Below are 49,189 nucleotides of genomic sequence, written 5' to 3' on the forward strand. Positions count from 1 at the left end.
GCTATTTACCGTGATCTGCCCCTGAAACACCGAATAAAAATAAAGCAGACTCCTATCCTAAAGAATGAGTTCCTGGAGGTAAAACAATGAGCAGCACAAAAGAGGCCGCTCTTATTGACTCTGAAAAAATCGACCACGGCGCCGACATGAATAAGCTTCTAAGCCAATTTGACGACTGGGAACAACTTCAATGACAACCAACTTTGAAATAGCTTTGAAAAAGAATGAACTCCCTGACTACTTCAGAGGTAATGGCCAATATTTCACAAGAGACCCCGACTGGGGAGCCCAGTTGCATATCATAAATTGGCAAGGACTATGCGGCTATTTAAAATCGCTAGAAAGCTCGATCGAAATATTGAGGAATGCATTTAGCGCATACTTAAACTCGGTTGAGTTTACAAAAAATGACGCCAGCGACCTGCTTGAAAACATTGGCTGCTATTATTACCTAAGAAATAAACATCCTTTCTTGTCAAAAGATGGATTTGATCTTGTACGCGATGCTGCTGATAGTGAGAAACAGAAAATTTCACATATCATGACCTTTCTGAGAAAAACAATCGAAGCCAACAATGATATTCAAGACCTTGAACTCTATAATCGCCGCATGAGAAAACTCATTGATGACGGCGGCCCAACCAATATAGAGAGCCTCTAATTCTTTCGACGAAACCCACTGTAAAAAGGTGACCAAGAAAGGGGACAGATTTATTTTCTACAAACTGAAATAAATCCACTCCCTTCTCTCCGGAGCGTCATTGAGAATCTTGATGACTGGAAAAAAATTCAATGAAAACCACCTTTGAAACGGCTTTAGAACTTCATGAAATACCTGACTTCTTTAAAGGCAATGGGAAATATTTTGCCCGCGGCTCCGATTGGGGAGATCATCTCTTCATTAGTAACTGGCAGGAAATGTGCGGAGTTTTAAAGCATCAAAAAGCAGCACAAAACCTGCTGACAACTTTATTTTAAAAATATGCAGAATACTTAAAAGAAGATTATTCAGATGCAGAAGGCTTGCTTTCAAACATAAGCACTTACTACACACTTAAAAATAAAATCGCTTTTCTGTCGAACAATAATTACGACTTAATTGAGAGCCTTGACGAAAAAAGCAAAAACAACATAGGGAAATTATTCCGCCTCCTTAGACAGCACTACGACATAAAAAACGAACTCTTGTCAAAATACAAATTTAATGATGAGATCAAGCGATTAAAACTAAAAGGCTGTCTAATTGACCTCGAACACCTTTGAGCAAGATATTTGATGCGACTACCTCACACCACCGTACGTTCGATACTTGACCAGTCCTCATGAATAAACATCAGATCACTCTAGCCAATGGATGGACAGCAACCTTTGATAACAACGGTGAGTTCCGCATGGGAGCCGAAGGCTGGAGCTTGCTCCTGCAAGGGCCTGACGGCAGAAATATCAATTACTTCGCGGACCAGATCATTTTGGTCAACGATGACGACGGCATCCAGGCAAACTCGTGCATTCGTCTATCCAGCGATGGTGTTTACGGTTATTTGAGCACAGCCGTTGATAGCTGCTGGGTGATCGATTTTTCGCGGGGCATGATCGCCCCACACCGAGTGAGCATCCGTCACTACCATGACATCTACGACGAAAGCGTGGCAGCTTACGAACAACCGGCCTTCAAACGTGCGAGGCAATATATCAGTGTGGTTGGAAGGTCCATCTATCTGACCTTCCCGCTGACCAAAGATGAAGACTTCCCCAATATTTGGGAAGAGTATCTGTCGATACGCAAACGCCAACTGGATGAGCTCTATTTCAGGAACTGATCAATGGGCGCCACCGTTAGCGAAGCTGTTTGTGCGCCCTACCCGATCAACTCGTCCATCACGTCGTACTTAACCAACACCCGATTCCGATACAACCTCACCCTCTCCACCAATTCCCCCACCTGTCCCTTCTCCCGCACCTCCCGCCAAATCTCATTCTCCCGGTACACCCGCGCACCCTCCCGCACAAATCGATGTGCCTCTTGAAACACGTGATAGCGATATTCCCTCACCCGATCACACAACAACTCCCCTTCGAGTTGTGTCTCGCCGACGTTCAACTTCAGCTGAAAGCTCCGATCCGTCGGGTTGTGCAGCACCAGGTCAACGTAGTTGTAGAAAATCGCCGCCCCGGATCCAAACGGCAGCACCCGCCCTTCGTCCGGAAACGGGTCGAAGCTGTGGTTGGAGCGTTCAACCACCACCAGCGGTGAATGAATGGCCATCCAGTGAATCAGGTTGCTCAGTTGGCAGATGCCACCGCCTACCCCGCGTCGTGCCTCGCCGAAGGACAGTTCCATGCCTTCCACATACCCGCGTTCGCGTGTCGGGCGGCCGACGAGGCGGCAGAAGGAGAAGTGTTCGCCGGGGGCGATGATGACGCCGTCGATGGCGGCGACAGCCAGTTTGAGGTTGATGACTTTGTTGTGTTGCAGGGCGAGGTCGGAATCGCCGAGTTTGCGGATGAGTTTCGAGGTGTGTTTGAGGTAACGAAATGGCAGGCGCTCGGCCTGTGCGCGAAGGCTTGCGTAGCGTTTGCCGGAGCAGCGCCAGGCGATCTGGCGGAACAGTCTTTTTTGCCACACGCGCAGCCAGTACAGGGCCGGGTGGTAGAGGGAAAGTGGTTTCATCCGTGATACGTCGGCGCTTGCCGTTGCTTCCTTGAGCCGTTGGGCGCGCATTTTAGCGTGTAACGATCTCCGGCACCCGTGGCATTTCCAGGCAAATCGAACGCTTTCAGACACTCGCCGCGCTCAGGAAATCTGCAAATTAAGGTTCGACTAAGGTTGCGTCGCTACCATCGCGCCTCATGAAACCCCTGTCGCCCCATGAACCGCGGATGAGTCCTTCTGATATGAGAGCGTTCGATTTACCAGCCCGGCCACAAGCGAATTTCAGTCTTGTCTTGGTAAATTACAAAACCCCTGACATCACCAGGATGTGTCTTGAGTTATTGCACCCACATGCCAAGGAGCTGCGTATTCCGGTGTGGGTCGTGGACAATGATTCGGCCGATGCCAGTCTTGATTACTTGCGCTCGCTTGACTGGATCAATCTGATCGAACGTCCTTCGCCGGGTAAAGAACCCGGCCACATTGCGCACGGTAAAGCGCTGGATCTGGCGCTGGAAAAAGTCGACACCGATTATCTGTTTCTGCTGCACACCGACACCTTTGTCTACGACAAAGAAGTGTTTGCCATGATGATGCGTGAGTGCACAAAAACACCGGATATGGCCGCAGTCGGTTGTGTCGAGCAACTCAATCGCGGAATTGTTCGTGACACCTGGCGTTTAACTTCGCGCTTCTGCAAGCACTATGTTCGTAAAGCGAAAGTGCGTATGGGCCTGCGTTCGAAACAGCCAAGACCTTACAAAGAAACGCATCTGAAAAGTTTCTGCACGTTGTGGAATGTCCGCTTGATGAAGTCTCAAGGCCTGCACTTTTGTATGGATGATCGAGTGCCCGGTTATACCCTGCAGGACCGGATGGTCGACTTGGGTTACGGCATCAAATTCCTCTCGCCGCGCAAGATTTTCAGCTATCTGGATCACATTCAGGCAGGAACCGTTGCAGCGGCGGGCACCTACGGGGAAAACCACCGGCGCACGAAGATGTATCAGGCCACCCTCAAGCGTCTTCAGAGGGCATAAACCAGAAGACGATGCAAGTGAAGGTTAATTTAAGTCCAATAAAAAAGGGCGACTGCAAAGTCGCCCTTTTTGCTTGCAGAAATTGTATACATCCGCTCCGAAGAGGTGTTCGCCCAGTGTAATGGCCTGGCAATCCATGCACCGGTAAAGAGCCCTGACACTGGGCGAACGGGTTGGATTTTAATAGAAGTTGGCGCTTATGTCCTCATACTTCAATGTAAAAATTATGTACGAACAAGTTAACAGATATTTATCGACGATTTCTTGCGTGAAACTTTCGGGATCGCTAAACCCTATTAATAGTATGACTACTCTAATACAAAAACTGTACAAGAGCAGTCATGCCGTAGAGTTAATACTCAACTTTCGTGTTGACTGGTCACTTTTAATATATCGGTGTAAGTGACGATGACGCTCTGCCCTTCTTTCAAATCTTTCAGCTTGGCTTGAATTTCAGGCTTTTTCACGTCGAGGATTTTCGATTGACCTTGCGGGTTTTGCAGGGTCACCTGATTTTTCTTCAAATCAATTTTGGTGATTTTCAGTTGCACCTGAACCTGACGGAACGCTTCACCGCCCGGATTATCGCTGCCCGGGGCGTTGCGCAGCTCGCCGGTATGCTCGACGGTGCCAGGCAGACCTTTATCCACATCGGTGTCGAGGTACGCGGCGACGGAGCGCTGGACTTCAACCTTGACCAGATCGCCGACCTTGAGATTGGCGAGGTTTTTCGCCTTCTCGCTGAGCTGGACATGCACTTGACGACCTTCGGCGCCCTCGAGCACGACCTGGTGCTTGGCAGCGTCAACGGAGATCACTTTGGTCGTGACCTGATCCGCTTCGAGGGTGGCAGACAACGGAATATCGGCGGCCAATGCGCCGAAGCTGGTGGCGGACAGTACGGTGGCGAGGGTGATGGCCTTGGCCAGTGTATGAAGCTTCATAGACGATCCTTTCCCTGTGATGAATGGCAGCACCCGGCGTCGAACCGCGTTCGGCGCCGAATGTGCCCCTGAGCATAGACGCTGTTCAGGGCTTGGCCGTCGTCTGTTGCTTTGCCGTGTCCTGCGCGGTGGACTCGCCGCTCGGTGTGCCTTTGCCGCTGTTCTGGCGCTGTTTGGGATCGGTTGGCCGCAACGCGTCGTTGTCGCGCTCGGTTTCTCCTGGTGGCCGGGGTTCGTCGGGGTGTTCGCTGGAGTTGACGGGGTTCATGGCGGTTGTCCTCAGGCTTCGGGGTCGTCGAGTTCGCGGGTGACGTTGACCGCGGGGGAATCCTTGTGCAGGTCATCGGCCTTGGCGCGCAGGATCTGCCATTGCTCCAGATCGATCGCGCCTTGGCCCAGCAGGTCGTCGGCGATGCGTTGCAGATCGAAGTAGTGAGCGTCGGGGGATTGCTGCCAGTAGGTCGAGTCGTCGAAAAGGCGCTGCCAAATGCTGAGGTCCGGGGGTTGCAAGTCTTCGCTCATGGCCAATCCTCCACAGGTATTACGGTGTAGAGGCGGCGAAATGAAACGGAGTTCAATCCAATGCAGGCGCGCCGGTCAGTACCCGGTCATTTCCAGATAGCCGCGCCCGCCATGGCTGCCGCTGACCCGCACCGGCCCTTCCCAATAGGGAATGCGCAGGTTCATCCAGGCGTTGGGGTTCAACGCCGACAGGCTGATGTCCAGTTGCTTGTCGGGAATGCGAATGGTCCAGCGCACCGGCATCGAACGTCCAGCGACTTTGGCGGTGTCTTGCGGGACGAGTTCGATTTGTTCACTGCGCAAGGTTTGCGCCTGGCCGTCGGCGGTGATCCAGGTGCCGGTGAGGTATGGCGCGCCGTCCTTCTGGCGCATGCGGTAGAGCATGACGTGTTCACCGCTGTCGAGGTGCAGGGAGAACCAGTCCCAGCCGGTCTGATTGGCGGTCAGCGGCTGACTGCTCCATTCGCGATCGAGCCAGGCCGGGCCGCTGACGGTGTAGATCTGGCCGTCGATCTGCAAAGTGCCACTGGCCTGGAAAAATGGCTGGCTGTAGTAATACGAGGCCTGGCCCTGCTCGGATTTCTGGCTGAAGCCATTATCGCCCTGCAGCACCAGCGGCCGACTGGACGTGAGGTGCAGTTGATAGGCGAATGATTGAGCGCGTGCACTGAGTTGCATATCGCTCAGGGGATCCTGCGCCTGACTGGCAAACCGCCAGTCATCGATCCACGCCTCGAACGGCGCCACGTTCACCCCAGCCTGCCCCACGCCGCCCCGGGCATAACGCTCGGCAGCATGGTGCGCGGTGGCCGAGGTCACCGCCGCATGGCCGAGCCAGACCGTCTGATTGCCCCAGCCCGGTTGCTGCGACACGGGCTTCAAGGCGCTGCGAAACAGCGTCCACTGCACACCGAAATCGTTGCCCTGCGGGTCCTTGAGATTGGCGGTGACGTACCACCACTCGATACGAAAACCGTCATGGGCACCGTGATCGGCCGGGAAGCTGAACACCCGCCCGGGTACTACGGGGGTGAACTGCGCCGCCTGGTCGCCGAGCCCGGCAAAGCCCTTTTGTTCAGGCGCCGATTGATCACAGCCGGCCAGCAGCAATGCCAGGCACAACGACGCCACCCGGTTAATCCTCATGGGCAAACGTCCTCAGCAGGTCCGCCGGTTGCGTGCGGTACAACGAATACAGCGGCCAGGCTGAGGCGAGCAAGGTCGCCAGCAGCGCCAGTCCCATCAGTTGCAGGAGTTGCAGCGGAAAGATCCGCAACGGCAACCGCCAGCCGAACGCCTGCACATTGATCACCGCATCCAGGCACCATGCCAGCGCGATTCCCAGCGGCAGCGCCAGTACCAGCGTCAGCACCGCCAGCAGCCAGGTCTGGCCGAGGTTGAGCAGCATCAACTGCCGGCGCGTCACACCCAGCGCCCACAGCGGCGCCAGTTGTCCGAGGCGGCTCTGGCTCTGGGTCAGCAAGCTGATGAACAGCGCCACACCCGCCACCGCCAGCGTCAGGCTGTTGAGCGCCGCCGTAGCCGCGAACGTGCGCTCGAACACTTGCACCGACCAGCCCTTGAGCCGCGCCTGATCGACGATGCGACTGTCATCAATCTGGAAGCGCGTTTGCAGCGCCGACAAAAATGACGGGATGTCGGGCGGCGCGATGCGCAGGTTGAAACGGTTCGGCGTCAGTGTCGGCCACAGCCGCAACAGATGGTTGCTGTTGACCAGCAGGTGCCCCCTGGGATTGCCATAGTCGGCGTAGATCCCGACGATGCGCGGTGACCAGGTTCCGCCCGGGAACGGCAGGCTCAGATGCTCACCCGCACGCACCCTCAGGCGCCGCGCCAGTTGCTCGCTGAGCATCACCGCGTCGTCGTTCGCCAGGTGCGCCCACGGATCCCCGGCGATCGCGTCGAGCAGCGGCCAGTGCTGCCGGTAATACGGATGATCAATTGTCCCGAACACATCCGCCGGCCAGCCTTGCAGGGTCACCGCCACTTGCCAGTTGGGCAGTACGGCGCTGACGCTCGGCTGCTGCTTGAGCCAGCTATACAGCTCGCGGGACTGCGCCGGATTGACCGGGTTGATATAAAGCTCGGCGCTCAGGCGTTGTTCGAGCCAGTCGTTGAAAGTCTGGCGAAAACCGGCGGTCATGCTGCCAGCGCCGATGTTCGCTGCGAGCGCCAGCAGCAGCGCCATCAGCGCCAGACTCAGCGCCGGCAGTTGCTGGCGACAGTCGGCCAGAAACCACTGACCGAGCACCGAACGACTGCGCCCGAGCAGTTGATTGAGCACCGAGCTCAGCACCACCGGCAGCGCCAGCGCGGCGCCAAGCAGCAGCCCGGCCATCAACGCAAAACCACTGCCGAGGCTGTCGCCCCAGACCAGCGCCAGCAACGCCATCGCGCCCAATAGCGCCGCCAGCCACCCCTGACGCCGCAACCAGCGCGCATGCTGCTGATGCCAGGCCTGCGGTTCCGCCACCGCCAACAGCGGCAAGCGAGCCGCGCGCAGCAGACTGTTGGCACCGGCCAGCAATGCGCCGAACAGGCTCAGGCCGATACCGCTGAACCACCACCACGGACTCAGGCGCAGCTGCCCCGCCACTTCCGCACCGTAGAGACCGCGCAGGCTGGCGGCGACGTCCGGAAGCAACACACTCGCCAGCCAGTATCCGCTGATGACCCCGAACACCCCGCCGACCAGGGCCAGCACACCCAGTTCGACGATCAGGCTACCAATCAGCATCCGCGCACTCACCCCGCAGGCGCGCAGGGTACGCAGCAGTCCACGCCGTTGTTCCAGCGCGAGGCCAATGGCCGCGTGAACGATGAACAGCCCGACCACGAACGAGAGAAACCCCAAGGCATCGAGATTCAAATGAGAACTCTCGGTCAGGCGCGCCAGATTGTTTTCCTCGGCACTGTTTTTAAGCTGCAACTGACCGTTGAACGCGGCCGGCAGTTCGGCGTGAAAATCCTTCGGCAATAACAGCCGCGACAGTTGCCCGGGTTGTTCGAGCAGGGTTTGCGCGACGCCGATGTCCACCAGCAGCACACCCGGGGCCATGTCCTGTTGCGCGTGCAACGGCGGCAGGGTCTGGCCGTTGACGGTCTGCGGCGTGGCGCCCTCGCTGAGGTTCAAGGCCTGCAGCGTCTCCGGTGAAATCCACGTACTACCCGGCGGCGAGAAGAACGCTACGATACGCTCGATCGGCATCGCCTGCCCGGCCACGGCGGAATCCGCCGGCAGTGACACCGGTTCGATGCCGATCAGTTGCAGACGCTGGTTATCGTGATCCTTGAGCACCAGTCGCCCCTGCAACAGCGGCGAAACCGGCCAGCCGTCGCGGCGCAGATCGACAAACCATTGCTGCGTGAAGGTCGCACCGTTCGGTGTCGCGAGACTGGCCTGGGGTTCGCCACCGATCATCTGGCTGGCCCGGGCGTAACTGTCGCGGGCCTGACTGTTCAGCGCCTCGACCCCGGTCAGCAGACTGGTCGCGAGCCACAACCCGGTCAGCACACTGAAAAACTGCACGGGATGCCGCCGCCAATGGCTGAGCAGCGCGCGCAGAGTTTGCCAGAAAACGTTCACGTCAGCCGGCCATTGGACAACACCACCCGCTGCGCCAGGCGTGCAGCAACCCGCGGACTGTGGGTGACCATCAGCAGCGTGGTCGGCGTGTCGTCGAGCAGCTCCAGCAACAGACGCAGCACTTCATCGCTGGTGGCTTCGTCGAGGCTGCCGGTGGGCTCGTCGGCCAACAGCAATTTCGGCCGCGACGCCAGGGCCCGGGCCAGCGCGACCCGCTGCTGCTGGCCGCCCGACAACTGTTCGGGATAGCGCTTGAGCAACTCACCCAGCCCCAGGCGCTGCACCAGATGCGCCTGCCAGTGCGGATCATGGCGGCCGGCGAGGCGCGCCTGAAACGCCAGATTGTCCTCGACCCGCAGGCTGCCGATCAGGTTGAACTGCTGGAACACCAGACCGATCTCGGTGCGGCGCCAGTCGGCCAGTTGCGCTTCGTTCAGGGTTTCCAGCCGATGCGCGCCGCTGCGGATGCTGCCGCGATCAACCTTGTCGAGGCCGGCGATCAGGTGCAGCAAGGTGCTTTTGCCACTGCCGGACTCACCCATCAGCGCCAGACTGCTGCCGGGCTCCAGGGTCAGGTCGATGCCTTGCAGCACCGGGAGCGGGCCTTGTGGGGTGAGGTAACTTTTGAAGACGCCTTGAACCTGAAGCATGCCGCCATCCGCCGGGTCAGTGTGGGGCAAGGATAGCGGAAAGCGGCCTCAGCAGATCAGGGATGTTTGCTATGCGCTCATCGCTGGCAAGCCAGCTCCCACAGGGATGGAGGTTGCTCACACATACTGGATTCACCATCAAACACTGCGGGAGGACTCTTCAGATCAATAGTGTTCGAACTGGCCTCATCGCTGGCAAGCCAGCTCCCACAGGGCTTGAGGTTGCTCACACATACTGGATTCACCATCAAACAATGTGGGAGGACTCTTCAGATCAATAGTGTTCGAACTGGCCTCATCGCCGGCAAGCCAGCTCCCACAGGGCTTGAGGCTGCTCACACATACTGGATTCACCATCAAACACTGTGGGAGGACTCTTCAGATCAGTAGTGTTCGAACTGGCCTCATCGCCGGCAAGCCAGCTCCCACAGGGATGGAGGTTGCTCACAAATACGGAGTACAGCAAAAAACACTGTGGGAGCTGGCTTGCCAGCGATGAGGCCAGTGAACCCGACACAAATCTCACTGCCCGGTTGCCACACGGGTCGCCGCCTCCCCCGGTGTGACAATGGTGTTCAGATCAATATGCTTCCACTCAGGCTTGGCCCCCAGCCGCGCATTGAAGCGGTAGTTGAAGGTGAAATCGTCCGCCGTCGGCACCGTCAACGGCTTGCCATACACCGCCTCGATCCCCGTCAGGTCGTACCCCATCAACTGCAGCAGGGTCGGGAAAATGTTGTAGTGGCTGGAGCGGTCCTTGTTCACCGTCATTGATTGCGCCCAGTCGGGCCCCTGCAACTGATCACCCTGAATCACCACCAACGGCACCAGCCCCTCCTCCTCCACCGGGTCGCCGCCACAGTGCGTATTGAGCCCGGGGTTACCGCGTTCATGCAGGTCCTGGCCGTGATCGGAGGTGTAGATCAGCAGCGCATTATTCAAGTTGGCCTGGGCAAACACCCGCGCGAAGAACTCGCCAACGTTCCAGAGAACCGTGTTCTTGTAGGCATTGCGGTACAGCGCCCAATCGTCTGGCTGGCCGTTGAAACCATCGCGCTTGCCGGTGTCGGCGACTTCGGTGAACTGCCCGCGCGGCAGTGTCGGGCGATACGCCATGAACGCGTCGGGGTATTTGTCGTGCACCGGGAAATGCGCGCCGACCTTATTGATCACCACCAACTCCGGCTGGTCATCGTTGAGCAGCTCGATCAGCTTCGCGGCGGCGGCCATGTCGCGGTCACGCACGCTGGTCTGGTCAAACTGGACGAATTGGTCGATGTCCTTTTTCTCGCTGTCGGTCATCAGGTTCTGCAAGTTGCCGCTGGTGCGCTGGGCGTCGATGTACACCGTGCGCAGCCCGGCTTTTTTCGCGTACTGCCAGATCGACGGCAGGGTGCTGTTGATCCGCGTGTAATCGTCGCGAGTGCCGCCGTAGCGCAGGGTGACGTTGGTGTCGGCGCTGCAGTTGGCAATGGACGCGGCATAGCCGTAATTGAAGATGTCGACACCCGGATGCGCCTGCTTGAGGTTGCTGTGCACCCCGAACGGCGCGTTGATGTCCAGGTAATTGCCAGAGATGCTTTCGTCGATGATCAGCACGATGTCGTGATTGACCGCCGTTGCGTTGCGCGCCAGCGTCACCGGTTCACGCGGGCCGACGGTGTTGTGCAGCGCTTCGTAGGCGAACAGGTTCAGATAGGCCAGCGGCGTGTACATGATCGGCAAGCCCCGCGCGCCCTCGCCCGCCCGCAGGAACAACACCGTACTCAACAGCAACACGCCACACACCGGCGCCGCCACGCGCAGCGCATTGGGCACCCTCAGCGCATGACGCGGCTTGAGCCCGATGCCGAACAACAACAGCAGGCCACTGAGCGCGCCATGAATGATCGCATCGCGGTACTGGTAGGCGGCTTCCTGGATGAAGCCGCCGGAGTACACCAGGGAGACAAAGCTGCTGTAGCTCAGGTAATCCGCAGTGACCCGGGTATAGACATCAAAAAACACCGCCGAGACAAACAGTGTTATTGCGAATAAGTGGCGAATGAGCGCCTGACGAATATAAGCCGTTAGATATAACGCTAAAGTCAGCGCCAAAAACATCGCGCCAAAAAGAAGCACAGCAAAACCGACACCGATAGCATTTAACCGATCAATGTAATATTCGGAATAAAGCAGCAGATAAATAATTAAAAGCAATTCTTTGGCATATCTGGACATGGCGATACCGGACGTGCAATACGGCAGAGAGTCAAAGGCTTGTCGGTCAAAATCTGACACTAGCACCCGGCCATCAAAGCGCAAGAATTGACTGTTTTTTTTAGAAAGCGTCAAAAAAACGATGACTCAAATCTGACACACACGAAACGCTACAAGCCTTTAAATTAGCGACTTACAACCGTCCATCGCTTATTTTGAATCTGAACAAATCTGCAAGAAATCAACAAATTCAATCGCAGCAATGACTTGATGGCCAATCGCCAAAAAACGCTCAAGTGTTATACACGTGCAACATGTCATTTTGCTGACACGCTTTCCAAACCCTGCGCTATACCCCTTTTACAGTCTTCTTCCGAACTTCTTCTTTTCGCTCTATCGAGGGTGCGCAGATGGACGTGAGCGTATTTGGCACGGGCTATGTTGGACTTATTCAAGCCGCCGCACTTGCAGATGTCGGTCATCGGGTTTTATGCGTAGATATTGACCCAAACAAGATTAAACAACTGCAACAAGCCGTGCCGCCCATCAGCGAACCGGGACTGTCGGGCACACTTGAAGAAAACATAAAGGCCGGCCGTCTGCTGTTCAGCACCCAGGCCAGCGATGCGGTCGAGCATGCCGAGCTGATTTTCATCGCCGTCGGCACGCCGGCCGATGAAGACGGTTCCGCCGACCTCAGCCACGTGCTCAACGTCGCCCGGCAGATCGCTTCGCACATGGAGGCCGATCGCACCCTGATCATCAAGTCCACGGTGCCGGTCGGTACGGCCGATCAGGTGCTGGCCACCGCCAACAGCGAACTGCTGCGTCGCGGCAAAAGCAATCTGGCCGTGCGCGTTGTCTCCAACCCCGAATTTCTCAAGGAAGGCAGCGCCCTTGCCGACTGCATGCGCCCCGACCGGATCATCGTCGGCACTCGCGATGACGTGGCTCGCGAGCAGATGAGCGAGCTGTACGCGCCGTTCTGCCGCAATCACGAAAAACTCATGTTCATGGACAACCGCAGCGCCGAACTGACCAAGTACGCCGCCAACGCCATGCTCGCCACGCGCATCAGTTTCATGAACGAACTGGCCAACCTCACCGAACTGCTGGGCGCCGACATCGAAGCCGTGCGCAAAGGCATCGGCTCGGATCCACGCATTGGTTACCACTTCATCTATCCGGGCTGCGGCTTCGGTGGCTCATGCTTTCCCAAGGACCTGCGTGCCCTGCTGCATACCGCCGAACACAACGGCATGCCGCTGAAACTGCTGCGCAGCGTCACCGACGTCAACGACAGCCAGCGCCACATACTCTTCAGCAAACTCAAGGCGCAGTTTCCGCAAGGCCTGGCCGGCAAGTCCATCGCGATCTGGGGCCTGGCGTTCAAACCGAACACCGACGACATGCGCGAAGCGCCCAGTCGTTACCTGATGGACGCGCTGTGGGCCGAAGGCGCCAGTGTACAAGCCTATGATCCGGAAGCCATGTCCGAATGCCGGCGCCTTTACGGCTATCGCAACGACCTGCACCTGTGCGCCACCCGCGACGACACTCTGGAAGACGCCGATGCCTTGGTGATCTGCACCGAATGGAAAAACTTTCGCGTGGTGGACTTCGACCTGCTCGCGGAAAAACTGCGTTCGAAAGTCATCATCGACGGCCGCAACCTCTACAACCCGGAACACGTAGCCGCCGCCGGCCTGCATTACAGCGGCATCGGCCTGCGTCACATCGCACCGCAAGGGCTACGCCCATGAAAATCCTGGTCACCGGCGCAGCCGGCTTCATTGGCGCCCATTGCGTGTTACGGCTGATGCGCGACGGGCATGCAGTGGTCGGCCTGGATAACTTCAACGGCTATTACGATCCGCAACTCAAACACGATCGCGTGCGATGGGTACGCGATCAGGTCGGGCATTTCCCGCTCGCGCGGATTGACCTGGCCGACGCCGCCGCGATTGAAGCGCTGTTTGTCCGCGAGCAACCGCAAGTGGTGATCCACCTCGCGGCGCAGGCCGGGGTGCGCTACTCGCTGGAAAACCCGAAGGCCTATCTGGACAGCAACCTCAGCGGCTTTTTGAACATTCTCGAAGGCTGCCGGCATCATCCGGTCAAGCACTTGATCTATGCCTCGTCGAGTTCGGTGTACGGCGCCAACCAGCACACCCCGTATTCGGTGCACGACGGCGTCAATCACCCGCTGTCGCTGTACGCCGCGACCAAAAAAGCCAACGAGCTGATGGCCCACAGTTACAGCCACCTGTTCGGTATTCCCAGCACCGGCCTGCGCTTTTTCACCGTGTACGGCCCCTGGGGTCGGCCCGACATGTCGCCGATCCAGTTCGCCCGCGCGATCACCGAAGGCACGCCGCTGAAACTGTTCAACTACGGCGAGCACCAACGGGATTTCACCTACATCGACGACATCATCGAAAGCATCGCGCGCCTCACCGACCATCCGCCGCACAACCACCCCGAGTGGGATCGCGAACATCCCGACGCGGGCAGCAGCATGGCGCCGTGGCGCCTGTTCAACATCGGCGGCCACCACCCGGTGGAGCTGAAAACCTACCTGGCGTTGATGGAAAAACACCTCGGTCAGAAAGCCATTGTCGAGCTCTTGCCCCTGCAACCGGGCGATGTGCTCAACACCTGTGCCGAGACCGACGATCTGGCCCAGGCCACCGGGTTCCAGCCCCGGATCGAGCTGGATGAGGGGCTGGGGCGTTTCATCGCCTGGTTTCGCGACTACTACCCCACTGCCTGTCGCCCACGCGCCGCTCGCGGCTGAACATCAGCGGAGGATCCCATGACTGGACATGAGCAAGGTGTACCGATCCAACAAATGCGCCGCGACAAGCGCATTGACCCCGAGCACCGGATGCGCCTCGATGCGGCGATTCATCGCCAGGGACGCGGCTGGTTCACGGGCCGCGAAGGCGGTCGTCCATGGCAACTGTCGCGCACCAATCGGGTGATGGCCTGCTTCGGCGCCCTGGCGATTCTGCTATTGATTTCGCCGCTGTTGGTCGGCCTGGCGCTGATCATCAAGTTCACCAGCCCGGGGCCGGTGATGTTCGTGCAGAAACGCACCGGCTACCGCGGCCGCAAATTCGGCATGTACAAGTTCCGCACCATGGTCGCCAACGCCGAAGAATTGAAAGAGTCGCTGCGTCACCTCAACAAGCACGGGGTCGACGCGATTGATTTCAAGATCGACAAGGACCCACGCATCACCCGGATTGGCGGTTTCCTGCGGCGCACCAGCCTCGACGAACTGCCCAACCTGATCAACGTGGTGACCGGTGATATGCGCCTGGTCGGCCCCCGTCCGACCTCGTTCAACGCCTACCGCTACAAGGACAACCACCTTGCCCGTCTGGCGATCTACCCCGGCATGACCGGCCTGTGGCAGATCTCCGGACGCAGCAACATCGACTTCGACCAGCGCGTTGAGTTGGACCTCAGCTATATCGCCGAGCAGAGCCTTTTGCTTGATTTGAAGATTCTGTTGAAAACCCCCTTCAAAGTATTCAGCGGCCACGGAGCAAGCTAATGGACGGTTCAACCAACAAAAGCCTGAGCATCGCCAACCCCAGCGAATCGAACCTGACCTCGACCGTGCTGGATCTGGATCTGCGGATCCTGTTCCTGACCGCCGCCAACCCCGGTGCCGGCACCACCACCAGCGCCCTCGCGTTGGCCAGCCAACTGGCGCAAATGAGCAGCGGCCAGGTGCTGCTGGTAGACGCCAGCCAGTCGGCAAGCAACCTGACCCGGCAATTGAACCTGAGCAAGGAGCGCGGCCTGCGTGACTTGCTGTTCAACCCGGACAAACCGCCGCTGTTGCAGGACTGCGTGGTGCAGGTGTCGAGCCTGCCGTTTCACGTACTGCCCAACGGCCGGCCGATCCGCACCCTGGAACACCTCACCGCCGAGCGCCTGAGCCCATTGCTCGACCAGTTGGGCAGCCAGTATCGCTTTGTGGTGATCGACGGCGACGCGGTGTATTCCGCCGCCGACACGCTGGTGATCAGCACGCAGGTCGATGGTGTGGTGTTTGTCGTTCGCGCCGAAGACACCCGCTGGGAAGTCGCCCAGGCCGCTGTGCAACGCCTGACTCAGGCCGGGGCAAAAGTGGTCGGCAGCGTATTCAACCGACGCAAGTACTACATGCCCAAATGGCTTTACAAAAACCTGTAAGCGAACGCGAAGGATGACGCCATGAACGCCAAGATACTTGTTCTGCTGATGCTGCCGCTTGCAGGCTGCTCAAGCACCTCCGAAACCCAGAACATGCCGGTGAATATCCTCACCGCGACGCCGGCCAACGCCCAGGCCACCGACATGCCGAAGGTCGAGCAGACCCTGCGCCCGCAGGATGTGCTGGACGTGATCTTCCACATCAGCACCAGCGGCTCGGATGCCTACCGCGTGCAGTCGGGTGATCAGATCGGCCTGAACTTCACCGCGGCCAGCCAGCTCAACGGCAACCAACTGGTGCTGCCCGACGGCACCATCAACCTGCCGGGGGCCAACACCTCGGTGAAAATCGCCGGGCTGACCAGCGATGAGGCCCGTGAAGAAATTCAGCGTGCCTATCAGCGCAAACAGTTGTTTCAGCCCAACCGCAATCAATTGACCGTGCAGATCATCAGTCCGTTGACCAACGAGCAGAACCTGAAAAACGCGCTGAACCACCCGGCCACCGGCATGAGCCGTGAGATCACCGTGGGCACCGACGGCTACGCGAGCTTCCCGGAAATCGGCGCCGTGCCGCTGCAAGGCATGACCGTCAATCAACTGGAAACCTTCCTCAACCAGAAGTACGCGCAATTGCCCGGACGGATGAGCGTCGATGTGCTGCTCAAATCCACCGCCGGCAATGAAATCTACGTGCTCGGCGAAGTCGGCCAGCCGGGGTCCTACCCGATCCGCCGTCCGGTGTCGGTGCTTGAGGCGCTGACCCTGGCCCGGGGCACCAACGTCAAGGCCCGTCTGGATTCGGTGGTGATCATGCGCCGCAACGGCAACCAGGTGCAGGCCGTCCACTACGACGTGGAAAAAGCCCTGTCGGGCGACGCGTCGCAGATCGCCTACCTGCAACCGGACGACATGCTGTTCGTACCGAAAACCAAACTGGCGAGTGCCGGCGAACTCGCTCGGCAACTGGCCGACGTGGTGCTGTTCCAGGGCGTCGGGTTCAGCTTTGGCTACCGCGTCGACAACAAAGACAGCAACAACAACTGACTCTCAGGTGAACGATCATGAATCCAAAGGAAAACTACCTGCATGAGTTCTTCAGGATCTTCTTCGCCAACAAGCAATTGGTGAAACGGGTCTTCCTGATCTTTGCAGTCATCGCGTTGTTACTGCCGCTGGTGCTCAAACAGAGCTTCGATATCACCGCCCAGGTGATCGTGCAGTCGAAAAAACTCTCCCAGGGTGACGCCACCACGTCACTCACCGTGGATAACGCCACCTTCATTCCGCCGTCACTGGCGGACATGGAAACCGAGAGCAACATTCTGCGGTCACCGGCGCTGATTCGTCAGACCATCAGTGAACTGCGCGACAAGGGCGAATACACGCCACCGGTCGGCATGTTCGCCAGACTGGTCGTGGAACCGTTCAAACGCTACGTCACCTCGCCGCTGCGCCAGTACCTGATCAATCCGCTGCGCAACATGCTCGGCCTGGAAACCGATCCGGTGCGTGACACCGCGCTCGACGCATTGACCCAGCAAGCCATCGACAGCCTGAAAATCGAAACCCTGCCCGGCTCCAATGTGATCTCGATCGTCTACAGCTTCCCGGATCCGCATCAGGGCACGACGTTTGTCAGCGCCCTGCTGCAGAACTATCTGGTCAGCCGTCAGGCCCTGCAGTCGATCGACTTGCCGCAGTCTTTCTACGAGTCGAAGAAGCATCTCTATCAAGTGCGCCTCGATGGTCTGGAAGGTAACCGCCAGGCCTTGCTGGAAAGCGTCGGCTCGTCGGATCCGAAGGAAGAAATCACCTTCCGCCTGAACGCGATCAACACCGAGGAGCAAGCGCTGAACCTGTATCAGGATCGTCTGTTGCAGAGCCAGCGCTGGCTCGAATACCTGAAAACCGCGCTGGCCGCCGCGAGCAATAACAAGCTCAACGACTACACGTTTCCCTACACCTTCACCACTACGGTGGACAACGTGGCGTTCGAGGATCGCGAGATCAAGCAAATGGGTGAGCAACTGACCACCCAGGTCAGCCGCTACATGAACGATCTGGCAGTGTTCCAGCCCGGCAGCGAACCCATGCTGTTGACCCGCGAGCAAATCGCCCGCACCCGTCAGCAATTCCTCAAAGTGGTGAGCAACCGCATTCAGGAACGCACCAACGACCTGGCTGTGGTGCAACAGGTGATCAATCAGAAAACCGCACGCATTGCCGAGTTCAAGAACCGCATCCACACCTTGCAGCAGACCCAAAGCAAGTTGCGGCAGATGGACACGGAAATCGACGCGCTGCACACGGCATTCTCGACCTACGCGCAACGCTTCGCCGAAAGCAGCACCGCCGGCTCGCTCAACGATGACCTGTCGAACGCCAAGGTGCTCAGCCCGCCGTTCGAACCGACGGAGCCGGCATTTCCGAAACCGTTCCTGATCATTCCATTCGGCCTGCTCACCGGTTTGCTGCTGGCGATTGCCCTGGTCTACGTGCGTGAGTTCTTCGATCATCGCTTCAAACATCCGGCGCAAATCAGCCACGAACTGGGCCTGCCAGTGTTGCTGGTGATCAACGACGAGAACGCGCTGCCGAGCAATCCGCACAAGAACTGGACGGTGCCAAGCTTCGTGCACTGGGTGCGCAATTGAACACCGCGTCCGCCCCGAACCCCGCGCTGCCGATCATTCATTTGCTCAGCAGCGGCGGTTTCTATGGCGCCGAGCGGATGTTGCTGGATCATTGCCTGGCGACGCCGGGACAGCATCAGGTGCTGTTTCTCGACGCGCCAGCGGAACTGATCGCACGCTTCCGTGAGGCCGGGGTGGACTGTCGCGGGTGTGCCGGCCTGGGCGAATTGCTCAAGCACTTGCGGCAGCGGCGCAGCGAACAGCCGCTGATCAACACGCACAATTTCAAGGGCCTGCTATTCGGCTGGGTCGGGGCGACGCTGTTGCGCCTGCCGCTGGTGATTACCCAGCACGGCTTCACCCCGCGCAGTCGCAAGCAGAAGTTCTACACCTGGCTGAGCCTGCAACTGTGCCGCACCGCGTCGGTGGATCGGGTGGTCTGCGTGGCGGAAAGCATCGCCGCGCTGCACCGTCAGGCCAGTGTCCGGGCGGAGAAGTTGCAGGTGATTCCCAACGGTTTGCCCGCCGCTGCGGCGCTGGTCCCGGACGGCGACCGGCAGCGTTGGCTGAGCGGTTACGTCGGACGTTTGAGCAGTGAAAAAGGCCCGGATCTGTTTCTCGATGTGCTGATCCCGCTCTGTCACCAGCATCCGCAACTGGATGCGGTGATGCTCGGCGATGGCCCGGAACGCGAGGCGTTGCAGGCACGGATCGACAACGCCGGTCTGCAGCAACGGATACGTCTGCCGGGGTATCAGACCCACATGCAACCATGGTGGCGACAGCTCGATGCGCTGGTGATCAGCTCGCGCACCGAGGGCACGCCGATGATTTTGCTGGAGGCGATGCAGGCTGGCGTGCCGGTGGTGGCGTTCGCGGTGGGCGGGATTCCCGATGTGCTCGAGCATCGGCATAACGGCCTGCTCGCCTCCCCCGTCGACACCGCCGCCCTCGCCCGTCAGCTCGACACCCTGCTGAGCGAGCCGAAACTGGCGCGCCAGTTGCGCGACAACGCAAAACGCACGCAACAGGATCGCTACGACCTCAAGGCCCTGGCCGAACGCTGGTCGCAGCTGTACATCCGCACGGCACGGGAGGCACGCGCATGATTTTCCCGCTCTCGATCGTCACTCTGCTCGGCCTGGTGTGCATCGGTTTGCTCGCCAGTCCTTATCCGTTTCTGGCACCCGCCGCCGTCATTGGTCTGGTGGGTTTTTCGGTGTTGTACCGCAAGCCGACCTGGGGCCTGCTGGGGATTGCCGCGCTGGTGCCGTTCGAAGGGTTCTTCAAGGACAGCGCGTTCTCCGGGAGCAAACTGCTCGGCGCCTCGCTGGCGGTGATCCTGATGCTGCAACTGGCCCTGCATCAGATTCCCGGCGAGCGCCTGCGCAGCAACCTGTGGCGTTTTTTGCTGTGGTTTCTGGTCCTGTATTTCCTCAGCCTGCTCAATACCGATGACTTGGGCATGTCGCTGGGGCACCTGCGCGAGTTGAGCGTCGGGCTGATCCTGTTTGTCATCACCTTGCTGATTGGTCGCGAACTGAACCTCGACCTGTTTGCCAGACTGGTAACCCTGAGCGTCAGCGCCACCTGCGCCATGGCGATGTTCTCGGCCAAATTTCAGGACCAGGGTCGTGCGGCCGGGCTGCTCGAAGACCCCAACGCCTTCGCCCTGCTGATCGCCTTCGCCATTCCGTTGGCGCTGCTGTTGGTGATTCGCGGCCCCAACCTGCTGCACCGGTTGTTCTGGGGCGCCTGCTGCCTGTTGCTGCTCGGCGGCATGACCAAGACCGAGTCGCGCTCCGGGTTGGTGGTGGTGGCGCTGAGTCTGTTGATCGGCTGCTGGCACTACCGCGCCCAACTGACCCGGATCCGCCCACGACACCTGGGTTTCGCCATGCTCGGCGCAGCCATCGTGATTCCGCTGGCGATCTACGCGATGCCCGCCGGATACGTCGCACGCATTCAGTCGCTGAGTATTCTCAGCGCCGGCTCCAAAGCACAGGATGAATCCCTCGGCCGTCGCGCCTCGTACATCGTGGTCGGCAGCCAGATGATCCGCGAGAACCCGCTGCTCGGCTCCGGCCCCGGCACTTTCCCGCTGCACTATGCAACCACCGGTTACGCCAAGGCGTTTTCCGCCAACCGCAAGATCGGCGACCTCTATCGCCGTGCCCACAACACCTACCTGGAAATCTTCAGTGAACTGGGGATTCCCGCCGGGCTGCTGTTCGTCGGCATGCTTGGCCTGGGCCTGTACAACCTGATCCGTGCACGCGCCGCGTGGCTGCTGCGCCGTGACGGGCAACAGGCAGACCTGATGACCCACCTGGGCGTGAGCTTTCTGTCGCTGACCCTGTTCCTGATATTCCTCAGCGCGCCGAACCATAAATACGTGTGGATCATGCTCGCGCTGACCAGCGTGCTGCGCCTGAAAGCCGAACAAGCCCCCCTGACCGAGGCCCGCACATGAGCCGGATCAGCATCATTATCCCGATGTACAACGAGGCCCGGCACATCGGCCGCACGCTGCTGGCTGCACAAAAAGCCGCGCATGCAGCCAATGTGGAGTGTGAGTTGATTGTGGTCGACAACGGCTCGAGCGACGACGGTCCGCACATCGCCCGCCAGTTCGGCGCGCAGGTGCTGGTGCTGCCGGGCCTGCTGATCGGCGCCCTGCGCAATCGCGGCGCGCTGCTGGCGAGCGGCGAGTGGCTCGCGTTCATCGACGCCGATGTCGAGATGCCCGAAGACTGGCTCAAGCCTTTGTTCGAGCTGCAAGCCGAGGGACAGGCCGACGTGTTCGGTCTCGACCTGCACACCCCCGCCGCCGCGCCGTGGTACGCCACCGCCTGGCAACGGCGCACACTGCGCCCGTCGACTCAGGCGTCGCACCCGGTGGAGTGGCTGCCCAGTTCCAACCTGCTGATGCGCCGCAGCTGTTTCGACAAGGTCGGCGGGTTCAACGAACACCTGCGCACCGGCGAAGACAAGGAGTTCACCCTGCGCCTGCACAAACAAGGTGCGCGGCTGCTGTCGGTGAACAGCAGCGTGGCCCTGCACTGGGGCTACGAGATGAACTGGCGTGAATGGATGGGCAAGGAAATGTGGCGTCAGGGCAGCCATCTGCAACTGCTGCGCACCCATGGTTTCAGCCTGCGCCTGCTGCGTTTTCCGCTGCTGTCGCTGGCGGTGTGGATTCTGGATTTCCTCGCGATCTCGGCTCTGCTCGACGGTTTTCCGCATCACGCTGCGGTCATGGTGCTGTTGACTCTGTTGCCCGGACTGGTCCTGAGCATTCGTCAGAGTGCACGCCATCACGACCTCGGACTGACCCTGCAACTGTGGGGCCTGCACTGGCTGCGCCTGCACCTCGCCGGGGCGGCGTTCATTCTTAACCTGTGTCATTGGAACGCCAGGAGGCCTGCCCGTGGCTGAATTCATTTTCTGGCTGTGCCTGTTGCTGCCGGTGTATGCCTACGTGGGTTACCCGTTGCTGCTTACACTTCTGTCGCCGCTGTTTCCGGCATGGCGTCACGCCCCGGCACCGCCGCTGAACGTGAGCATCGTGATCGCCGCACACAACGAGGCGCGGCATATCGAGCACAAGCTGCGCACGTTGCTGGCGCAGGATTATCAACCGGCCAGCTTGCAGATCATTCTCGCCAGCGACGGCTCCAGCGACGACACCGTGGCCTGCGCGCGCAAGGTGGTTGATGCGCGCATCAGCGTGCTCGACCTGCCGCGTCAGGGCAAAGCGGCAACGCTGAACGCCGGAGTGGCCCTGACCACCGGCGACATTCTGGTGTTCACCGATGCCGACAACCAGTGGTCGCGGGAAACCCTCGGCCACTTGCTCGCGCCGTTGAGCGATCCCGCTGTCGGTGCCTGCGCCGGGCACATGGTGATCCCGGTGACCGGCGGCGGCCTCAGCGTCGGCGACAGCCTGTATCGGCACTACGAGGGCTGGTTGCGCCGGATGGAGAACCGCACCGGCTGCATGGTCTCCGCCGATGGCGCTCTGCTCGCCCTGCGCCGCGAGCTGTTCCAGAACGTACCGGCGGAGGTCAACGACGATTTTTTCATCAGTACCTGCGCACCGGTCGCTTTCAAACGCATTGTGTACGTCCCCGAGGCGCAAGTGATCGACCACGGCGTCGACGAAGCGGACAAACAGTTCCGCCGCCGTCAACGCGTGACTGTCGGTGGCTTGCAAAGCCTGGCCCAGCGCAGTGAGCTGCTCAACCCCCTCAAACATGGCCTGTATTCGGTCGCACTGATCAGCCACAAACTGATCCGCCGCCTGGCGCCGATCCTCCTGCTGCCGTTGCTGCTGAGCAACTTCTGGCTGTGGGACGACCACGGTTTCTATCGCCTGGCCCTGATCGCCCAGCTGTTCGGCTATGGCGTGGCGATCGCCGGTTTACTCGACTCGCAACACCGCTTGCCGAAACCGTTTCGTCTGGCCGCGTTTCTGCTGGTCACGCTCGCCGGGATGAGCCTCGGCCTGTGGCAGTTCCTGCGCGGCCAGCGGTATGCCCAGTGGAATCCTGAACAGAACCGTTAAGAGGACCGAAGCCATGGCGATCAAACAACTGATAAAACGCACCAGTGGCTGGCTCTATCTCAACTCTTCCGTGGGCCGCAACCAGTTGCACGGTGCCGGGGTGATTCTGATGCTGCACCGGGTGCTGGCCAACGACCGCGCCGCCAACCTGCCGCACCGCAATGAACTGTGCGTCGGGCCCAAGGCCTTCGAGCACTTGCTGGAGTGGCTGCGTCGCCACTTCGACTGCGTGCCGCTGATGGAAATCCTCCAGCCCAACTCGCTGCGCACCGAGCGCCCGCGGGTGGCGCTGACGTTCGATGACGGCTGGCGCGACAACGCGGTCAACGCCTGGCCGCTGCTGCAGAAATATCAGATACCGGCGAGTATTTTCCTCTCCACCGATTTCATCGGCAGCCGTCAACGTTTCTGGTGGGAGGCCCTCGGCGAAACCCTGTGGGGCAGCCACGGCGAGAAGCCGCGAATGCATTTGATCGAATGCCTGCAAGCGTGCGGTCATCCGCTGCCGGTGCTGCTCGACGACATTGACGTTGACCGGCGCAGTCTGGCGCTGTTGCATTACCTGCAAGGGCTCAAGGGCCTGGAGCCGCGTGAACTGGAACGCCTGACCGATGAATGTCCGCAAGAGTCGCAGCCGCAAGCGCTGGACTGGCATCAGGTGCGGGCGCTGGAGGCGTCCGGGCTGGTGCGTTTCGGCCCGCACGGTGCCAGTCACGCGATCCTCACCGGTCTGGATGATGTGCGCCTGAGCGAGGAAATCAGCCGCAGCCGCGATGCCCTGAACAATGGCTGCAACCGGCCGTTGCCGGTGTATTGCTACCCCAACGGTGACAACGACCAACGCGTGCGCGAACAGCTTGCCCGCCACGATTATCCGTTCGCCCTGGGCACCGCCACCGGCATCTATCGCGGCGAAGGTGATCCGCTGAACCTGCCGCGTTTCGGCGTCAGTCAGCGCACTGCACGCAATCCGGAACTGCTGTCGTGGCGAATCTTTCGCGGGGCACGGCCATGAGTCGAGGCCACTACCTCAAGCATCTGGCGCTGAGCATGGGCACCAAACTGGCGATGATCGCCCTGCGTTTGCTGCGCAACGTGCTGCTGGCGCGGATCCTCGGGCCAAGTGAGCGCGGGCTGTTTGCCCTGCTCAGCACCTTGCCGGACCTGATCAGTGCGGCCACCAGTGGCGGGCTGAATTCGGCGGTCGGTTATCAGGCCGCCAAGCAACGGCCGATGGGCCTGCTGCTCAGTCAGGTGTTGGTGTTCGGCTGTTTGCTGGCCGGGCTGTTGACCTTGCTGGTGGTGGCGCTGGTACGTGAATTCGGCAGTGAACTGGATGTCACCGTGCAACTCGGTCTGCTCGCCTGGCTGTTGCTGCTGGCGGTGCCGCTGACGGTATTGAAAAGCGGTCTGCTGACCTTGCACAACGCCTCGGGCGGGGTGGTGGCGTTCAACGCCTTGCGCCTGGTCGAGTCGCTGGCGCCGCTGCTGCTGTTTCTCGCCCTGTTCTGGATGTGGAAAAGTGCCGCCCTCGAAGCGGCGCTGATCAGTTGGCTGGCCGGCATCAGCCTGGTCGTGCTCGCCGGCTGGGTCTGGCTCAAACGTGCGCAACCGTTGCAGCTGCAGTGGGATCGCGCCAGCCAGAACGAACTGCTGCGCTACAGCGCCCGCAGCCATCCGGACCTGCTGTTCCAGCAAGTGATCCTGCGCTCGGATTATCTGTTTATCGGCGCCTTGCTCGGCAGTACCGCGCTGGGCCATTACGCAATGGCCAGCGCCGCCGCCGAACTGCTGCTGATCGTTCCGGAGGCGGTGACCACGCCCTTGATGAAACGCCTGCTGCAACAGGACGAAGGCATGGACAAGGTCACGCCACTGGCCCTGCGCCTGACCGCCACGGTGATGCTCGGCGCTTGCCTGAGCATGGCGGTGATTGGCCAATGGCTGATCGTCACGTTGTTCGGGGTCGCTTACCAACCGGCGTACCCGGCGTTGCTTGCGTTGCTGCCGGGGCTGCTGGGCCTGTGCTACGCAAGCATTCTGCGCCTCGATCTGCTGGGCAAAAACCGTCCCGGCACGGTGTCGTTGTTGATGGGCCTGGGCGCCCTGCTCAATCTGGCGCTGAACCTAGTGCTGATTCCGGCCTACGGCATCGTCGGCGCGGCGGCGGCTTCGTCGATTGCCTATCTGGCCGTGACCGTGGCGATGCTGGTGTTGTACTGCCGCTTGAGCGGCGTGCCGTTCTGGCAAACCCTGATCATTCTGCCCCGCGACGTCACACCGATGTGGCTGATGCTGCAACGGCGGAAAACCGCATGAAAGGCCTGGCCCTGCTGCTCGGTCTCGGCCTGTCGCTGGACGCCTTTGCCGCGTCCATGCGTTGGGGCGAGATCCGTGACGGCAGTCTGTATCTGCAAGCGGATCGCCCGGATACGGTCACGGTGCGCTGGACGCCGGCGTGGCAGGCCGAGGCCAATGAAGAGCATTTGTATCTGCTCGATGGCCAGGGCAGGTTGCAGGACGACCGGTTCATTCAGGCCCGTGAAACCCGTGGCAGCCAGAGTTGGCCGCTGTTGCCCGGCGCGGCCAGTTATCGACTGGAGATTCCCGGCTACAGTTTCCGCCATTATCGCGTTGAGCATGACGAGCGCACCGTCGCGTTGTTCGCCCCGGCCAAGGTGCATTTCAGTGCCGAAACGCAAAACGGCGACGAATTGTATTTCAAGGTCGCCGCCGGCGAACACGCCGTGCTGGCCGGCAAGTTTCATGGCGGCGTCAGCGCGTTGCAGGCGCAACGGGTCGGCGATGATCAAGCGCTGACACTCGCGCTGAAACCCTATCGCGCCTACTGGCAATTCGATCAGGTCGCACTGCCGGTCAGCGAGCGCGAGCAAGTCTGGCGCCTGCGCCTGCAAGGCAGCGGCAAGGCGGCGTTCTGGCTCGATGGCACGGCCAATCTGTTTGCGCAGAACCCGCAGCAACTCAAACCCTTGCGCGAAGACGCCGGCCAGATCCATCTGGTCGTGCATGACAAAGTCCTGGGGCGCACGCCGGATCTGGGCATCGCTCTGCCCTACGTGATGCCGCCAGCGGCCAGTCATGCCGCGCTCGATGCGCTGAAACCGACAGCGGCGAGTTACTACAGCTTTGTTGATGTGACGGCGAAGAATCCGCATTTCGAAGATGCGTTCCGTCAGGTGTATCAGGAGCGTTTCGGCATCAAGCAGGACATCACGCTGCTCGCTGGCAGCCAACGGCAGGCCGATCTGCGCGCCGATGTGCAAAGCAACGGCGGCCTCGCGGCATGGCTCGCCGGCACCCGTGCGCTGGGCGGCCAAGGCACGCACTACATCGGCTTTGCCGACGAGCCGAACCTCAACTACTCCAGCTATGCGCAATATCAGGCGATCTTCACCAGCATGGCCCGGCAGGTGCGCAGCGATCCGGCCAATGCCAGGGCCGGTGTGCGCATTGCCATGCCGGCCAGTTCGCGGCTGGTCAACGGGCCGTTCGCCGAGAACGCGGCAGACAAGCGCGGCATCGACTGGGCGCGGCGTCTGCTCAGTGAATCAGGTGATCAGGTCGATGCACTGGCGTGGCACGAATGGATGATCCGCGACCTCCTCGCCACTCGCGTCTACCGCGACAGCGTGCGGCGCGCCGCCGAACTGGTTGGCCTCGACAGCAAGGGGCAGCCGCGTAAAGCCTTGCTGCTCGACCAGACCAATCTGTCCAGCGGTTCCAGCCTCAGCCCCTACGATCAGGAAACCCACTACACCTCGCTGTGGTGGGCGTCGGTGGTGATCAACGCTTCGCAGGATGGCTTGCTGAGCATGCTCAACTGGTTCCAGGCCGCCGATGAGCCGCAATACCCCAAAGGCATGCTGCGCGTCTCGGACGATGAACGCCGCTTCGAGCTGAAACCGGTGGGGCTGGCCCAGCAGTTCATTGCGCAGCACTGGCTGCATCAGGTGCTGTGGCTGGAGAACGATGGATTTGAGGTGGATGTACTGGCGATGGCCGGCGACGAGCAGCGTGGTCTGCTCGGTGTGAATAAAGGCACACGCCTGCAGCGCATTGATCTGAGCGGGGCGAAATGCCCGTTGAACAATGGCGCCTTGCGCTACTTCGGCGCCGACAATCGCAGTCGCGACGCGCCGTTTGCCTGCCAGGACGGACGCGTGCGTTTCGAGCTTCCGGGGCAGACCCTCTTCTCCCTTAGCTGGAGCGCGTCATGAACCGTCCGTTGATGTTCAGCTGCGCAGGCCTGTGGCCGCGCGATGCCTCGTCATCCGGAGTGAACACCATGAACATGCTCAACAAACTGACTGAACACCTGCGGCAGAAAGGACTTACTGCCACCGTCAAGAAAGCGTGGAAACACTACATTTTTTCCCATCAGGAACTGCTGTGGATGGAACGCGATCTGGTCAGCCCGGTGCCGCCGCACAGCCTCAAACCCTACCCGCCACTGCGGGTGGTGAAGATCACGGCGGACAACGCCAGTGCCTTTGCGCGCTATTTCGGCGACCGCGTCGGCACCATGGCCGAGCTGGCCAACGAAGGTCACACCGGGCATATGCACCTCGACGACCAGGGCGATGCGGTAGCGTTTATCTGGGGCAGCGCGCGGGACTATTTCGACCGGCACTATTACGGCTGCATGTTCCCGGTGAAACCCGGCGAATTCTTCGAGTTCGGCGGTGAACTGACCCGCGCCTATTGGGGCACCGAGCTGTCGGTAGATCTGCAACTGGAGTTGTGGAAAGCCATGGCCGCACAAGGTTGCGACAAGGTTGTCGACGTCTGCGAATTCCACAACATCCCGGCGCTCAAGCTGCACTTGCGTATGGGCTACACCGAGCAAAACCGCATCATGAATGTGTACACCCTGTTCGGTCGCTGGCACTTCTACCGCGAAACCCGCTACAGCGGCTCGCGTCTAGATGCGCTGCGCAAACCGTCCCGTCCACCCGTAACAGCCACGGCGGCCTGAGCCTATGGTGACGCGATTCGAATGGCGCACTTCGCTGTGCGCCGCCGACTTCCCGGCAATAGCGTATGAAGCGCTGTGCCTGCGGGTGACGGATCACACGCCGTTCAACCACCTCGGTTGGTTGTGCGCGGCCGAGCAGGCCCTTGGCGAGGGTGAGCGTTTGCACATCCTGCTGGGGTGGGAAGCGGACGAATTGCGTCTGTGCCTGCCATTGGTGGCGAGTCGCGAGCGTTTCGCCGGCGTGCCGTTCCGGGTCGTGCATCACTTGGGGTATCCACTGGCCGATCGCTTGGCACTGTTGTCTTTGCTCGGCTGTGAGGACATGCGCAAAGCGTTGCTATTGATTCGCCAACGGGTGCCCCACGCGTTGCTGCAACTCAATGAATTGTCCGAACCTGCGGGAGAGGAAAGCGCGCTGACCGAATGGATGGCGCGCAGCTCGACCGCTGAACGGCGCCTGAGTTGTCGGGTGCCGGTGCATCTGATCAGCGCGGCCGATCATCAGGAAGTGTCTGGCGACCCGCGCTACAAACTGCGTCGGGCACGCAAGCGGATTGCCGCGTGCGGTGCCGAGGTGCGGCGCATCGTGCCCGATGCGATGAGCATGGGCCCACTGCTGCAGGTCATCAGCGACGTCGAAGCGGTGAGCTGGAAAGGTGACGAAGGCGTGGGGATTTTCGCCAGCGAACGCAGCCGCCAACTGATCGAGCGCGCCTTCACCGCCCTCGCCGGCCAGGGCCTGGTGCGGGTGGTGACACTGGAGTTGAACGGCCGCTGCATCAGCTACCGGCTCGGCCTGCTCGAACAGGGTCGGCTCTACGATTACAACCTCGCCTTCCTGCCGCAATACGCCGACCTGGGCAGCGGCCGGGTGTTGCTGGAGGAATGGATTCGCTGGGGGCTGGACGACAACTGGCGCTGGATCGACGCCTCGCGGGTCAGCCTGGAAAACTCCAGCCATCAACTGCACGAACGCATGACCGGGCAACTGGAGCATTGGCGCTGGAGTTTCTACTCATGGCGCCCGAGTGGTCTGGTGCTCGGCCTCGGCCTGCGCCTGTGGCATCGACTCAAACCGACGCTGCAACAGTGGCGCGCCAAACGCGCAGATAAACCTGCACCTGTCGTCAAACCTGTCGCAATCACCACGGAGGGCGAACATGCCTCGCCAAGTCATAGTCAACGCTGACGATTTCGGCCTCAGCCCGAACGAAAACGCGGTGATCTTCGCGGCGTTTCAGGCCGGGGTCATCAGCAGCGCCACCGCCATGGCCAACATGCCTGCATTCGAAGCGGCCTGCACGATGGCCCGGCATGCTTCGCTGCAAGGTCGGGTCGGGTTGCATTTCAACCTGACGTACGGCCGGCCGCTGAGTGCGGCGATCCTGCGCAGTCGCACCTTCTGCGATGGCCACGGGGTGTTCGACCTCAGCTTGCCGCGTCACAGCCTGTGGCTTGGGCGTGAGGATCGCGACGCGGTGCGCGAAGAGCTGCAGGCGCAGTGGCAGCGCTGTGTCGAGCACGGCATGCGTCCCAGCCATATCGATTCACATCAGCACGTGCACAACATCTGGCCGATCGGCGAGATCGTCGCACGGTTTGCCGCGCATCAAGGTGTACCGATTCGGCTGGCGCGCAACCTGGGGCAAAACCTCAATCTGCCCAAGCGTGTATTCAAGGGATTGCTCAATTGGCGTTTGCAGAGTCTGGCCGGTGTCACCGCCGATTACGTGTGCACGCCGATCGACCTGCGCAACGACAACGCGCCGACCGACGGCGTGCTGGAAATCGTCGCGCATCCGACGCAACTCGGCGCCGACTTTGGCGATGCCTATCTCCACCCCGACGAGTCTTTGAGCCGTGTTCTAGAGCAGCGGCTGATGGGCGTTCCGCGGGTTTCCTATACCGATCTGAACAAGGATTTTCTACGCGGGGCGACGGCACTCGATTGAGCTACACAAGTTGAAATACTTTCCAAAGTGGCCCTTTGAAATTAACTGGCCAGCGTGATCTATACCCACAAAAGCACCATCCACCACACCCGGGCTACGGCCACGGAGGGCATCATGAGCGTGATCGAAAAACTACAAGAACGCATCCGACAAAAGGGCCTCGGCCGCACGTTCGGCACGTTGTGGAAACGCTACGTGTTCTTCCATTGGGAACTGTTGTGGATGGAGCGTGACCTGGTCAGCCCTGTACCGCCACACAAGCTGCGGCCTTACGACGGACTGCGCAGAGTCGACATCACGCCGGAAAACGCCATCGCCTTCGCCAAGCATTTTGGGGACCGCGTGGGCACCATGGCGGAGCTCGCCGCCGAGGGGCACACCGGGCACATGTACCTCGATGCTGACGGCCACGCAGTCGCTTTTATTTGGGGCAGCATTCGCGACTATCACGACCGTCACTATTACGGCTGCACCTTCCCGGTGAAGCCGGGTGAATTCTTCGAGTTTGGCGGTGAAATGACCCGCGCCTATTTCGGCAGCAGCCTGTCGGTGGACGTGCAAGTGGCGCTGTGGCAAGCCATGGCGGCGCAGGGTTGCGACAAGGTGGTGGACGTGTGCGAGACGCACAATATTCCGGCGCTGAAGCTGCATATCCGCATGGGATACCACGAGCAGGGGCGGGTCACGCACGTTTACGGCCTGTTCGGCCGCTGGAGGTTTTTCCGTGAAACGCGGTATGAGGGATCACGGCTGGAACCGCTGCGCAAACCGGGACGGCCGGTGGTGAGCTCGGCGGCGCAGGCTTGATTCAATCCGAGGATTTGTGGTGTCTTTAGGCCGCCATCGCTGGCAAGCCAGCTCCCACAGGGTTTTGAGTTGTACCGGTTATTTATGTACGACACAAAATCCTGTGGGAGCTGGCTTGCCAGCGATGAGGCCAGTGGCAACGACGATGAATTTCAAATCCTGGTGGCGACCAAGGTAAAACACATCGGCATCTGCGCCTCTTGATTCAAATACCGGTCATACAGCTCTTCCCGGTTCGAATGCGCGTACTCCCTGAAGTGCGCAATATTCAGCCCCGCCGCAATGGCAGCGCTGAAGATGGCGCCAAGGTTATGCACAAACCAATACGACTTCGCCGCCGGCTGCTCAACCTTGCCGACATAGACAATCGGCTCTTCCTGCACAAACGGCTCGGCACGAAAGTACGAGCTGGCGAGGCGGTACGGATCCTCAGCGTCGGGATCAACCATTTCCAGGAACGGATGGGTTTCATAGATCACCAGTTTGCCACCCGGCTTCAGCGTTGAAGCGACATGGCGGAAAAACTCGCCGATGTCGGGCATCCAGTTGAGAACGCCGATGGTGATCAGCGCCACGTCGAAACGATTGTGCAGGGACGCTGGCAGATGATGGATATCGCTTTCGATGAACTCGGCATTGTGCGGTGAACGCTTGTTCAGCTCACGCGCCTGTTCGAGAAACGCAGCCGATTGATCGACACCGACCACGCTTCTGGCACCAAGCGCAAACAGGGAGAGACTCTCGCGGCCATTGTTGCAGCCCAGTTGAATCACATCCTTGGCGTCGACCTCCAGTAACCCGCTCAGGGTCTCATCGAGGCAGGAGAAATCCGCCTGCGCGACGTCGCTCAGCAACGCCTGCCAGTCAGGCGAATCCTGATGGTGATGGGCGGAATCGTTCCACGCCTGTCGATTGCTCTCGATGGCGGTTTTATTATTGGGCACTTCCATGGCGCACTCCGGACGAGGCTCGTGATTGAGCGGATCCGAGTCTAGATCAGCCCGGCAATTGTGGTTGTTGCAAACTTGTAAGCCAATTCCTGTAGGCGCTGCCGAACGCGGCCCGAGCCTTCGGCAGCTCCCACATTGGTTTCGTGTGGGGCAGCTATAGTTAATAGCCTTGGGGAAAACCGCACTCGCAGGTGCCGCCATGCTAATGCTCGAACGGCTGTTGTTGACCGGCTGTCTGCTCGCTGCCACTCAGGCGCAAGCGCTGGACAGCAATTTCAATTATTACGGGCCGAACCAGCCCTTCGCCCACCCTGCCCCGTATTCACTGCAGGCCACGCCGCCAAGGCCTTACGAGGATACGGCGCCGCAGGATTTTGTGGTGATTCCGGGTGACCATGAATTCTCCGATTCGCAATTACCGACCGTGGCGGATGCGACGGTGCGGGTGTTTATCCGCACGTACGATGCCGAGCGCGGGATTTATGTGAATGACGAGGTGCTGGATCCGGGTTGTTTGCTGGAGTGTTTGAGCCGACAGCAGCATTGATCCGGGTTGCCCAAACATTCTGCACACGCCAGCTAACCCTGTGGGAGCGAGCTTGCTCGCGAAAGCGGTGGATCAGTCACTTTTATGCTGACTGACACACTGCATTCGCGAGCAAGCTCGCTCCCACAAGGTTTTGTGCTGGCTCGGACCTCTGCATTTTTACCACTGCCGTTTATCCGGCCGGGCGAGGCCGAGTTTTTCGATGCGGTAGCGCAGCATGTCGCGGCTCAGGCCCAGCAGGCGCGCGGACTTGGTGACATTCCAGTCGGTCTTGTCGAGCATCTTGCGCACCATGTCGCGCTCGACTTCCGGCAGGTTCATCGACTCAGTATTGCTCGCCGGACGGGATTCGTAGTGCGTCGGCACTTCGTGCAAGTGCAGCGGCGGTTCGTCGACCAGGCTCATGCACACGTTCAACTGATGCGCAGCGATGGTGTCGCTCGGCGCCAGCAGCACGGTTTGCTCAAGCATGTTGCGCAACTCACGCACGTTGCCCGGCCAGGTGTAACTGAGCAGCAGCTCTTCGGCCTGATCGCTGAAATGCAGGTTCGGCTTGCCGTAGCGTTTGCCGTGGCTGGCGAGGAAGTGCCGGGCCAGCATCAAAATGTCTTCACCTCGGGCATACAGGCGCGGCACCTTGATCGAAATGATCCGCAAGCGGAAGAACAGATCGCGACGGAATTTGCCCTGCTGGACCATTTGCTCAAGGTTGCAGTTGGTGGCGCTGATCACCCGCAGATTGACCTTGCGCTCCTTCACCGAACCAACCCGGCGAATCGTCCGGTCCTCCAGCAACTTCAACAGCTTGGCCTGCAACAGCAGATCCATTTCCCCGACTTCATCGAGAAACAGTGTGCCGCCGTCCGCGGCTTCCACTAAACCTACGCGACGATCCTTGGCGTCGGTGAACGCGCCTTTCTCGTGACCGAACAGTTCCGACTCGACCAGATTCGACGGGATCGACGCACAGTTGAACTCAATGAACGGGCCTTTGCTGCGCGGGCCGTCGAAGTGCAGCGCGCGGGCCACCAGTTCCTTGCCAGTGCCGGTCTCGCCTTCGACTAAAACCGGCGGCAGATCGGTGTTGGCCATGCGCCGCTCGGCATCGAGCAACTGGCCGATGGTGTTCTTCAGAAACTGCATCGGCGCCGAGTCGCCGATCAGCGCCTGCACCCCGGATTTCTGCGCCTCGCGGTCCTGATAGAACGACAGCGTGCGCTCCATCCGCTCGGTGGCCAGGGCCTTGTCGAGCAGCAGTTTGAGCTCCGGCAACGCCACTGGTTTGGTGACGTAATGAAAGGCGCCCTCCTTCATCGCCACCACGGCATCTTCGACGTTGCCGTAGCCGGTCATCATGATCACTTTGAGATCCGGCGCGCTGATGCGCAGCTTCTGGATCAGGTCGTGACCACTCATGCCCGGCAACGAGTTGTCAGTCAGCACAATGTCGGGCATGAAGGTTTCCAGTTGCCCCAGCGCGTCTTCGGCCGAATGGCAGACCGTCACCTCGAAGTCCTTGCGCTCCAGGTAGGTCTGAATATTCTCGGCCAGCAGTTCGTCATCCTCGACCAGCAGAATGCTGTGTTCCATATTCCCCTCCCGATGCCACTTTGAAGTTGAGACTGACGCGGGTTCCCTCCTGCTCGCGGCTGGTCAGCACGACCGAACCTTCGAAACGCTCCATGATGCGTTTGACCAACGCCAGGCCAACCCCGAGGCCGCCCTGTTTGGTGGTGAAAAACGGTTTGAACACCAACAGTTGCTGCTGCGCGCTCATGCCCTTGCCGGTGTCGCTCACGGTCAGGCGCACGCTGTCAGGCTGCGGCGATTCGAATTCGACGCTGAGCACACCGCCCTTGGGCATGGCTTCGAGGGCGTTGGCAAACAGACTATTGAGGATTTGCGTGAGCAACACCTTCTGGCTGACCACCAGCGCGCAATTTTGCGGTGTGAAGCGCACTTCGACGTTGCAGCGTTTGATCAATGCTTCGAAGGCGCCAACGGTGTCTTCGACCGCCATCACCAGGTCCACCGCTTCGCCGTCGTCATTCATCGGCCGCAGCGACACCAGCAACTCGCGGACCCAGCGCGACATGCGATCGACCTGGCTGATGATGTCGCCGATATTGCGTTGCGCGCCGGGGCTGGCGATTTCCTGAGCCAGTTCGGCGCTGGAACGAATGGTCGCCAGCGGGTTGCGCAGGCTGTGCGCCACCGCCGAGGACATTTCGCCGAGAGCGACAAAGGTTTCATTACTGATCAACTGTTGCTGTTGGCTCTGCAGCAGTTTCGCCGCGCGGCGGACGATCCAGAACAACGCCAGAAAGATCACCGCACCGCCGAAACACGTGGCGGCCCAGATCGAGGCAAATCCACGGTCGATGCGGTCGACCAGATCCGCCGGCTCCTTGTAGACCTCGACCATGGCAACGACTTTGCTTTTGTCGGCGTTGAACATCGGGATGTAGTTCTCGATGAACAAATACTTCGGTTCGCGCAGTAACTGCTGCTCGGGTTTCTCATCGTCGATCTTGTGATAACTGGAGGACACCGCGACTTTCATCTCGAACGACTCGTCGAGTTCGTCGTCATCCTCGAATTTGACCCCGATCAGTTCGGGATTGGTCGACCAGATCACCGTGCGATCGAGCGCATACACCGTGGCCAGGAGAATGTCGGGCAGGTTTTGGACATGGTCAAGAAACTCGGCGCGGGCCGCTGCATGGGCACCGGGTTCGACATCGGGATAGTTGTCGTCCTGACGCGGATCGAGCATTTCGCCCATGGTCCGCGCCGGGGTGATGCCGGCGTGGCGTATTTCCGCCGCGCCAATCGCCTGAACGAATTGTGCAGTCAGCAAGGCGTCGCGCTCGACACTTTCGGTAACGACAAAGCGCGTCGAGATGTACCCCAGCCCCACTGCCACGGAGGCGATGATGAAAAAGCTCGCGAGCGAGAACCAACGCAGCAGATTGAACTGTTCGCGCCAACTTTTGCCCATTGCCGCCGACGTGTCCGGCGCAGATGTTTTTTGTGCTTCCAGTCGCTGCATGGGAATGCCCTGGAGGTTTTGTATCGAGCCAGTTACAGCCATCAGTGTAGGTGGCTCTGACCGCGACACACGGTTCAATGATGCTATTTCGCCGCTACCGCATCTGACTCACCGTCGCGGCTGGATCGCCCGGTTTTACTGGCGTCAAAGCACCGTCGGCTACGGCACTGCTGGACGGTTGCTGACGCTCGGTTTCGTCGCTGAGGAAGTCGATGATCGACTGCGCGGACTGTTCGTCGAGGCGCAGATTGGGCATCGGGATTCGCTCGAATTGTTCGTAGAGTTGCAAGGCAATCGGGTCTTTTTCCGCGAGCAGGCGATCCGGTTCGCGGATCCAGCGATTCAGCCACTGCGGATCACGGTGGCGGGTTACGCCGATCAGGTCTGGGCCGATGCTGCGCATGCCAAGGCCCTGGCCATCCTGCGGGCCTAGGCTGTGGCACGAGGCACAGCGCGTGCGGAACAGTTCTTCGCCATTGCTCGGCGGGCGAATGTCCGGGGCGTTGGCGTAACTTTCTTCGATGCTCGGCTGTTTCCAGTTCTGCAAAGTGTTGGCCAGTTGATCGGCGAGGATCCACGGATTCTCGAATGGCGAGGCTTTCATCCAGCGCCCGGTGGTCTGGTTGCCGACGATCAGGCTGAGGTTGTGATCTTTGCTGCGGCCGTTGTCGACGCCTTCAATGAACAGCCCGAGTTTCTTGCGCAAGTCGGTGACATCGGCAAATTCGCCAGTGAGAAACTTCCAGCCGGGGCCGACTTTGAAGCGCTGGGCATAGGCCTTGAGCACTTCGGGGGTGTCGCTGAGCGGGTCGATGCTGATCGAGTAGAAGAAAATGTCTTGCCCGACCCGATCCCCCAGCAGTTTCTGCACCTGGCGCAAGCGCGCGGTTTCCAGTGGGCAGGAATCGCTGCACGAAGTGAAGATGAAGTTGATCACCACCACTTTGTCTTTGATCAGGTCATCGAAGAAATGCACCTGCTGACCGTCCTGATCGGTCAGCAAGGTGTTGGGGAAATAGTCGCCACCCCACGGGGTGGCGGATTCACTGGCCGCTGACGGCTCGCTGACACTGGCCTGATGTGCCAGCAGCACGCGGCTGCCGAGCACACAGGCGACCAGCATCAGCACCAGGTGCATGCCCAGCGCCCGTGAGCGCGGGGTATGCACAGGTTGGCTATCAACGTGGCGGCGGTTCATGGCTTGACCACCACTTGTGGGCCCATACCGTCGCCGCTGCGGAAAGTTGGCAGCGCGGCGGAGTTGACGTAGCGCACACCGTCCCAGCTTGGCAGTGGGGTTGGCATCAACTGCAGTTGCCCGGGTTTCTCCAGGTCCCAACGCAGCAGCATCGAGTTGTCCTCATGCTGAGTGTTGTGACAGTGCTCCATGTAGGTCCCGGCAAACTCGCGGAAGTTGATCGCCATTTCCACACTGTCCAGACCATCGGCTTCGGAGCCGATGCGATAGACGTCTTTGCGTGCCCATTTTTCCCACTCTGGCGGTGCCTTGCCGCCGCGACTGAGGATGATCCCCTCTTCGAAGTGCACGTGTACCGGATGGCTCCAGCCCTTGCCGCCGGCCTTGATGTTCCACACTTCGAGGGTGCCGAACCCGGTGACACCGGCATCGGTCGGGCCGCTGGACAGCTGAGTCGAAGCATTCAAGCGACGCGGGTCCATGTGGAAGCCGAAGCCGCCATCAGTCTTGACCGTCCACGGCGCCTCATCGGTGCCGTCGGAGCGGCCGAAGGTGAAAGTGCGGTGGCGGGCCTTGGCCAGCACGACTTTATCGGCGGCGTTGTCGCGATGGAGTTTCAGCGGGATCATCACCAGCCCTTCAGCCTTGCCCGGTTTGGCCGGCTCGTACGCCGCTGGGTTCATCGCCAGATCCTGACCGGTGTAGGCCTTGACGTTGAGCTGCAAGACCTTGCCCACCGCCGGATCTCCCCGGTCCCACTGCGGGCCATTGCTGGTCTGCTTGATCACTGGCAGGTATTTCTCCGAAAGTACGTCAGCCAGCGGAATCATTTCTTTCGGGCCTTTGCCGTCGTCCTGCGCCTGCAGGTTGAGGAAGAACAGCTTGTCACCGGGCTTGATACCGTTTTTCGAGAAATTGACGATGATGTCGAAGCGCTCGGCGATGCCCTGCGTCGGCAGGATCGCGTTGTGGTTCTGTTTATCGCCATCGGCGTCGAGGTCCATCGAACCGTCGAACGGCACGCTGTGTTCCATGATGTTGCCGTCGTTGGCGATCATGTGGAACGGCACGCGGCTGTACGTCACACCCGAGTTTTTCGGCCCCTGAAACTCGCCGCCACTGCCTTTGATTTCCCGCACCAAGGCCAGTTTGAAGTAGCGCGACACCGAGCCGTTGAGAATGCGGAAGCGATAACTGCGCGCACGCACGTCAAGGGTCGGTTTCCACTGCCAGTTGACCAGCACCTGATCGCCGATGAAGCCATCGGTGTTGAAGGGGTTGAACCACAATTGGCCTTGTTGATCCCAGGCCTTGTCGGCGAGCACCAGATTGACGTCATAGTCGCGGTTGCCCCACGGCAAAGCGCTGCCGCTGGGCAGACGCAGGTTGACGCCGTCGTTCACCGACTCGTTACCGCGATCCAACGCGCTGTAGTAGTTCATCATCGCCGCGTTGCCCTTGTAGACATTCTGCGCGGTGAAATCGAGCATGTGGTCGTGGAACCAGTGGGTGCTCATGGTTTCGCGCCAGTCGCCACGGATCTTGATGGTGCCGTTGTCACAGGTTTTCTTCGCCGGTGCGAGATCGTTGACCCACAGGGTTTCGCCGGGGGCGCAGGGGAACGCTGCGCGCGGGTCTTCAGCCTTGGTGTTGATGCTGTCGTAACCGGCGAGCTGGATCGGCCAGCGATAGTCGTAAAACTGCCCCGGGAAGAAGAACGCGTTGGCATAGCCGTCGCTTTCCGCTGGCGCGTGGCCGTTGTGCTCGTGGGTGCTGATGGTGTGCAGGCCAAAACCACGGTTGGCCGACGGATCGATCGGCAAGCCGTTGTAGTGGCGCATCATCACCGGTTGGCCGTAGCGCACCATCAACAGTTTCGGCGGCAACGTGCCGTCGAAGGTCCACACCGAGTTGTGGTTTTGCGCCGGCATCGCCGGGTGGAAACGCGGGTCGACGCCCTTCGAGGTGCCGTCGGTCAGCGGTACACCGGCGACGTTGTGGTACAGACCGCCGGGGCCGAATTCGCCCACCGCGTAATGGTGCATTTGCACGCTGTCACGCAGGCCACCGTTGAGGCGCGCGCCGGTCTGTACGGTTTTGTAAGCGACTTGCGGGTAGAACTCGTTCCAGCGCTGGTGCGCCCAGCCTTTTCCGGGTGGCCGACCTTCGGCGGACGAGCCGATGTGGCGGTTGAGGAACACTTCGATCTGCGCCTGCCACGGGTTACGGTCGACGACATTGGCGAACTGGCTGGGGAATGGCGTCAGCCCCGGTTGACGCAGGAACGCGTCGAGGGCGCTGCCGGGTGGCGCGCTGCGGGCGACGTTGTTCGGGTCCTGAGCCGGTGCCGGGCCGATCGCGGCCGGCGGAAATGGCAACGGCGCGGCCGGGGTGGTCGGGTCGAGCTTTTCCGGGCCAAACTCTTCGAACAGGGTCAACTGCTGGGTGAACGGTTGCGCGCCATAGAGCGGGCTCGGCTTGCCGTTGGTGGGGTAGTTGAAACTGGTCTGCACCGTCGGCGGCAGAATGTTTTCCGTGCGGGTCGAGTCGCGGCTGCCTTTGACGCCGTCGGGCAAGTCGAAGGAATCTTCGTTGGCCTCGGGCAGGGTCAGGATGTTATTGAGCGCGCCGGCGCGGTCGGTCGGTTCGTCGTAGTACGCCGAGGGATCGGAGACTTCTGGCTGTCGCTCGTCATCAATGGGACTGGCGCGAACGCCGGCCATGCTGCCGAGGGTCAACATCAGAAAGACGCTCAGAGGCGTCAGCAGGAAAGTGTTGCTTGGGTCACGCGTTGCTCTGTCCATCACCAGCCGCCTCATCAAGGAAGGGGTGATGGTGTTTTGCAACTACTGCGCCAAGAAATTATTTCTAGTTGTAACAGGGACTTGGAAAGTCTGTGGGTTCCCCCACTCCCCGGTGACCGGGGCTTGACACCCAGTGATGGGGGAAGTTCATAAATCTTTTGAGGTAATGCAAACCTCATGTAGGAGCTGCCGAAGGCTGCGATCTTTGAGATTGATCGTTCCCACGCTCTGCGTGGGAATGCAGCCCGGAACGCTCTGCGTCCCATCGGAACGCGGAGCGTCCCTTGAGGCATTCCCACGCAGAGCGTGGGAACGATCAGTCAATAGATCGCAGGCTTCGGCAGGAATGGACGAATCAGGGGACCAGTTGAAACGCCAGACGAACGGTGGTGCCCTCGCCTTCGCGGCTGTCGAGAGTCACGCCGCCACCGAAGCGCTCCATGATGCGCTTGACCAGCACCAGACCGACCCCGAGACCGCCAGACTTGGTGGTGAAAAACGGCCGGAACGCCATGGTCCGTTGCTCTTCGTTCATGCCTTTACCCGTGTCGCTGAGCACCACGCACACGCCACGGTCTTCGCTCGGTTCCAGGCTGACGGTCAGCGTGCCGCCCTTGTCCATCGCCTCCAGCGCATTGGCCAGCAGGCTGTTGAGGATCTGTGTCAGTTGCACCGGTTGGCTGAGCACCATGGGCGTGTGCTGCGGATGAAACACCACCTGCACGCCGGCTCTGGCGATCTGCTGTTCAAACGCGACAAGGCTTTCGTGCAGCGCTGCCACCAGATTCACCGGTTCCGGATCATCGTTGAGCGGACGCAGTGACTGCAGCAGCTCGCGCACCCACTTCGACATGCGATCGACCTGGCCGATGATGTCCTTGATGTTCTTCTCTGCCGGGCCGGCATCGAACTCCAGCGCCAGTTCGGCGCTGGAACGGATGGTCGCCAGCGGATTGCGCAAACTGTGCGCCACCGCCGAAGACATCTCGCCCAAGGCGACAAAGGTTTCGTTGGCGATCAGTTGTTTTTGCTGGGCCGCGAGCAGAATCGCCGCGCGCCGTACGATCCAGTACAGGCCCAGATAAATCAGCCCGCCACCCAGTGCAGTCGCCAGCCAGATCAGAACCAATCCGCGCTCCATGCGTGCGATCAGATCCTTGGGCTCCTTGTAGATTTCGACCATTGCTGTGACGTTCTTGCCCTCGGCGTCAAACAGCGGAATGTAGTTTTCGATGAAGATGTAGTCCGGTGGCGTGATGAATTTCTGTTCTTCGCGAGCCTTGTCGACGTCGTGGTAGCTGGCGGATACCGGAATCTTTTCGTTAAAGGCGCGATCGAGGTCTTCATCGGCATGAATGTTGGTACCGATCAGCGCGGGATTGGTTGACCAGATCACCTGGCGGTCGGGCGCGTAGATGTTGGCGAGAATCACGTCTGGCAGGTGTTCGATGTGATCGAGAAACTCGCCCCGAGCATCGGCCCGGGCTTGCGGACTGACGTCGGGAAAGTTCGCGTCCTGACGCGGGTCGAGCAATTCACCCATCGTGCGGATATTGGGAATGGAAACGTGACGTACCTCGGCCGAAGCGATGGCCTGTATGAACTGGGCGGTGAGCAAGGCATCGCGCTGCACGCTTTCATCGATCACGAACCGCGTCGACACCGCGCCAAGCGCGACGGCCACGGTACCGATCACCGCCATGCTGATCAGCGAAAACCAGCGCAGCAGGTTGAACGACTGCTTGCGCGAGCCCAAGCGCAGATTGCCCTCCTCGACCGGAAGCGATTTCGACTGCATGTTCATGACGGCGACTTCCCGATACATCCCTATAGGGTTATAGCCCACGGGTGGGGGTTTGCCCGGTTGCGGGGATATCAACCCGATCTACACCTCCCAAACCCACCTCAGATCTGTGTAGGAGCTATCGACTGCAACGAGGCTGCGATCTTTTGATCCTGCTTTTGTGAATCAAGATCAAAAGATCGCAGCCTGCGGCAGCTCCTACAGGGGTTCTGCGTACGACGGGCCACTAAGAGCATCCCCACCGTCCCCGATTCTGGGGAATGACGCCCTTTTCCCGCTGGCCAAAAACCTGCCCCTTCTGCGCGTCAAGCCCTCTACCCCGGCCCTCTCCCGCCCATCCACCACACCTTGGCATGGAAGGTGTACAGGCCCTGTGCAACTGACCCATCCCCAAGGGGCAGGTACTTTGATAGAGGGATTAACTCATGCACCCTTTACTGTCCAAAACCGCGACTGTCCTGGTCGTGAGCGCGTTGGCCCAGGGCATTGCCCAGGCCGCTTTGTTCGCTGTTGATCCGGGGCCTTATGCACCGGCCAATGGCGGTTTCGCCAGTTGGTATCAGGACACCCACGGCCGCACCCTGGACCTGTGCCTGTCCAAAGCGCTCAGTTCGCGAGTGCCCAGCACACCGGGCGCGCCTTCGTATATGTGCTCGCTGTTGCCGACCCCTGGTGTGTTCGATGACGCCCAGCCGATCGTCTTCCCGACCAACTTTCCCGACGAAGCGTTCTGGTTCACCGGCGAAACCAGCCTCGTCGATGCTGCACGCGGCATTGATCTGGGCTACGTCAGCGCCATTGAAGCCGCATTCGCCGCTGAAGAACCGGTGGAAGGCGATCAGGTCAGCTTCGCGCGGATCCGTATTCGCGTCGATGTGCCCACCGCCGGCACCTATGTCATCACCCACCCGTATGGCGTCGAGGTGTTCAACATCGATACCCCCGGGCGCCGCGCAATCAACATGACCCGCGACATCGGCATCGGCACGCCGAAAACCTATGACGGCGCGCTCAAGGGTGACATCGGCCCGTTCCTGCGCAGCGTCAATGGTCCGTACACCGAAACCAACCCGCTGACCGGTGCCGCCGAACAGTTCGTCGGCGACCCGAACCTCAGCGAGGCGGTCACCGGCAGCCCGTTCAACACCAACTTCGTGCGCATCGAAGGCCCGAACGGGCTGGACTTGCGCACCACCACTTTCGCCGTTTCCGGCAAGTTGTCGACCGTCGTGCGGCCAACACCGATGATCCCGCAGCGCAGCACCTACTCGCGCAAGGCCGGCGACAGCGCACCGGTGGCGCAGCAAGACGTGTTCGTCCTTGCCCCGCCTGCTCCGGGCACGGCGGCCGTCACCAGCAGCACCCCGGTGCTGAACATGACCGAAGCCAACAGCACCGGCAGCTGGTACGCGCAGTCCTCGCTCAACCCGACCTTGCCAACCACCTTGCAAGTGACCGCCGACAACCACCTGGCCATCGCCAGCAGCACGCCGACCACTCTGCCCATGACCCTGACCGACCTGGTGGTAATCCAGAGCGCGCAATACAGCATGAGCTCCGGACAACTGACCGTGGTCGCCTCGACCAGTGACGAAACCTCGCCCCCCGTACTCACCGCCACCTCCGGCAGCGGCGCCGCCATCGGTGCCCTGAGCGGCGACGGCGCGGTGAAAACCCTGGCCACCGGGATCTCGCCGATACCGCCAGCCAAAGTGCGCGTGACGTCGTCCAACGGCGGCAGCGACACCGAAGAAGTGGTCATCGTGCAATGAACGCTCACATGCCCAGATCCGTATCAGGAGGCATCATGAACAAGTGGCCACGCTTTGCGCTCAACGCGCTCGGGCTCGCTCTCTCGCTGACCGGCAGTGCCTATGCACAACTCGCCGCCGTCGACCCCGGCCCCTACACCTTCGCCACCGGGAAATTCCCGATGTGGTATCAGGACGAAAACCAGCTGTCGATGGAACTGTGCCAGTCGCGTGCTGCCAGTTCACGCGTTGCGGCCACCACACCGCCGGCCTACATGTGCATTCTCTTGGCCGAGCCGGGTGTCTACGACGACGCCCAACCGATGATCTTCCCGGACAACTGGCCGCCGGAAGCCTTCTGGTTCCTGGCCGAAACCACGATCCCCGACAACGCTGCCGGTTATGGTGTGGACGCTTATGTCGCCGGGATCGAAGCGGCATTCGCCTCGGAAAATCCGGCGGACGGTGATCAGCAAAGCTTTGCGCGGATTCGCATCCGGGTGAACGTGCCCCTTGCCGGCACCTATACCATCACTCACCCCTACGGCGTGGAAACGGTCAACGTCACCGCGCCCGGTCGGCGCGCGATCAATATCACCCGTGACATCGGCATCGGCGCACCGGGCAATTTCACCGGTGCCGTCGGTGGAGCAATCGGGCCGTTCCTGCGCAGCGTCAACGGCCCCTACACCGAAGTGAACCCGGACACCGGCGCCACGGAAACTTTCGTCGGCGACCCGAACCTCACCGAAGCAGTAACCGGCAGCCCGTTCAACACCAACTTCCTGCGCATCACCGGGCCAGCCGGGACGATCCAGTCGAACGTGTTCAGCCTGTCCGGCAAAGTGCTCGACAACCGCCAGCAGACGCAGGTGGAAATCGACCGCGCCACCTATCGCCGCACCGCCGCCGGCGTGCGTGCCGAGGTGTTCGCCAAGGCTGACAGCAGCTCGACCCTGTGCTTCCGCGAAACCGTGGCTCTGCTGCCCGGCCCACCGCCAACGCCGTGTCAGACCAGTCTGTTGGGTGACAACAACGGCCTGTTCTTCGGTCATCGCCTGGGTACCGGTGCAGTCCCTCCGGTAGTCGTCGTGACCGCCACCAACCCCGCCGGCACCACCCGGCCGACAGCCGTATCGGCCAAGCTCACCGATGTGGTGAAAGTGCAGACCGCTCGTTACAACTGGGCCAACAAAACCTTGCTGATCGAAGCGACATCGACCGATGAAGTGGCGATCCCCGACATGGTCGCCCAAGGTTATGGACGCCTGTCGAAGTCCGGCACCCTGCAACGCATCACCGTCGCCGATCTGACTCAGCCACCAGCCACCGTGACGGTGAAATCCGCCGCCGGCGGCAGTGACACTGAGGCGGTCGTCGTGGTTGGCACCGCGCCAGACACTGGTGAAAACCAGGCGCCGATCACTAATGCCGACAGCGGCAGCACAAGCTTCGGCGTGCCGATCACCCTCAGCTTGTTGACCAACGACAGCGATCCTGATGGTGACAATCCGCTGGGTATCACCGCGTTGACTCAACCGGCCGCCGGCCAAGGCACCGTCGCGCTGAACGGCACCACATCGGTGGTCTACACGCCGCCAGCGGTAGTCAACGCGCCACTGACCACCACCTTCACCTACAAAGCGCAGGACGCCAAAGGCCTGGCCTCGGCCAATCCAGCCACCGTAACCATCACCGTCGCACCGAACCAGGCACCGACCGCCGTCGCCGACAGCGTCGCCACACTGGGCGTAGCGATCCCGATCAACGTGCTGGCCAACGACACCGATCCGGAAGGTAACGTGCCACTGGCCGTCAACAGCCTGACCCAACCAGCCGCCGGGCGCGGCACGGTCAGCAGCAACGGCACGGTGATCACCTACACCCCGCCGGCCACCGTCACCACGGCGTTCACCACAACCTTCACCTACATCGCCCGGGACAGCTTCGGCGCCCTGTCGACGCCGGCCACGGTCACGGTGCAAGTGTCGCCACGGCCAGCAGCGGAAACGTTCACCGTCACCGCGTCCACGGTGCAGGCACGCTCCGGCGGTCGCTTCAACTGGGACTTCACCGGCACCTCGTCGGTGACCACCGGCAACACCATCACCGTGCAGGTCACCACCCCGACCGGGCTGGTCACTCTCGGCACCACCACCGTACCGGTGACCGGACGCTGGCGGCTGACGCTGAACAACACGCTGGTGGTGCCATCGGCCAACCCGACCGCGACGATCCGCTCGTCCCAGGGCACCGTGCGCACGGTCTCGGTGACCACGCTGTAAGCCAGATCCCCAGCCACTCTCGGGTGGCTGGGGTCGATTTCGAACCGGTTAACGCCTGACAGGATGTGAGCCATGAACACGCCGACCGCCGCCCTGCTTTGCCTGCTTGTGCTGTGCAGCAGTGCGGGCGTGCGTGCCGACGACCTGATGGAAAACGATGACCTGGCCCCGACCAGCAGCGACCTCGGCGAACTGCCCCCACCGGTGGGTCAGCAAGCCCTGATCGACCAGCTCGGCCAGGCCAACGTCGCCCTGCTGCAACAAAACGGTCAGTCGCTGCTCGGGCAGATCGTGCAGTCGGGCAGCAATCAGGAAGCGTACATCCTGCAGCAGGGCAGCGACCTGATGGCGCTGATCAACCAGAACGGTTCCGGCAACGCCGCTTCGATCACCCAGAACGGCAGCCATAACCGCGCGCAGATTTCGCAAAACGGCAACAACAACGACGCCAGCATCGAGCAGGCCGGCGCGGGGCTGCAAAGCGCCGTGACCCAGTCGGGCAACGGCATGAGCGTTTCGGTCAAGCAATACCGCTAAGCACTGCAAATCATCGGAGAGTTCAATCATGTTCAAACTGACGCCCCTCACCGCCGCCCTCCTGGTCATGATCAGTGCCCAGGCCATGGCCGACGACAGCCTGTCCAACCAAAGCCAGGTCGGTACCGCCAACATCGCGGATGTGAAACAGACCCAGGCACCGCTCAGCACCGCCACCCAGACCCAACTGGGCCAGGGCAACGACGCCGCCGCCGTGCAAGACCACGCCAGCAGCGTGATCACCCAGGACGCCGTCGGCGACTACAACGCCGGCTACGCCGAACAACTTTACGAAGACAACGCCACCATCACCCAACAACAGGTCGGCGCCTTCAACACCGCCCACGCCAGCCAGTCGCTGGGCTTCGGCTCACCGAACAGCGCGCTGCAACAGCAGCAAGGCACTGGCAACTTCTCGTTCGTCTATCAGGACTCGCAAAACGGCAGCGAAGGCAAAACCTTCCAGTACGGCGACAGCAACGAAGCCAACATCGAACAACTCTATGAGGGCAGCGGCAACAGTTCAGTGATCACCCAATACGGCACCGCCAACTACGGCACCGCCGAACAGGTCACCCACAACGGCGGCCAGATCGGCATCAACCAGGCCGGCGAAAGTAACTACGCCTACGGCGACCAACGCAACGGCACCGGCGGCACCATCACCATCAACCAGTTCGGCAACCTCAACGGCACCGAAATCTGGCAGGACGCGCAACTCGCCAGCCAGGCCACCGTCAACCAGTACGGCGACAGCAACGAAACCGTGGTCGACCAAAGCTTCGGCGAAAACAACACCGCCGCCGTCACCCAGGTTGGCAACACCAATGCGATCTACGCCGACCAATTCGAATCGGTCAATTCGACGCTGGCGCTGTACCAGGTTGGCAACGGCAACGTGCACTACACCTACCAGAGCGGCGACGGCCACACGCTCAGCGCCACCTCCGTGGGCAACGACAACAAGGTCTACGCCAGCAACTGGAAAGGCCCACAATCGGGTGGGCAGTTCGGCAGCAACCAGCGTGCGACCGTCACCCAGGCGGGCAATGGCAACGTGGCCAGCTTCACTCAGGATGGCGTCGGGCATGTGATGACCACCAGTCAGACCGGGACTGGCAACAAGACCACGGTCAATCAGGCGGAGTCGTATAACGAGCTGTACTTTGATCAGAATGGCAGTGACAACATTTTGATCTCGGATCAACGCGGGACGACCAACCTGATTCAGGGGTCGTCGAACGGGACTGGCAACAGTGCTGAGTTTGATCAATCCGGGACGGGGAACCAGGCGTACACCGCGCAACTGTATGGCAGCGACAACATGATCACTGTTAAGCAGGCGGATACGATGAACGTGGCGTATGTGACCCAGGGCGGCACGGGGAACATTGCCAATGTCGATCAGAGTGGCATGACGCAAACCGCGAATATTCAGCAGTTTGGGTCTGCTAACCAGGCGACGGTGTTGCAGCAGTAGGGGTTGGGTGTTGATGGGCCGCGATTCTCTGGTGAGGGGGGTCGCGGTTTTTTTGCGCTGACGCTTGAGTTGCGTCCTACGGAAAACGGAACGTTTTCAGAAATTCGGGGAGTTTTCTGACAAGTTCTGGCGGTTGGCCGTCGGAAGTGCAGGCTCTAGGATTTGCCGGGACAACTTGATCCTCATGGAGCTTGGCCTACATGCAATTCATCCAGACAGCGACGACAGCGATACCGTTAACGAATAGACTTCGAGGCATCAAACCCGGAGGTTCTATGATCGACCCGTCCTTGATCGACCCATTGTGCCCGGTTGTTTCGGATCTTGATCCCGAGGAGCAGGCTGCGAGTTATGACCGTTGGTTTCGGGCCGAAGTACAGGCCTCTCTCGATGATCCGCGTCCGAGTATTCCCCATGAGCAAGTGATGGAGGAAATGAATGCCTTGATGGAATCAATGCGCAAAAGCGCTGATGCAGATTAAGTGGCGACCCAAGGCTCGGGTCGAACTCTCGAAAATCCTGAAGTACATTGGTGAGCGAAATTTTGTAGCGGCTACTGCACTTCACAAGTCTGTCGTAAAAACCACATCTGCGCTTTGTTGGCATCCACACCTTTATCGCAAAGGCCGCTCTCCCGGCACTCGGGAGATTGTGGTAAGCCCGAACTATCTCGTCGTTTATCAAGTGGCGGACCAAATCGAGATTGTGAGCATCTTGCATACGCGTCAGGAGTACCCTCGACGCGCCCCCGGTTAAGATCGCTTCCTCGTCTCAACACAAGAAACCGTGCTTCCCGTGGAGGTACGGTTTTTTTGTATCTTGATCGTTCCCACGCTCTGCATGGGAACGATCAATCAGCCATCCTTCAGCTCGACGTGATCCAGCGCTTGATTCACCGCCAGTTCGCCCAGCATGAAGACTTGTGCGATACCCAGTGCAGTCTTGCGGTGCGAGGTTTCCAGCGAGGCGGCGAAGTTGATGAGCATTTCGCTGGCCGAGCCGAGGGTTTCGCTGGCGTTGGCGAGCAGGGATTCGGTGTTGTACCTGGGGTTGGCGAGGTACATGGGTTCCGGCTCGTTGGCGCTGGACATGATGTGGGCGGTGGGGTTGAGGTAGAAATCGAGGGCGCGGTCGGCGGCTTCGTGGAGCTTTTTGCTGTCGACCGAGGCGTAGGGGGATGTGGTGTTGGTGTCTGGTTCTGGGGGGTTGGGTGTTGGTTTTTTCATGATTATTTACCCTGTATGACGGTTATAGCTGGTCTCCCATTCGGTTTCCAAGCGAATAGGTGGCAGCTGTACGCAGGTTGGAAACCCGGGACAGAGGCAACCCGGCAGACACAAGGTCTCCCACGCACAGCCGCCATAACAGAGTGCACACAGTGAAGGTGCGCAAGGATACGTTATGAATGGCGCTTGTGCGCTCTGTAGTTACTCGGGTTTCCACGCCCGGTCACTGAATTGGCAGCGACGAACACAGGCTAGAGTCCGGACGTCCGACGGACAACCTGAAAACCTTGTGGGAAGGTTCCGCCGATTTAGACACTTCTTTAAACACACTTCAGATCGTAGCCCTCACCCTAGCCCTCTCCCGGAGGGAGAGGGAACTGACCGAGTGGTTTGGTAGAAGTACGCCGACGTGCAGTACCGAGCCGAACTTGGATTTTGAAGCTTTGAAGCAAGAGCCCCTCACCCTAGCCCTCCCGAAACGTCGGACCGCCCGTAGGGAGAGGGGACTGACCGAGTGGTTTGGAGAGGTACGCCGACGTGCGATACCCCGTTGAACTCAGATTTTGAAAGGCCCAACAATCGGCACCCTCTCCCTCGGGAGAGGGCTGGGGTGAGGGGAAAATCCACCACAAATCCAAAGCTGACTACGCCCCGCTCTTCACCACTCAATAGGCCGAGTGTCAGCTCGCCTGCTTTTGATCTTGATCCACGGGCGACGTCGGAAGGCTGAGTGGAGGGATTGATCCGGGCGTGGGAGCGCAGCGACCGTTTGG

General features: G+C 60.3%; 43 protein-coding genes. 28 read left to right on the top strand and 15 right to left on the bottom strand.

The genetic code is table 11. The annotated features are described in order from the left end of the window. The first annotated feature begins 190 nt into the window (after nucleotides 1–190). The 3 genes from PseuLF5_RS06865 to PseuLF5_RS06875 all read left to right on the top strand — a co-directional run bounded on the left by PseuLF5_RS06865 (nucleotide 191) and on the right by PseuLF5_RS06875 (nucleotide 1,820). The gene (locus tag PseuLF5_RS06865; protein ID WP_340133237.1) at nucleotides 191–661 is read left to right on the top strand and encodes a hypothetical protein; all 471 of its coding nucleotides are present in this window, start codon (nucleotides 191–193) and stop codon (nucleotides 659–661) included. A 131-nt stretch (nucleotides 662–792) separates the two neighbouring features. Further along, on the top strand, nucleotides 793–978 hold the full coding sequence (locus tag PseuLF5_RS06870; RefSeq protein WP_340133238.1) for a hypothetical protein: 186 nt from the start codon (nucleotides 793–795) through the stop codon (nucleotides 976–978). Between the two features lie 344 nt (nucleotides 979–1,322). Continuing rightward, the gene (locus PseuLF5_RS06875) at nucleotides 1,323–1,820 is read left to right on the top strand and encodes a hypothetical protein (protein ID WP_340133239.1); all 498 of its coding nucleotides are present in this window, start codon (nucleotides 1,323–1,325) and stop codon (nucleotides 1,818–1,820) included. Between the two features lie 38 nt (nucleotides 1,821–1,858). Here the strand turns inward: PseuLF5_RS06875 and PseuLF5_RS06880 are convergent, their stop codons facing one another. Beyond that, entirely contained in the window at nucleotides 1,859–2,671 is an 813-nt protein-coding gene (locus PseuLF5_RS06880) for a VanW family protein (protein WP_340133240.1), read from the bottom strand. 224 nt (nucleotides 2,672–2,895) lie between these two features. Between PseuLF5_RS06880 and PseuLF5_RS06885 the strand changes: the two genes are divergently transcribed. Next, entirely contained in the window at nucleotides 2,896–3,693 is a 798-nt protein-coding gene (locus tag PseuLF5_RS06885; protein WP_340133282.1) for a glycosyltransferase family 2 protein, read from the top strand. Between the two features lie 359 nt (nucleotides 3,694–4,052). Here the strand turns inward: PseuLF5_RS06885 and PseuLF5_RS06890 are convergent, their stop codons facing one another. The 7 genes from PseuLF5_RS06890 to PseuLF5_RS06920 form a co-directional block, all read right to left on the bottom strand. Then, nucleotides 4,053–4,637 carry a hypothetical protein gene (locus PseuLF5_RS06890; RefSeq protein WP_186747316.1) on the bottom strand — a complete coding sequence of 195 codons (585 nt, stop codon included), beginning with the start codon at nucleotides 4,635–4,637 and terminating at the stop codon, nucleotides 4,053–4,055. Nucleotides 4,638–4,722: 85 nt separating this feature from the next. After that, the gene (locus PseuLF5_RS06895; protein WP_123467528.1) at nucleotides 4,723–4,905 is read right to left on the bottom strand and encodes a hypothetical protein; all 183 of its coding nucleotides are present in this window, start codon (nucleotides 4,903–4,905) and stop codon (nucleotides 4,723–4,725) included. An 11-nt stretch (nucleotides 4,906–4,916) separates the two neighbouring features. Continuing rightward, nucleotides 4,917–5,159, bottom strand: a complete 243-nt coding sequence (locus tag PseuLF5_RS06900; RefSeq protein WP_123467526.1) for a hypothetical protein — start codon at nucleotides 5,157–5,159, stop codon at nucleotides 4,917–4,919. A 75-nt stretch (nucleotides 5,160–5,234) separates the two neighbouring features. Further along, entirely contained in the window at nucleotides 5,235–6,305 is a 1,071-nt protein-coding gene (locus tag PseuLF5_RS06905) for a lipocalin-like domain-containing protein (RefSeq protein ID WP_340133241.1), read from the bottom strand. Next, nucleotides 6,295–8,766: an ABC transporter permease gene (locus PseuLF5_RS06910; RefSeq protein ID WP_340133242.1), complete on the bottom strand. Its 2,472-nt coding sequence runs from the start codon at nucleotides 8,764–8,766 to the stop codon at nucleotides 6,295–6,297. The genes PseuLF5_RS06905 and PseuLF5_RS06910 overlap by 11 nt, the downstream gene beginning before the upstream one ends. Next, on the bottom strand, nucleotides 8,763–9,416 hold the full coding sequence (locus PseuLF5_RS06915; RefSeq protein WP_186747305.1) for an ABC transporter ATP-binding protein: 654 nt from the start codon (nucleotides 9,414–9,416) through the stop codon (nucleotides 8,763–8,765). Before PseuLF5_RS06915 ends, PseuLF5_RS06910 begins: the two co-directional genes overlap by 4 nt. A 522-nt stretch (nucleotides 9,417–9,938) precedes the next feature. After that, entirely contained in the window at nucleotides 9,939–11,636 is a 1,698-nt protein-coding gene (locus PseuLF5_RS06920) for a sulfatase-like hydrolase/transferase (RefSeq protein ID WP_340133243.1), read from the bottom strand. A gap of 389 nt (nucleotides 11,637–12,025) precedes the next feature. Between PseuLF5_RS06920 and PseuLF5_RS06925 the strand changes: the two genes are divergently transcribed. From PseuLF5_RS06925 to PseuLF5_RS07005, 17 genes are all read left to right on the top strand, one after another. Further along, on the top strand, nucleotides 12,026–13,378 hold the full coding sequence (locus tag PseuLF5_RS06925; protein ID WP_123467516.1) for a UDP-glucose dehydrogenase family protein: 1,353 nt from the start codon (nucleotides 12,026–12,028) through the stop codon (nucleotides 13,376–13,378). Further along, on the top strand, nucleotides 13,375–14,412 hold the full coding sequence (locus PseuLF5_RS06930) for an NAD-dependent epimerase (protein ID WP_123467514.1): 1,038 nt from the start codon (nucleotides 13,375–13,377) through the stop codon (nucleotides 14,410–14,412). The genes PseuLF5_RS06925 and PseuLF5_RS06930 overlap by 4 nt, the downstream gene beginning before the upstream one ends. A gap of 18 nt (nucleotides 14,413–14,430) precedes the next feature. Beyond that, nucleotides 14,431–15,177 carry a sugar transferase gene (locus PseuLF5_RS06935; RefSeq protein WP_123467512.1) on the top strand — a complete coding sequence of 249 codons (747 nt, stop codon included), beginning with the start codon at nucleotides 14,431–14,433 and terminating at the stop codon, nucleotides 15,175–15,177. Continuing rightward, nucleotides 15,177–15,824: a CpsD/CapB family tyrosine-protein kinase gene (locus PseuLF5_RS06940; protein ID WP_123467510.1), complete on the top strand. Its 648-nt coding sequence runs from the start codon at nucleotides 15,177–15,179 to the stop codon at nucleotides 15,822–15,824. The genes PseuLF5_RS06935 and PseuLF5_RS06940 overlap by 1 nt, the downstream gene beginning before the upstream one ends. Nucleotides 15,825–15,845: 21 nt before the next feature. Beyond that, nucleotides 15,846–16,871: a polysaccharide biosynthesis/export family protein gene (locus tag PseuLF5_RS06945; protein WP_123467508.1), complete on the top strand. Its 1,026-nt coding sequence runs from the start codon at nucleotides 15,846–15,848 to the stop codon at nucleotides 16,869–16,871. A gap of 17 nt (nucleotides 16,872–16,888) precedes the next feature. Further along, the gene (locus tag PseuLF5_RS06950) at nucleotides 16,889–18,481 is read left to right on the top strand and encodes a GumC family protein (protein WP_128613587.1); all 1,593 of its coding nucleotides are present in this window, start codon (nucleotides 16,889–16,891) and stop codon (nucleotides 18,479–18,481) included. Continuing rightward, the gene (locus tag PseuLF5_RS06955) at nucleotides 18,478–19,569 is read left to right on the top strand and encodes a glycosyltransferase family 4 protein (protein WP_123467504.1); all 1,092 of its coding nucleotides are present in this window, start codon (nucleotides 18,478–18,480) and stop codon (nucleotides 19,567–19,569) included. Before PseuLF5_RS06950 ends, PseuLF5_RS06955 begins: the two co-directional genes overlap by 4 nt. Beyond that, entirely contained in the window at nucleotides 19,566–20,933 is a 1,368-nt protein-coding gene (locus tag PseuLF5_RS06960; protein WP_123467502.1) for an O-antigen ligase family protein, read from the top strand. Before PseuLF5_RS06955 ends, PseuLF5_RS06960 begins: the two co-directional genes overlap by 4 nt. Next, the gene (locus tag PseuLF5_RS06965) at nucleotides 20,930–21,898 is read left to right on the top strand and encodes a glycosyltransferase (protein ID WP_340133244.1); all 969 of its coding nucleotides are present in this window, start codon (nucleotides 20,930–20,932) and stop codon (nucleotides 21,896–21,898) included. Before PseuLF5_RS06960 ends, PseuLF5_RS06965 begins: the two co-directional genes overlap by 4 nt. After that, nucleotides 21,891–23,027: a glycosyltransferase gene (locus PseuLF5_RS06970; RefSeq protein WP_123467498.1), complete on the top strand. Its 1,137-nt coding sequence runs from the start codon at nucleotides 21,891–21,893 to the stop codon at nucleotides 23,025–23,027. Before PseuLF5_RS06965 ends, PseuLF5_RS06970 begins: the two co-directional genes overlap by 8 nt. A gap of 13 nt (nucleotides 23,028–23,040) precedes the next feature. Next, the gene (locus PseuLF5_RS06975; protein WP_340133245.1) at nucleotides 23,041–24,042 is read left to right on the top strand and encodes a polysaccharide deacetylase family protein; all 1,002 of its coding nucleotides are present in this window, start codon (nucleotides 23,041–23,043) and stop codon (nucleotides 24,040–24,042) included. Then, nucleotides 24,039–25,346 (top strand): lipopolysaccharide biosynthesis protein, encoded by a 1,308-nt coding sequence (locus PseuLF5_RS06980; protein ID WP_123467494.1) that lies wholly within the window; start codon nucleotides 24,039–24,041, stop codon nucleotides 25,344–25,346. Before PseuLF5_RS06975 ends, PseuLF5_RS06980 begins: the two co-directional genes overlap by 4 nt. Then, nucleotides 25,343–27,265 carry a hypothetical protein gene (locus PseuLF5_RS06985; RefSeq protein WP_340133246.1) on the top strand — a complete coding sequence of 641 codons (1,923 nt, stop codon included), beginning with the start codon at nucleotides 25,343–25,345 and terminating at the stop codon, nucleotides 27,263–27,265. Before PseuLF5_RS06980 ends, PseuLF5_RS06985 begins: the two co-directional genes overlap by 4 nt. A 68-nt stretch (nucleotides 27,266–27,333) precedes the next feature. Then, on the top strand, nucleotides 27,334–28,023 hold the full coding sequence (locus PseuLF5_RS06990) for an N-acetyltransferase (RefSeq protein WP_123469143.1): 690 nt from the start codon (nucleotides 27,334–27,336) through the stop codon (nucleotides 28,021–28,023). Between the two features lie 4 nt (nucleotides 28,024–28,027). Then, entirely contained in the window at nucleotides 28,028–29,212 is a 1,185-nt protein-coding gene (locus tag PseuLF5_RS06995) for a GNAT family N-acetyltransferase (RefSeq protein WP_123467490.1), read from the top strand. Then, nucleotides 29,184–29,975, top strand: coding sequence for a ChbG/HpnK family deacetylase (locus tag PseuLF5_RS07000; protein ID WP_123467488.1), 792 nt, complete (start codon nucleotides 29,184–29,186; stop codon nucleotides 29,973–29,975). Before PseuLF5_RS06995 ends, PseuLF5_RS07000 begins: the two co-directional genes overlap by 29 nt. Nucleotides 29,976–30,089: 114 nt before the next feature. After that, a complete protein-coding gene (locus PseuLF5_RS07005; RefSeq protein ID WP_123467486.1) occupies nucleotides 30,090–30,782 on the top strand; it encodes a GNAT family N-acetyltransferase in 693 nt (230 codons plus the stop codon). A gap of 152 nt (nucleotides 30,783–30,934) precedes the next feature. Here PseuLF5_RS07005 and PseuLF5_RS07010 read toward each other — a convergent pair whose 3' ends face one another. Next, the gene (locus PseuLF5_RS07010; RefSeq protein ID WP_340133247.1) at nucleotides 30,935–31,732 is read right to left on the bottom strand and encodes a class I SAM-dependent methyltransferase; all 798 of its coding nucleotides are present in this window, start codon (nucleotides 31,730–31,732) and stop codon (nucleotides 30,935–30,937) included. Between the two features lie 199 nt (nucleotides 31,733–31,931). Here PseuLF5_RS07010 and PseuLF5_RS07015 point away from each other — a divergent pair, with 199 nt between their 5' ends. Then, the gene (locus PseuLF5_RS07015; RefSeq protein ID WP_340133248.1) at nucleotides 31,932–32,279 is read left to right on the top strand and encodes a hypothetical protein; all 348 of its coding nucleotides are present in this window, start codon (nucleotides 31,932–31,934) and stop codon (nucleotides 32,277–32,279) included. Nucleotides 32,280–32,438: 159 nt separating this feature from the next. Here the strand turns inward: PseuLF5_RS07015 and PseuLF5_RS07020 are convergent, their stop codons facing one another. The 5 genes from PseuLF5_RS07020 to PseuLF5_RS07040 all read right to left on the bottom strand — a co-directional run bounded on the left by PseuLF5_RS07020 (nucleotide 32,439) and on the right by PseuLF5_RS07040 (nucleotide 41,137). Next, a complete protein-coding gene (locus PseuLF5_RS07020) occupies nucleotides 32,439–33,869 on the bottom strand; it encodes a sigma-54-dependent transcriptional regulator (RefSeq protein ID WP_123467480.1) in 1,431 nt (476 codons plus the stop codon). Further along, nucleotides 33,838–35,331, bottom strand: a complete 1,494-nt coding sequence (locus tag PseuLF5_RS07025) for a sensor histidine kinase (protein ID WP_123467478.1) — start codon at nucleotides 35,329–35,331, stop codon at nucleotides 33,838–33,840. Before PseuLF5_RS07025 ends, PseuLF5_RS07020 begins: the two co-directional genes overlap by 32 nt. Nucleotides 35,332–35,425: 94 nt before the next feature. Beyond that, nucleotides 35,426–36,529 (bottom strand): SCO family protein, encoded by a 1,104-nt coding sequence (locus PseuLF5_RS07030; protein ID WP_340133249.1) that lies wholly within the window; start codon nucleotides 36,527–36,529, stop codon nucleotides 35,426–35,428. Then, nucleotides 36,526–39,333: a multicopper oxidase domain-containing protein gene (locus PseuLF5_RS07035; RefSeq protein ID WP_007950081.1), complete on the bottom strand. Its 2,808-nt coding sequence runs from the start codon at nucleotides 39,331–39,333 to the stop codon at nucleotides 36,526–36,528. Before PseuLF5_RS07035 ends, PseuLF5_RS07030 begins: the two co-directional genes overlap by 4 nt. Before the next feature lie 355 nt (nucleotides 39,334–39,688). Beyond that, a complete protein-coding gene (locus tag PseuLF5_RS07040; RefSeq protein ID WP_340133250.1) occupies nucleotides 39,689–41,137 on the bottom strand; it encodes a sensor histidine kinase in 1,449 nt (482 codons plus the stop codon). Between the two features lie 425 nt (nucleotides 41,138–41,562). Here PseuLF5_RS07040 and PseuLF5_RS07045 point away from each other — a divergent pair, with 425 nt between their 5' ends. From PseuLF5_RS07045 to PseuLF5_RS07070, 6 genes are all read left to right on the top strand, one after another. After that, nucleotides 41,563–42,909 carry a hypothetical protein gene (locus PseuLF5_RS07045; protein ID WP_340133251.1) on the top strand — a complete coding sequence of 449 codons (1,347 nt, stop codon included), beginning with the start codon at nucleotides 41,563–41,565 and terminating at the stop codon, nucleotides 42,907–42,909. A 35-nt stretch (nucleotides 42,910–42,944) separates the two neighbouring features. Beyond that, nucleotides 42,945–45,173 carry an Ig-like domain-containing protein gene (locus tag PseuLF5_RS07050; protein WP_340133252.1) on the top strand — a complete coding sequence of 743 codons (2,229 nt, stop codon included), beginning with the start codon at nucleotides 42,945–42,947 and terminating at the stop codon, nucleotides 45,171–45,173. Between the two features lie 72 nt (nucleotides 45,174–45,245). Beyond that, nucleotides 45,246–45,710: a curlin gene (locus PseuLF5_RS07055; protein WP_128616044.1), complete on the top strand. Its 465-nt coding sequence runs from the start codon at nucleotides 45,246–45,248 to the stop codon at nucleotides 45,708–45,710. A gap of 28 nt (nucleotides 45,711–45,738) precedes the next feature. Then, a complete protein-coding gene (locus PseuLF5_RS07060; protein WP_340133253.1) occupies nucleotides 45,739–47,190 on the top strand; it encodes a curlin in 1,452 nt (483 codons plus the stop codon). A gap of 275 nt (nucleotides 47,191–47,465) precedes the next feature. Further along, nucleotides 47,466–47,672 (top strand): type II toxin-antitoxin system RelB family antitoxin, encoded by a 207-nt coding sequence (gene relB, locus PseuLF5_RS07065; RefSeq protein WP_123463680.1) that lies wholly within the window; start codon nucleotides 47,466–47,468, stop codon nucleotides 47,670–47,672. Next, nucleotides 47,662–47,946: a type II toxin-antitoxin system RelE/ParE family toxin gene (locus PseuLF5_RS07070; RefSeq protein WP_340133254.1), complete on the top strand. Its 285-nt coding sequence runs from the start codon at nucleotides 47,662–47,664 to the stop codon at nucleotides 47,944–47,946. The genes relB and PseuLF5_RS07070 overlap by 11 nt, the downstream gene beginning before the upstream one ends. A gap of 98 nt (nucleotides 47,947–48,044) precedes the next feature. Here PseuLF5_RS07070 and PseuLF5_RS07075 read toward each other — a convergent pair whose 3' ends face one another. Beyond that, nucleotides 48,045–48,416 carry a DUF6124 family protein gene (locus PseuLF5_RS07075; protein ID WP_340133255.1) on the bottom strand — a complete coding sequence of 124 codons (372 nt, stop codon included), beginning with the start codon at nucleotides 48,414–48,416 and terminating at the stop codon, nucleotides 48,045–48,047. Nucleotides 48,417–49,189 lie beyond the last annotated feature (773 nt).

This window comes from Pseudomonas sp. LF-5, from assembly GCF_037626295.1.
GTDB classification, from domain to species: Bacteria; Pseudomonadota; Gammaproteobacteria; order Pseudomonadales; family Pseudomonadaceae; genus Aquipseudomonas; species Aquipseudomonas monsensis.

Bases quoted from the DNA above. Each gene is read 5' to 3' on its own strand.
- PseuLF5_RS06995 (WP_123467490.1), top strand. From the start codon at position 28,028: ATGGTGACGCGATTCGAATGGCGCACTTCGCTGTGCGCCGCCGACTTC.
- relB (WP_123463680.1), top strand. From the start codon at position 47,466: ATGATCGACCCGTCCTTGATCGACCCATTGTGCCCGGTTGTTTCGGAT.
- PseuLF5_RS06940 (WP_123467510.1), top strand. From the start codon at position 15,177: ATGGACGGTTCAACCAACAAAAGCCTGAGCATCGCCAACCCCAGCGAA.
- PseuLF5_RS06960 (WP_123467502.1), top strand. From the start codon at position 19,566: ATGATTTTCCCGCTCTCGATCGTCACTCTGCTCGGCCTGGTGTGCATC.
- PseuLF5_RS07070 (WP_340133254.1), top strand. From the start codon at position 47,662: ATGCAGATTAAGTGGCGACCCAAGGCTCGGGTCGAACTCTCGAAAATC.
- PseuLF5_RS06905 (WP_340133241.1), bottom strand. From the start codon at position 6,305: ATGAGGATTAACCGGGTGGCGTCGTTGTGCCTGGCATTGCTGCTGGCC.
- PseuLF5_RS06990 (WP_123469143.1), top strand. From the start codon at position 27,334: ATGAACATGCTCAACAAACTGACTGAACACCTGCGGCAGAAAGGACTT.
- PseuLF5_RS06870 (WP_340133238.1), top strand. From the start codon at position 793: ATGAAAACCACCTTTGAAACGGCTTTAGAACTTCATGAAATACCTGAC.
- PseuLF5_RS06930 (WP_123467514.1), top strand. From the start codon at position 13,375: ATGAAAATCCTGGTCACCGGCGCAGCCGGCTTCATTGGCGCCCATTGC.
- PseuLF5_RS06925 (WP_123467516.1), top strand. From the start codon at position 12,026: ATGGACGTGAGCGTATTTGGCACGGGCTATGTTGGACTTATTCAAGCC.
- PseuLF5_RS07075 (WP_340133255.1), bottom strand. From the start codon at position 48,416: ATGAAAAAACCAACACCCAACCCCCCAGAACCAGACACCAACACCACA.
- PseuLF5_RS07045 (WP_340133251.1), top strand. From the start codon at position 41,563: ATGCACCCTTTACTGTCCAAAACCGCGACTGTCCTGGTCGTGAGCGCG.
- PseuLF5_RS07060 (WP_340133253.1), top strand. From the start codon at position 45,739: ATGTTCAAACTGACGCCCCTCACCGCCGCCCTCCTGGTCATGATCAGT.
- PseuLF5_RS07030 (WP_340133249.1), bottom strand. From the start codon at position 36,529: ATGAACCGCCGCCACGTTGATAGCCAACCTGTGCATACCCCGCGCTCA.
- PseuLF5_RS06880 (WP_340133240.1), bottom strand. From the start codon at position 2,671: ATGAAACCACTTTCCCTCTACCACCCGGCCCTGTACTGGCTGCGCGTG.
- PseuLF5_RS07010 (WP_340133247.1), bottom strand. From the start codon at position 31,732: ATGGAAGTGCCCAATAATAAAACCGCCATCGAGAGCAATCGACAGGCG.
- PseuLF5_RS06865 (WP_340133237.1), top strand. From the start codon at position 191: ATGACAACCAACTTTGAAATAGCTTTGAAAAAGAATGAACTCCCTGAC.
- PseuLF5_RS07000 (WP_123467488.1), top strand. From the start codon at position 29,184: ATGCCTCGCCAAGTCATAGTCAACGCTGACGATTTCGGCCTCAGCCCG.
- PseuLF5_RS06980 (WP_123467494.1), top strand. From the start codon at position 24,039: ATGAGTCGAGGCCACTACCTCAAGCATCTGGCGCTGAGCATGGGCACC.
- PseuLF5_RS07015 (WP_340133248.1), top strand. From the start codon at position 31,932: ATGCTAATGCTCGAACGGCTGTTGTTGACCGGCTGTCTGCTCGCTGCC.
- PseuLF5_RS06915 (WP_186747305.1), bottom strand. From the start codon at position 9,416: ATGCTTCAGGTTCAAGGCGTCTTCAAAAGTTACCTCACCCCACAAGGC.
- PseuLF5_RS06920 (WP_340133243.1), bottom strand. From the start codon at position 11,636: ATGTCCAGATATGCCAAAGAATTGCTTTTAATTATTTATCTGCTGCTT.
- PseuLF5_RS07005 (WP_123467486.1), top strand. From the start codon at position 30,090: ATGAGCGTGATCGAAAAACTACAAGAACGCATCCGACAAAAGGGCCTC.
- PseuLF5_RS07020 (WP_123467480.1), bottom strand. From the start codon at position 33,869: ATGGAACACAGCATTCTGCTGGTCGAGGATGACGAACTGCTGGCCGAG.
- PseuLF5_RS06900 (WP_123467526.1), bottom strand. From the start codon at position 5,159: ATGAGCGAAGACTTGCAACCCCCGGACCTCAGCATTTGGCAGCGCCTT.
- PseuLF5_RS06945 (WP_123467508.1), top strand. From the start codon at position 15,846: ATGAACGCCAAGATACTTGTTCTGCTGATGCTGCCGCTTGCAGGCTGC.
- PseuLF5_RS07035 (WP_007950081.1), bottom strand. From the start codon at position 39,333: ATGGACAGAGCAACGCGTGACCCAAGCAACACTTTCCTGCTGACGCCT.
- PseuLF5_RS06965 (WP_340133244.1), top strand. From the start codon at position 20,930: ATGAGCCGGATCAGCATCATTATCCCGATGTACAACGAGGCCCGGCAC.
- PseuLF5_RS06975 (WP_340133245.1), top strand. From the start codon at position 23,041: ATGGCGATCAAACAACTGATAAAACGCACCAGTGGCTGGCTCTATCTC.
- PseuLF5_RS06885 (WP_340133282.1), top strand. From the start codon at position 2,896: ATGAGAGCGTTCGATTTACCAGCCCGGCCACAAGCGAATTTCAGTCTT.
- PseuLF5_RS06985 (WP_340133246.1), top strand. From the start codon at position 25,343: ATGAAAGGCCTGGCCCTGCTGCTCGGTCTCGGCCTGTCGCTGGACGCC.
- PseuLF5_RS07050 (WP_340133252.1), top strand. From the start codon at position 42,945: ATGAACAAGTGGCCACGCTTTGCGCTCAACGCGCTCGGGCTCGCTCTC.
- PseuLF5_RS06935 (WP_123467512.1), top strand. From the start codon at position 14,431: ATGACTGGACATGAGCAAGGTGTACCGATCCAACAAATGCGCCGCGAC.
- PseuLF5_RS07040 (WP_340133250.1), bottom strand. From the start codon at position 41,137: ATGAACATGCAGTCGAAATCGCTTCCGGTCGAGGAGGGCAATCTGCGC.
- PseuLF5_RS06895 (WP_123467528.1), bottom strand. From the start codon at position 4,905: ATGAACCCCGTCAACTCCAGCGAACACCCCGACGAACCCCGGCCACCA.
- PseuLF5_RS06950 (WP_128613587.1), top strand. From the start codon at position 16,889: ATGAATCCAAAGGAAAACTACCTGCATGAGTTCTTCAGGATCTTCTTC.
- PseuLF5_RS07055 (WP_128616044.1), top strand. From the start codon at position 45,246: ATGAACACGCCGACCGCCGCCCTGCTTTGCCTGCTTGTGCTGTGCAGC.
- PseuLF5_RS06875 (WP_340133239.1), top strand. From the start codon at position 1,323: ATGAATAAACATCAGATCACTCTAGCCAATGGATGGACAGCAACCTTT.
- PseuLF5_RS06890 (WP_186747316.1), bottom strand. From the start codon at position 4,637: ATGAAGCTTCATACACTGGCCAAGGCCATCACCCTCGCCACCGTACTG.
- PseuLF5_RS07025 (WP_123467478.1), bottom strand. From the start codon at position 35,331: ATGCAGCGACTGGAAGCACAAAAAACATCTGCGCCGGACACGTCGGCG.